This window comes from Paenarthrobacter sp. NPDC089675, from assembly GCF_044749185.1.
Taxonomy (GTDB): domain Bacteria; phylum Actinomycetota; class Actinomycetes; order Actinomycetales; family Micrococcaceae; genus Arthrobacter.
This window is the reverse complement of record NZ_JBIVHM010000007.1, coordinates 157866-215536: the sequence shown is the minus strand read 5'-3', so window position 1 is coordinate 215536 and position 57671 is coordinate 157866. Positions and strand designations below refer to the sequence as shown.

Genomic DNA, 57671 nt, shown 5'->3' with positions numbered 1-57671 from the left:
TGTTGGTCCTACGGCGTCCCGGGCGCTGGCCACCAATTTCGGCAGCATGGACGCCATTCGCAATGCCACGGAAGAACAACTGGCCCACGTTGACGGCGTAGGACCAACCATCGCGGCCGCCCTCAAGGAATGGTTCGCCGTGGACTGGCACAACGAGATCGTGGACAGGTGGGGCGCAGCGGGCGTGCGGATGGAAGATGAACGGGACACCGCTACGCCGCGCACCCTGGAAGGCCTCACCATTGTGGTGACCGGAACCCTGCCCAACTTCAGCCGGGACGAGGCCAAGGAGGCCATCATCATCCGCGGCGGGAAGGCGGCAGGCTCGGTGTCCAAGAACACGAGCTACCTGGTGGCCGGAGAAAGCGCGGGCACCAAGCTGGACAAGGCCGAACAGTTGGGCGTTCCCGTGCTGGACGAGGACGGTTTCCGCGAACTGCTGGCCAACGGGCCGGAATCGGGCACCGAATGACCCGGCAGCAGGCCGACGCATTGGATCTGCTGGGAGTAGCCAAGGCAGCGGCCGCTGCCGGCGCTGCCGTCCTGGCGAAGCGTTCATTCACCGGGACCGGCGGTGAAGGGCTCGGCCTGGAAAACAAGGGTGAGGCCGGGGACTGGGTGACGGAGTTCGACGTTGCCGCGGAAAACGCCGTGCGCCTGGCCATCAGTGAGGCACGGCCCAATGACACGATCACCGGCGAAGAGCACGGCACCACCCGCCCCGAGGACCCCTCCGGGTACCGCTGGTCCATCGACCCGTTGGACGGCACCACCAACTTCATCCGCAACATCGCCTACTACGCCACCTCCGTGGCGGTAGCCGATTCCGACGGCGTCTGGCTGGCCGGCGTCGTCCACGCGCCTGCCCTGGGAAGGGTCTATTCGGCGGCCCGCGGGCATGGGGCCCGGGTGGAAGTCGGCGCGGAGTCCGCGGAGCTGACCGGACCGGTAGCGGGACGCAAGGGCCTTATCCTGGCCACTGGGTTCAGCTACGATCCTTCCACGCGTGCCAGCCAGGTGGCAGGGCTTGGCGAGCTCATGGAAGGATTTGCCGACGTCCGTCGACTGGGATCCGCAGCCTTGGACTTGTGCTTCGTGGCCGATGGAACAGTGGACGCTTTTGGTGAGCGGGGACTCAACGAGCACGACTTTGCTGCCGGCGCCTTGATCGCCGAAGAAGCCGGATGCTGGGTGCGCAGGCCCAAACTTGCGAGTCCGCTCGACGGCGGTCCGGCCACCGAGGACCGGCTGGCCGCATGGACGTGTGCCGCCACCTTGGAGTTGTCCGGCAAGTTCCCTTTGTGATGCAGCGATGATCCGTACACTGGCCATCGCGAACTACCGCTCCATCCGGGACCTGACCATGGAGCTCCAGGGCCTGGACGTGGTGACCGGAGCCAACGGCAGCGGCAAGTCCTCGCTGTACAGGGCGTTGCGGCTGTTGGCGGAGTGTGCAGGAGGCGATTCCGGCAACGTGGTGGGTTCCCTGGCCCGCGACGGCGGCTTGGCTTCCACGCTGTGGGCTGGACCGGAGACCATCAGCGAAGCAATGCGCCGCGGAGAGGTCCCGGTACAGGGCACCGTACGCAAGGACGTCATCAACCTGAAGCTCGGTTACTCCGGCGACGACTTTGGGTACCTGGTGGACCTTGGGATCCCTGTACCCGGCGGGGCCGGCTTCGACGAGGAGACCGGGAAGCCACGCCGGTCAGCCTTTGGCCGCGATCCCGAGATCAAGCGGGAGCAGATCTTTTCCGGCCCTGTTGCCCGGCCGGGCTCGCTGTTGGTGGACCGGAAGGGAAGCCTGGCCAGATTGCGTGGTCCTGCCGGGGACTGGGTGGAGCTCTCCCGCAGGCTCGATACGTTCCAGAGCATGCTGACCGAGGTCTCGGACCTGGACAGGGCGCCGGAGGTACTGCGTGTCAGGGACTCGGTCAGGTCCTGGCGGTTCTATGACCACTTCCGCACCGACGCCGAGGCACCCGCCCGCCAAGCCCAGCTCGGCACCCGCACCCCGGTGCTGCACCACAGTGGGAAGGACCTCGCGGCGGCGTTGCAGACCCTTCGGGAGGTGGGCTTCGAACGCCAGTTGGATGCCGCCGTCGACCACGCTTTTCCGGGGAGCCGGCTCAAAGTGGCCGTGAGCGACGATGGCCGGTTCAGCGCCGAGTTGCAGCAGCCGGGGATGTTGCGGCCCATGAAAGCGGCCGAACTATCTGATGGAACCTTGCGTTTCCTGCTCCTGGCGGCCGCCCTCCTGACGCCACGGCCGCCTGAGCTCATGGTGCTCAACGAGCCTGAGACCAGTCTCCATGTCGACCTGATGCCGGCACTGGCAGGACTGATTGTCCAGGCCAGTGCCAGCAGCCAGGTGATCGTGGTGACCCACTCCGAGGCGTTGCTCAAAGCCCTCCGGGAAAGCGGCGCGGCACAGGAACATGAGCTTTACAAGGACCTTGGCGAAACCCGCATCAAGGGGCTCGGAGCGCTTGAAGGCCCTCCCTGGAGCTGGCCCAAGCGCTGAACCCCAAACGCTAGAACGCAGAACCGATCGAGGTAAGTTCGCGTGCCTCGCTGTCCGCAAAGCGGTTGTCCGGGCGTGCCAGGCCGTAGTGTCCGCGCAACGTGGACGCCGTGTACTCGGTCCGGAACAGCCCGCGCTGCTGGAGGATGGGCACCACCTGGTCCACGAACACTTCCAAGCCGGAAGGCAGCACCGGCGGCATGATGTTGAAACCGTCGGCAGCACCGGCGTCGAACCAGTCCTGGATGGCGTCGGCAACCTGCTCGGGGGTCCCGGAGAAGGTTCGGTGGCCGCGGCCGCCGCCGAGGCGGCCAATAAGCTGCCGGACTGTGAGCTGCTCCCGCCGGGCCAGTTCCACGATGAGGGTGTAGCGGCTCTTGGCACCCTCGATCTCGTCCTCGGATGGAAGGTCGGCCGGCAACTGGCGGTCCAGGGGCAGGTCCTCCGGGGACAACCGGAGCGTCTTGGCCAGCTGTTCACGGGCGTATTCGGGCTTGATGAGTTCATCGAGTTCGCGTTCCAGCTTCAGCGCCTCGGCTTCGGTGGACCCGATCATGGGAACGATGCCGGGCAGGATCTTGATGCCTTCGGGGTCCCTGCCCACGGCCACAGTCCGTGACTTGAGGTCGGCGTAGAACGCCTGGGCGTCCGCCAGGGTCTGGTGGGCGGTAAACACTGCTTCGGCGTATTGGGCAGCGAGCTTCTTGCCGCTCTCGGAGGAGCCTGCCTGGACGATCAGCGGGTGGCCTTGCGGAGAGCGGGGAACGTTGAGCGGTCCGCGGACGCGGAAGTGCTTGCCCTCGTGCTCGATCGCGCGGATCTTGGTGGAGTCGCCCCACACGCCTTCAGCCTTGTCGGCGGGCACGGCGTCGTCCTGCCAGCTGTCCCAGAGTTTTTGGGCCACGTCGAGGAACTCGGCGGCGCGTTCGTAGCGGACTGCGTGGGCCGGCTGGTCATCCACGCCGAAATTGCGCGCTGCGTCCGGGCCTGCCGTGGTGACGACGTTCCAGCCCGCGCGTCCGCCGCTGACCCAGTCCACCGAAGCGAAGCGGCGGGCCAGGTTGAACGGCTCGTTGTAGGTGGTGGAGGCTGTGGCGATCAGGCCGATTTTTTGCGTGGCGGCCGCGATGGCGGTGAGGAGGACGGTGGGTTCCAGTTTTCCGACGGGACGCCGGCCTACTTCGCCGAACAGTACGGGGGAGTCGGCGAAGAAGATGGAATCCAACTTTCCCCGTTCAGCCGTGCGTGCCAAGTGCTGGTAGTGCTCGATCTTGGTGGAGGCGAGGGGATCGCTTTCCGGCAAGCGCCAGGAGGCCTCGTGGTGGCCGGTGCTCATGAGGAAGGCGTTGAGGTGGAGTTTGCGTGGTGGGGTAGGCATGTTTCTTCCTTGAGGTGGATGGTTGGCGGGACGGTTTTGGCAACTCCAACACGGGCCCATCACCCTGCGCCAGCCTTCCGACACAAGCCCGCAACGGTGCGAAACCGAACTTCATGGCACGCAACGCAACTCAATTCCGCGCCTTCGAGCGAAACGCTGGGACTGATAGTTCGGTCACGGAAAGCGCCATTTCGCGCAACAAAGGCCGCCGGTGCCACTACCATTGACTGGTGCTTCCGTCGATTACTGTCCGCCCCGCCCTTCCCGAAGACTACGACGCCGTTGCCCGGATTACGCTGGACTCCTACGTCACCGCGGGCTACTACGGCAGCGCCGACCACCCGTACCTGTTGGAATTGCAGAACGTTGCAGGCAGGGCAAAGCACGCCGATATCCTGGTGGCCGAACGGGACGGTGAAATCATCGGTTCCGTGACGGCAGCTCCTGCCGGCGGTGGCTTCTCGGACATCGGGCTGGAAGGCGAACTCGAGCTCCGCACCCTCGTGGTGGATCCCGCAGTACAGCGCTCCGGTGCCGGACGGGCCCTGGTGAAGGCCGTCGTCGAGCAGGCGCAGGCAACCGATGGCATCAATGCCGTATGCCTCACCACCGGCGCCACGTGGGAAAGCGCCAATGCCCTATACCAGCGCACCGGTTTTGACCGTGCTCCCGAGCGCGACTGGTTTGTGCCGGGGACCGACATAAAGCTGTTCGTTTACAGGCTTGAGCTCCCGCAGCCATAAAGTTTCCTCGTAAAACCGGTAACAGGCCGGGAAGCGACAGGAAAGGCGCACCATGCGCAAGACATACGGCTCGGGCTCGGTCTGGGAACAGACCCTCGGCTACTCCCGTGCAGTCCAAGTGGACAACACCCTCTTCATTTCAGCCACTGCAGCTTCAGGCGCGGACGGCATTGTGGGCGATGACTTCTACACGCAAACCAAGTACATCTTGGAGAAGCTCGGCGCTGTCCTGGACGAAGCCGGCTTCGCGTACGAGGACGTGGTGCAGTCCAAGCTGTACTTGACTGACATCAGCAAATGGGAAGACGCCGGCCGGGCGCACGGCGAGGTTTTCGGCGAAATCCGGCCCACTCTTTCCCTGGTGCACGTGCTGCCGTTCCTCGATCCGCAGATGCTCGTGGAGATCGAGCTCGTAGCGCAGAAGTCCGCGTAGCGCCTCCGCGCCCTGGTTGGGTCAGCCCGGGATGCCGTAGCGGTGTTCCGGGCGGCCCGTGGTTCCGTAGCGGAGTTGGATTTCGACGGCGCCATCGTCCGCGAGCGAGGACAGGTACCTTTGCGCCGTTGCCCGGGAGACGCCTACCCGGTCCGCGACTTCCGCTGCCGAATACTGTTCGCCCGCCACGAGGGACTCCAGGACTGCCGCTTCCGTGGCGGAGCGCGGCTTGGCGGACGGCGTGACGTCACCGGGGATGAGGGCGCGTTTGGCCCGCTCGATGCTGGCCTGGTCAACGTTCTGTTGCTGTCCGAGGATGCGGCGGTACCGGGCGTAGGACCTCAGCTGCTGTGACAGGGATTCCGCCGTGAAGGGCTTTAACAGGTACCCCAGGGCTCCGCGGCGCAGCGCTACCCGGATTGACGGGGCGTCGGAAGCTGCCGTGAGCATCACGACGTCCACGTCGAGTTGGCCCAGCAGATCCAGGCCCGATCCGTCCGGAAGATAGACATCCAGCAGCACCAGGTCCGGCCGCAGGCTGTGGATTGCCTGCAACGCCTGCGAGACCGAGCCGGCGGGCGCCAGTGCCATGAAGCCGGCCACTGAATCCACGTAGGCCGCGTGAAGCCGGGCCACGTGGAAATCGTCGTCCACGATCAACACCCTCAGGTCCTCAGCCACTGTTGTCCTTCCTTGAATCTGCCTGTCCGCCCGCCACGTCCATCACGGCCGGTACGGACGCCATGAACACTGCTCCGGGTCCGCCTGTGCTGCCGGGTTCGAGTACCCGGACATCGCCACCGCGGCGCCGGGTGAGTTGGCGGACCAAGGCCAGGCCCAGGCCCTGGCCGGCGCCCGGACGCGCCGGGTGGTCCGCCGTCGTGAATCCTTCCGTAAACACGTCCTCCGGTTCGATCCCTCCCAAACCGTCGCCCGAGTCCGCCACCACGATGTGGAGGGTGCCGCCGTCGTGCGCGGTATCGTCCAGGAGCTCAACCTCCACCCAGCGTTCAGCGGCTGAGCCGGCGACGGCGGCGTTGACGGCGTTGTCGATCAGGTTTCCCAGGACCGTGGTGACGTCTTGTGGATCGGCCACATGGCCGCGGACCAACGTCTCCGGGCCAATGCGCAGGGCCACGCCGCGCTCCGAGGCTTCCACGCTCTTGGCGCCGATGAACGCCTGAAGGTAGGCATCCTGCAGCAGCTCCGCCTGCTCCACCGGGAACTTCAAGGGTCCGGTGGCGGAGAGCCGTTCAAGGTATTCCTTGGCCTGTTCGTGCTGGCCGATGCTCATGAACCCGGCAATGGTGTGGAGTTGGTTGGCGAACTCGTGGCGTTGTGCCCGCAGGGCCGTGGACATGGTGCCGACGGCATCCAACTGTCGGGTCAATTGCTGCAACTCGGTGCGGTCGCGAAGCATGACCACCCAGCCTAGGTCCTCCTTGCGGTGCCAGGCTTTCCGGGCGCTGGCCACGAGCACCCTGCCACCCGCCACGACCTCAACGGCTTCGGCGTCTTGCGGAGCCGGGCGGGTGAGGCCCTTGAGCTGGCCGGGGACCGGCGCGGTGGCCCAGTCCTGTCCCGTGGCGTCCGGAACCTCCAGGAGCCTGGAGGCCGCGGCGTTGAACACGGAAATCCTGCCGTCGGCGGAAATACCGATCACGCCGTCGTCCACGCCTTGCAGTACCGCCACCTGGTCGTGGACCAGGGTGCTGATTTCCTCGGGTTCCAGTCCCAGCGTCAGCCGTTGCAGGCGGTGGCGGAGCAGGAATGAGGCCAGCACTCCGGCCAGCAAAGCGCCGCCGGCCGTCAACGCGATTGGAACGATATCCCGGGCCAGGCTCTTGGTGAGCGATTCAATCGAGTAGCCCACGCTGACCTCTCCGACGATGGTTCCACCGGTGGTCCCAGGGGCGTAGATGGGCACCTTCGCGCCGGCCGAGGGCCCCAGCGTGCCCGTGTTGCGGGTGGTGATCTCCTGGCCGGCGAGGGCAACGGAGGGATCTGTACTGACGCGCTCGCCGAGGCGCGAGGGTTCCGGGTGGGCCAGTCGCAAGCCGGTCTCGTCCGTAATCACGACGAACAGCGCGCCCGTGCGGATCCGGGCTGCTTCGGCAGCGGCCTGCAGGGAGCCTGCCGCGAGGACCGACGGGGGAGGGGTGCCCTCTTCCTTGCTGATGTCCTGGACGTCTGTCCGGATATCGGGATCCGCTGCGACCGTGCGGGCCAGTGTGAGTGCTTGGTTTTCCGCTTCCGTGCCGATCCGGTCGTAGACCAGCCAGGCGTGCACGACGCCGCTGAGCAGCACCACCAAGAGGACCACACCGAGCTGGAGGAGCAGCGTCTGGGTGGAGAAGCGCATACTGACCCTCTTCAAGCGCGGCACCGTTGGCTCCTTTCCTCCAGCTCCATTGAAGCACTGAGCACAATGCGCAAAACGTTCGCAACGAGCAGTATTCCGATCAATTCCCACAAACCCCTGTGCGTGACCGGGGCCACCCTACGGTTTGTAGTGCGCATCACACCGAAGTGTTGCCGTTCACAGTAGTAAGGAGCCGGCCGTGCTGGTTTTGCTTGGATTCGCAATGATTGCGGTATTCATGGTCCTGATCATGACCAAAAAGTTGACGCCTGTCCTGGCGCTGATCATCGTCCCCACTATCTTTGGCCTCTTCGCCGGTGCGGGCCTGGGCATCGGTCCCATGGTCATGGATTCGATGAAGTCCATGACGTCCACGGCCGCGCTCCTCATGTTCGCGATCATCTACTTCGGCCTCATGATCGACGTCGGACTGTTTGATCCGCTGGTGAAGTTCATCCTCCGCAAGCTGGGCAACGACCCCGCCAAGGTGGTCCTCGGCACGGCCATCCTCGCCGCAGCGGTCTCCCTGGACGGCGACGGCTCCACCACCTTCATCCTCACCACCGCAGCCATGCTGCCGGTCTACCTGCGCCTCAAGATGAGCCCGGTTGTCCTCACCTGCGTGGCCGGCCTGGCAAACGGCACCATGAACATCCTGCCCTGGGGCGGACCCACAGCCCGCGCAGCCACTGCCCTGAAGCTCGACGTCAATGATGTCTTCGTCCCGATGATCCCGTCGCTCATTGTCGGTTTGATCGTTGTGCTGGTCTTCTCCTGGCTGCTCGGCCTGCAGGAACGCAACCGCCTCCGCGCCACCGCTCCCGAAATCTGGGGCGACGCAGCCGATGCTTCGGAAGCCTTCGACGGCGGCAACGGCCGCGGCGGTTCGGTTACCGGCGGTTCGGGCCGGGGTTCAGGCACCGGCCCAACCAAAAACGCAGGCAAGCCGGGCACCGGCGGAGGCGCCGGCGTCGTGGTCCTGGAACGCACCGAAGAGTTGGTGGACGAGCACGACACCGCGATGGCCGACACCGCTCTCGATCCCAACCGCGCCACCCTGCGTCCCAAGCTGTTCTGGTTCAACCTCGCACTGACCGTAGCCGTGATGGTGACCCTGGTTGCCAACATCATCCCGCTGCCGTTTGTGTTCATGGTGGGCTCCGCCATCGCCCTGCTGGTGAACTTCCCCAAGGTCAAGGACCAGGGCGCGCAGTTGATCGCCCACGCGCCGTCGATCGTCGCCGTCGTCAGCATGGTCATGGCAGCAGCAGTCCTCACCGGCGTGCTGAACGGCACCGGAATGGTCAAGGCCATGTCCGAGTGGCTGGTCCAGATTATCCCGGCGGACATGGGCCCGTTCATGGCAGTCATCACCGGCGTGCTCAGCATCCCCATGACGTTCTTCATGAGCAACGATGCGTTCTACTTCGGCGTCCTGCCTGTCCTCAGCGAAACCGCCGCACACTACGGCGTCGGGGCAGCAGACATGGCCCGCGCTTCCATTACCGGCCAGCCTTTCCACCTGCAGAGTCCGCTGGTTCCGGCCATCCTGCTCCTGGTTTCCCTGGCCAAGGTGGAACTGGGCGACCACCACAAGAAGGTCCTGTGGCGCACGGCCGTCATCTCGATCGTCATGCTTGCCGTCGGCATGCTGACGGGAGCCATCGGAATCGGCTAACCCGTTCCGACCCAACCCAACAACACCGCAAATGATCAGCCTGCCGGGTTAGTCGCCTGGCAGGTCTGGTCATTTGCTGTTTGCCCAGTGACGCCGCCTGCTCCCGCACTGCCGGAGGCCGGGGCCTGGACGGGCTTGTCGCCACTGGCAAAGTCCTCGCCGGCGTAGAGCTGTACGCCCTGGATCGCCGTGGCGGGTTGCACGCTTGTTGCGGGCAGCCCGAACATCGCCGCGACATCGGTAGCGACGTCTTCAAAGCCAGCCTGGTAGTAGACCGTGGTGCGGGGAATAGCCTGGGCCTGCAGCTTGGTGACCTTGGTGAATCCGGCCGCCGTGAGCGTTGCGGCGATCGCGTTGCTCCGGCCCGCCACATTGGTGCCGTTGGCCACCGAGACCGGCTGGAGCGACTTGTCGTAGGCGGGAGCCGCAGGGGCCGAGGAAGGATCGGACGACGCCGGCGCCCCCTTGCTGAGGTCGGCGCTGTTCCGGAGTGCCGAGAACAGGTTTCCGGCCGCCGGTTCGTCCAAGGCCAGCCGGTTGGGGTCCGATGGGGCAGGAACAGTGGGGACTGTGACGAAGTTGACCTTGGCGGGGTCGATGTTCTTGAGCCGGTCGGCGATGGTCAGTAGCGACGGGACCGATGCCAGGCCCGTGTCCACGGTGAGGTTCTTGGTCATGGTGTCGGCGATGCCCAGCACCTTTTGGGGATCGGACAGCGTCCCCTCGGACTTCAGCTTGCGGGTGAGCGAACCAAGGAACGCCTGCTGCGCCTGGATGCGGCCCAGGTCTCCGCCGTCCGCGAAGGCATGGCGCGTGCGCAGGAAGGCCAAAGCCTGGTCGCCTTGGACTTGGGAGGTGCCCTTCGGCAGGTGCAGGCCGGATTCAGGATCATTGACCGCGGAATTGACGCACACGTCCACCCCGCCCACCGTGGTGGACAGTTCCTTGACGGCGTTGAAATCCGCCATCATGAAGTGGTCCACTTCCAGCCCGGTGAGCTTGTTGACGGTATCCACCGCACACCCGATTCCCGCTTCCGCCATGGCACTGTTGATCATCACGTCCGGGCGGGCCGCATGTTGCTGCCCGGTGGCCTGGTCCTTGCATTCGGGCACGTCCACCAGGAGGTCCCTGGGGAAGCTGATGACGTTGATGTTCTGGTTGTCGGCCGAAATGTCCACCAGCATCATGACGTCGGATTGCCCGTAGCCGGAGGATTGGTCTGCGGAGCCATACTGGCTGTTCTTGCCGCTTCGGGTATCGCTGCCCAGGACCAGGATCTGCAAGCGATCCTTTCGGTCGTCCACGGCACCCTCTGTCCGGGTGCCTCCTGCGCCGAGTGAACCGGTGGCAATGTTTGATTGCAGCTTCCACAACCAGAAACCGCCAAAACACAGGACGCCAAGGAGTACGGCAGCGACTGCCAGTACGGTGATCCTGAGTCCGCGGCGCCTTCTGCGGGGCGCGCCGCCCAGGCTTCCCTGGACGAGGTTTCCCTGGCCCGGGTAGCCTGCGGGAGACGGATCAGTGGGTTTGGGGTCGGGACTTCCGTGACGACCTTGCACGGCGCTGGCCTTTCCTAGGGGTAAGAAACGGCCCATATTACTGGCCGAATCTGGGAAATTCCCTTATCAGCCGGCGGGCATATCATTGCCCTGTGCCGCCCCTTGAAGTCCTTGGAAGCGCCTGGCGAATCGACTGGGCAGCCCTCGCAATGATCTGTACTTTCGCTGTGCTCTATGGCATGGGCGTCAGGACCGCGGCCCGCAAAGGGCACCGTTGGCCGCTTTGGCGGACAGTAGCGTTCTACGTCCTGGGGCTGGGTTCCATGGCAGTGCTCACCTGCGGCTTCACGGGGGTTTACAGCGCTGAGTTGCGCTGGGCCTTTACCCTCAAGGTTTCCTTGCTCTTGTTCGTGGTGCCCCTGCTGATGGGCCTGGGCCGGCCGATCACGCTGGCCCGTGCGGCCCTGCCACAAGCCGGGATCGAACGCTTGAACCGTGTACTGCGCCATCGGGTGGTGCGGTTCTTCGGTAATTCGCTTGCCGCACCGCTGCTCGGACTGGCCCTCTTCTCCACATTCCTCACTCCGGCGTTCCATACCTTGCGCGCAGATCCACTGGCGGAAACGCTGCTGACCCTGGGAATTCCCCTGCTCGGCTTGTTGATGGCGCTGCCCATTATCGAAGAAGCGGACTTCCAGCGGTCAAGCACTTACATCACCCTCGAATTCGTCTTCGTGTTCATCGAATTGCTGGCCGACGCCGTACCCGGAATCCTGTTGCGGCTCAACGGACAGGTCCTTGACGGGGTGATGGCCCTGCAGTCCGTGCCCGGATGGTTCCCCGATCCGCTCCGTGACCAGCAACTGGCGGGGGACGCTTTGTGGTTCATCTGCGAAGTGGTGGACCTGCCCCTCATCATCTTGATGTTCGTCCGCTTTGCCAGGAGCGATAAACGCGAGGCCAGGGGTTTCGACCAACTGACCGATGAGCAGTTGGACGAACTGAACAGGCAACACCTGCGCGGGCGTTGAAGCCTGCGCCCGCCAAGTAGACTGGACCGGAAAACCATTTGAACTTTGCAGGGGAGATCCATGGCTGCGATCAACCGTGACGACGTCGCGCATCTTGCGCGACTTGCGCACATTGAAATGAGTGACGAGGAACTGGACAGAATGGCAGGCGAGCTCGCCGTCATCGTGGACTCGGTGAAGTCCGTGAGCGAAGCCGCAGGGGACGACGTCCCGGCCACGTCCCACCCGATTCCGCTGACCAACGTCTTCCGCGAGGACGTTGTGGGGCACACCTTCACGGCAGAGCAGGCGTTGTCCGGAGCTCCCGATGCCGCCGAGAACCGTTTCAAGGTTCCGGCAATCCTGGATGAGGACTAACAACCATGACTGAAGCTAAGAACGAACTCATCCGCCACTCCGCTGCCGACCTCGCCGCCAAGCTGGCCTCCCGCGAGGTTTCCGCCGTCGAGGTTACGCAGGCGCACCTGGACCGGATCGCCGATGTGGATGGCCAGGTCAACGCCTTCCTGCACGTCAACTCCGAGGAAGCGCTGTCAGTTGCGGCCGAGGTTGACGCTGCCCGTGCCTCCGGCGAAGAACTGCACGCGCTCGCAGGCGTGCCCATCGCCGTGAAGGACCTGATCGTCACCATCGGCCAGCCGACCACGGCAGGGTCCAAGATCCTTGAAGGTTGGCACAGCCCTTACGACGCGACGGTCATCAAGAAGCTCCGCGCCGCCAAGATGCCCATCCTGGGCAAGACCAACCTTGACGAGTTCGCCATGGGCTCCTCCACCGAACACTCCGCTTTCGGACCCACCCGCAACCCGTGGGACCTGGACCGCATTCCCGGCGGTTCCGGCGGTGGCTCCGCAGCCGCCGTCGCCGCTTTCGAAGCTCCGCTGGCTCTGGGCACTGACACCGGTGGCTCCATCCGCCAGCCCGGTGCGGTCACCGGCACTGTGGGCATGAAGCCCACCTACGGTGCCGTGTCCCGTTACGGTGCCATTGCCATGGCTTCGTCGTTGGACCAGATCGGTCCCGTCTCCCGTACGGTGCTTGACTCCGCGCTCCTGCAGGAAGTCATCGGCGGACACGACCCCTTCGACTCCACGTCACTGACGGATCCCTTCAACAACCTGGTGGAAGCTGCCCGGCTGGGCAACGTCGCGGGCGTGAAGATCGGCATCATCAAGGAACTGCACGGCGAGGGCTACCAGGGCGGCGTTGAGAACCGCTTCAACGAGTCCCTTGAGCTGCTCAAGGACGCCGGCGCCGAGATCGTCGAGGTTTCGTGCCCCAACCTGAAGTACGCCCTGGGTGCCTACTACCTGATCATGCCGTCCGAGGTTTCCAGCAACTTGGCCAAGTTCGACGGCGTCCGCTACGGCTTGCGTGTCCTCCCCAAGGACGGTCCCATGACGATCGAGCGCGTCATGGCCGCCACCCGTGCTGCCGGTTTCGGTGACGAGGCCAAGCGCCGCATCATCCTGGGCACCTACGCCCTGAGCGCCGGCTACTACGACGCCTACTACGGCTCGGCCCAGAAGGTCCGCACCCTCATCCAACGCGACTTCGATGCCGCGTTTGCGCAGGCCGACGTCTTGATTTCCCCGACGGCGCCCACCACGGCGTTCAAGCTGGGGGAGAAGCTCGACGATCCGCTGGCCATGTACCTCAACGACGTCGCCACGATCCCGGCCAACCTGGCCGGCATCCCGGGCCTGTCCCTGCCCGGCGGCCTCGCTGACGAAGACGGCCTGCCCGTCGGGATCCAGCTGTTGGCGCCTGCCCGTGAAGACGCCCGCTTGTACCGCGTGGGCGCCGTGCTCGAATCCGCCCTTGAAGAGCAGTGGGGTGGCCCGATTCTCGCGAAGGCACCTGTGCTGAGTTCTGCTGCAACAACCGCCGGAGGTTCCAACTAATGTCCGTCGACGCAACCCTGAGCTTCGAAGAGGCCATGGAGAAGTACGATCCCGTCCTGGGGTTCGAGGTCCACGTGGAGCTCAACACCAAGACCAAGATGTTCTCCTCGGCCCCCAACGTCTTCGGTGACGAGCCCAACACCAACGTCAACGAGGTTGACCTGGGCATGCCCGGTGTCCTCCCGGTGGTTAACAAGACGGCCGTAGAGTCCTCCATCAAGATCGGCCTGGCGCTGAACTGCAAGATCGCAGAGTCCTGCCGCTTCGCCCGGAAGAACTACTTCTACCCGGACACCCCCAAGAACTTCCAGACCTCCCAGTACGACGAGCCGATCGCCTACGACGGCTACCTGGACATCGAATTGGAAGACGGCACGGTTTTCCGCGTGGAAATCGAACGCGCCCACATGGAAGAGGACGCCGGCAAGCTTACCCACATGGGCGGCGCCGCAGGCCGCATCCAGGGTGCGGACTACTCCCTGGTGGACTACAACCGATCCGGCGTTCCGCTGGTGGAAATCGTCACCAAGCCGATCGAGGGCGCGGGCAGCCGTGCACCCGAACTGGCGAAGGCGTATGTTGCCGCCGTCCGCGAGATCGTGAAGAACCTCGGTGTTTCCGATGCCCGCATGGAGCGCGGCAACGTCCGTTGCGATGCCAACGTCTCCCTGCGGCCGCACGGCCAGGAACGTTTCGGTATCCGCTCCGAGACCAAGAACGTGAACTCGCTGCGCGCTGTGGAACACGCCGTTCGCTACGAGATCCAGCGTCACGCCGCTGTCCTCGACTCCGGTCAGCCGGTCATACAGGAAACGCGACACTGGCACGAGGACACGCGTTCGACGACGTCGGGGCGCGCCAAGTCCGACGCCGACGACTACCGCTACTTCCCGGAGCCGGACCTGGTTCCCGTGGTTGCTTCGCGTGAGTGGGTGGAGGAACTCCGTGCCACGCTGCCCGAGCCGCCGGCCGAGCGCCGCAAGCGCCTCAAGGAAGCCTGGGGCTACTCCGATCTCGAATTCCGCGACGTGGTCAATGCCGGTGTCATGGACTCGATCGAGGAAACCGTGGCCGCCGGAGCCACCGCGGACGTTGCCCGCAAGTGGTGGATGGGCGAGGTGGTCGGCCGCGCCAAGGTTGCCGACGTCGAGCCGGCAGAGCTTGGTGTCACGCCACAGCTGATCGTTGAGCTCAACAAGTTGGTTGAGGGCGGCAAGATCAACAACAAGATGGCCTCGCAGGTCCTCGACGGCGTACTCGCCGGTGAAGGCACCCCGGAGGAGATCATCGAGAAGCGCGGCCTGGCCGTTGTTTCCGACGACGGCCCGCTCTTGGAAGCCATCGATGCCGCACTGGCTGCCCAGCCCGACGTGGCCGAGAAGATCCGCGGTGGCAAGATCCAGGCCATCGGCGCGATTGTTGGCGGAGTCATGAAGGCAACCCGTGGCCAGGCCGACGCCGGCCGCGTCCGGGAACTCATCCTCGAGAAGCTCGGGGTAGAGGGCTAGGCCCTCAAGTAGCTCGCAGTTGTGGTTGTTTTGAGGATTGAACAACCACAACTGCGAGCTATTTTTTTATGGGCGCTGCAGCGCCACTGTCCTGAATCCGAGGTTGCCGCTGGCCGAGTCCGGAGTATTGGAACTGCGGGCTGCCAGCCGGTACCGGTTGCAGTACGAGTCGTGGCACAAATACGAGCCGCCCCGCATCACGCGCCCGCGCCCGATGCTGGGTCCTTGCGGGTCCTCAACGGTGCCCGCCGCCAGGCACGTCTTGTAGTACTTGGGCAGGAACCAGTCGCTGCACCACTCCCAGACATTGCCGCTGGTCTGGTAGAGCCCGAAGCCGTTGGGGGTGAACCAACGTGCCGGAGCGGTGGCCAGAAAGCCGTCCTCTTCGTCGTTCCGCACGGGAAATTCGCCTTGCCAGATGTTGCAGTTGTGACGCTCTTCGCCCTCTGCGGCGTTGTGGAGTTGGTTGCCCCACGGGTAGCGAAGCCCCGCTCCACCGCCACGGGCCGCGTATTCCCACTCGGCTTCGGTGGGGAGCCGCCGGCCTGCCCATGCGCAATAGGCAAGGGCGTCGTTGTAGGAAACGTGGGTGACGGGGTGGTCCGGGATATCGCTCCAGTTCGAGAGCGGCCCCGCGGGATGAGCCCAGTCGGCACCACGCACATTGAACCACCACGGTACGTCGTTGACCCGGTTGAGGACATCCTTGGGGTCGGCCTTGACGGCGAGGTGGAACACCGCTGAGGTGCCGAAAGCTTCTGATTCTGTCAGGTGCCCCGTGGCGTCGACGAACGCGGCGAACTCCTGGTTGGTCACAGTGGTGGCGCTGATCCGGAATGCCGAGACGGCCACCTCGTGGACGGGCGTTTCACCATCGCCGACGTTGCCTTCATTGAACGGGTCACCCATGGCAAAGGTCCCGGCGGGGACCGGGACGTCGTTGGCGGCGGCCGCCGCTACGGGTGGGGAGCCTACGGAAGAACGCACGACGGCGGCAGCTGGCTCTTGCTGTTTTTCCGCCGCCCGACGTGGTTGCGTCAGCCCCGGCGTCGAGAGTTCCGGGACGCCGGCGCTTGCACCGCAGCACTCTGCCATTGCCGCCCTTTCTTCCATAGAAGCCGCCTTTGGGCTTGCCTTGCACCATCTTACTGGGAGGCACCCGCGCCAAACGTGATGGAAAGTGAGCGCTACGCTCAGTTTCAATCATGATCTTGCAAATGATGCATGCGTCACTTATTGTTTGTTAAACGGTTAACGAACGTGGCTTGAATCACACTCACCATCTGAGGAGACAGCATGAACCCGACAACGGAACAGGCTCCGGCATTGTCCGAAGCCCGCCGTGTCCCGGCGCAGGCGGACGTGAAGACGTCCGGCTCCCGGAAGGGCAAGGGCAGCAAGCCACCGAGCCAGAGCTTCCGGTCCCGCCTGCGGCGTGACAAACAGATGCTCCTCATGATGCTGCCGGGCATTGCCTTCCTCTTGCTCTTCTTCTACATCCCCATCCTGGGCAACGTCATCGCCTTCCAGGACTACCAGCCGTACCTTGGCATCGGTGACAGCCTCTGGGTGGGCTGGCAGAACTTCGTGGACCTGTTCGGGAACCCCGATTTCATCCATGCGTTCTGGAACACCCTCTACCTCGCCGCCTGGCAGTTGGTCTTCCTCTTCCCGGTCCCGCTGGTACTGGCCCTGATCGTCGATTCACTGATCAGCACCAGGGTCCGGCAGGTCTTCCAAAGCATCGCCTACCTGCCGCACTTCCTTTCCTGGGTCCTGGTGATTGCCTTCTTCCAGCAAATGCTCGGCGGGGCGGGCTTCGTGAACAACCTGCTCCGTGGCTGGGGCATGGACCCCATCCCGTTCATGACCAACCCTGAGACGTTCCCCGTGCTGGTGGTGGTCCAGATGATCTGGAAGGACGCCGGCTGGGCCATGATCATCTTCCTCGCGGCCCTGGCGAGCATCGATGCCTCCCTCTACGAGGCAGCAGCGGCCGACGGAGCAGGCCGATGGCGCCGGATGTGGCACATCACCCTCCCGGGCCTCCGTCCCGTGATCGTCCTCCTCTTGATCCTGCGCATCGGCGACATCCTCTCGGTGGGCTTCGAGCAGTTCATCCTGCAACGCGACGCCGTAGGTGCCGGTGCCGCCGAAGTGCTGGACACCTTCACTTACTACACCGGCGTGGTGGGTGGCGGCTGGAGTTCAGGTGCAGCCGCTGGCCTGGCCAAGGGCGTGGTCAGCGCGCTGCTGATATATGGCGCGAACAAGTTGGCACACCGCTTTGGCGAAGACGGCATCTTCGCACGGAAGGTCGGCTAGCCCAGCGGCGGCCGTACAAGGAGAACCCCCATGGCAACAACACTTTTCACCCGCAAACCCCGGGAACTGAGCTACAACCCCAAGCGCCCGGTCTGGAAGGAACGCCCTTCCGCGCTCTACCAGACCGTCAAGTCGGTGGTGCTGGTGCTCTTCAGCCTGTCCATCCTCGCTCCCATTCTGCTGGTGGTTTCAACCTCCCTCGCGGACAACGAACAGTTGGTCAAAGCCGGCGGCTTCGTCCTCTGGCCGGAACGCCCCACGTTGGATGCCTACGCCACGATCTTCAAAGGCCCCATGGTGCTGCAATCCCTTGGAGTGAGCGCCTTGATCACCGTGGTGGGTACCGTCCTGGCCCTTTTCGTCACGATCACCATGGCGTACGCCACGAGCCGTTCAGTCCTCTTCGGCCGCCCTGTGGTGCTTGCCGTCCTGTTTACCCTGCTGTTCGCGCCGGGCCTGATTCCGTCGTTCCTGATGATCCGCCAACTGGGCCTCCTGGACTCGCTGTGGTCCCTGATCCTTCCCGGCATCTTCGGCGCGTTCAACTTTGTGGTGATGCGCTCCTTCTTCATGAACATCCCCGGGGAGCTGATCGAAAGCGCCCGGATTGACGGCGCGAATGACTGGCAGATCCTGTGGCGGATAGTCATGCCGCTGTCCAAGGCAGTGATTGCCGTGGTGGGCCTGTTCTACGCCGTCGGTTTCTGGAACTCGTTCTTCAACGCACTGCTCTACATCAACGACCACAGCAAATGGCCCATCCAATTGCTGCTCAGGAACTTCGTGGTCCAGGGCAGCGGGGCCGCCGACCAGCTGGGAATCACTACCAGCCCGCCGCCGCAATCCATCCAGATGGCCGTCGTCGTGGTGGCCCTGGTACCCATCCTCATGGTCTACCCGTTCCTCCAGAAGCACTTCGCCAAGGGCGTCATCACCGGCGCCGTCAAGGGCTAGGTCCATCAACCTCACGATTCAACAAACCAGGAAAGTAACCAGAAAGGGTTATGCCATGACAAGCAATACCTCAGGGCAGGCTGGATTCAGCCGCCGCGGTTTCCTTGGCCTCGCCGGCCTGGCTGTGACCGCCGTCGGTCTGTCCGCCTGTGGCGGCGGCGGAGCTTCCGGGGGTGGGGGCGCCGCTGCCTCCGCCGCGGTCAAGCTGCCCACGTACAAGGAATTCACGGGTGTCACGCCGGACCTCGCCGGAAACGCCCAAGGCCTGCAGGCGGGCTACTTCAAACTGCCCGGCGCCGTGCAGTCCGTGAAGACCCCGCCGCTCAAGGGCAAGGTCACGGGCCTGACGGAAACGTTCGACACTATGAGCCCCGGACTGAAGGACAACCCCTTCTGGCAGCGGCTCAACGCCAAGCTCGGCGGTGACTTGGAGCTGCAAATCGCCGAAGACATCGGCGACGGCTATCCGGCCAAGTTCGCCACAGTCCTGGCCAGCAACGATCTCCCGGACATGATGTGGGTGCCGCCAAACCAGGGCATCCCCAACGTCGGGCCCATGCTCGAGGCCAAGTTCCAGGACCTGACGCCGTACCTCTCCGGCGACGCTGTCCTTGAGTACCCCAACCTGGCCGCACTGAAGCCGGATTCCTGGAAGACCGCCGTCGTCAACGGCAAGATCTGGGGAGCTCCCATCCCCAGCACGCCGTTCGGCCAGGTGTACCTGGGCAACCACGATATGTGGGCGCAGGTGGGCGGTTTCGAAGCATCCAGTGCTGACGAGTTCCTGGACAAGGCCAAGGAACTGACCCGTCCCGGTGAGCAGAAGTACGCGCTGGAACCGGCGTACATCAATGCACTGCACATGGTTACGGAATGGTTTGGTGCGCCCAACAGCTGGGCCGTCAACAAGGACCGCACCCTGACCCACCTCTACGAAACCGACGAATACATGGCCGGCGTCGAATTCACCGCGAAGATGTTTGCAGCAGGTGTGTTCTATCCCGATTCCAAGGCCACGGACATTCGAAACCGCGTAGCCAACGGCACGGTTGCCGCCCAGGTAGTGGTGGGTCCGCATGACATCCGCAGCTACCGTTCGCTCAGCCGGACAGCCAAGTTCGACATCCTGATTCCGTTCAGTGCCGACGGCAAGGTCAAGCCGACCTACGACATGGGCTACGGAACCGTGGGCTTCACTCCCTTCAAGAAGGCCGACGAGGGGAAGATCCGCGAACTGCTTGCGTTGATCGACTACCTCTCTGCACCGTTCGGGACCGTGGAGTACATGCAGAAGAACTTCGGCGAGCTCGGCCAGGATTACACCTTGGACGGCAGCGGAAACCCCGTCCGCACCGACACCGGCACCACCAACGCCCCTGGCCTTGTCTCGGCTTTGAACATCATGGCCAGCCCGGAGAACGTCATCTTCAACCCGGGATTCGACGACGATACGCGCTACGTCAGCGAGCAGGAGAAGAAGCTGCTGGAACTTGCGTGGCGCAACCCCACCAACGGTTCCTACTCGGACACCAACGCCAAGGTTGGCGCCAAGATCACCAAGCAACTTAGGGACAAGGTGGTGGACATCATCACCGGCAGGGCCAAGATCGACGAGCTCAAGGACGCGGTCAAGCGCTGGAAGAGCGAGGGCGGCGACAAGATGCGCGACGAGTACCAGGCCGCGTTGGATCCCAACGCGCCGGTGTTCCGGAGCTAGCAGCTTCCCGGACAGGCCCGGCTTCCCGGGCTAGCCTCGACACCACGGACACGCACCTCATCCACACCAACACCCAGGGGGAACCATGGCAAAGACAAGCAGCGCCCGCGTCAGGCCCACCATCCGCATGGTGGCCGAACTCGCCGGCGTTTCCACCGCCACGGTCTCCTATGTGTTGTCAGGGCGCCGGGGTGAGGGCGGGCCCGGCGTCTCCGATCCGACGGCGGAAAAGGTCAAGGCAGCTGCGGAGCGGCTCGGGTACCGTCCCAACCAGGCGGCACGCGCCATCAGGACCGGCCGCACCAACACCGTGATCCTCTCGCTGACCATGCTCTCGGATCCGTGGTCCTTGTCCGTGGTGGAGGCTGTCCAAAAGGCGGCATCACCGTTGGGAATCACACCGATGATCCTCGGGGACGCCGACTGGGTGAAGGTGCTCGGCACCCACAACGCCGATGCCGTGTTCGTGGACGCCGTCCGCGACGATCAGACTGCTGCGCTGCGTAAGTTGGCCGAGCATGGAACCACGCTGGTGGTCTTCAACGAAAAGCTGGAACCGGAGGGCTTCGACGTCATCCGCTCCATTGCGGAGCCGGGCTGCCGGATGGCCGTGGAACACCTGATCCACGGCCACCGGCGGATCGCCTGCCTCACCCCGGCCACGGCTTCCGGCACCTCCGGCGGCAGCCGCTACCGGGCATATTCGGAAGCGCTGACGGCTGCCGGAATCGAAGAACGGGAAGAGTACCTCGGGCTCTTCGATGGGACCATCTCGGGTGCGTTCGCGGCAACTACGAGGCTTCTGGGCATCCCGGATCGGCCCACCGCCATCTACGCCACCACCGACTTCGCCGCAGTGAGTGCCATCAACGCCGCCCAACGCCTTGGGCTCGCGGTTGGACACGACGTGGACATCATCGGCGTGGGCAACACGGTGGAGGGCGAGCGGATGTCGCCGTCGCTCAGCACCGTGGGCCCGGTGGACTTCTTCGACAAACTCGCCCGCCTGCTCCTCCAGCGGGCAACGGACGACGGCGGTCCGGAGGCACCCGCTGTCCTGGACTTCCCTTGGCAGCTCTTCGTCCGCGAATCGGCACCCCATCGCAGTGCCGCAACCAGACTTAACTAAGAAACAGCAGAAGGAATGTGCACACCATGGAAAAGGATTTAAAGGTCGGCATCGTGGGTTTCGGCCTGCGTTCGGGGTTGTGGAAGCACGCCCACAAGCCGGGCGAGGGGTCTGCGGTCACGATTGTTTGCGACCTCAGCGAGCGTGGACGCGCCGATGCCGCCGAGCGCATTCCTTCCGCCCGGATTACGGACGATCTTGAGGAGTTGCTGGCCGGCGGCCTGGACGCAGTGTTGGTGCTGACCCCGGACAACCAGCACGCCGCCGTCGCGGTCCGTACGCTCAAAGCAGGCATCCCCACGTTCTGCGAGAAGCCGTTGGACATCACGCTGGACGCCGCCGACTCGATCCTGAAGACCGCCTATCAAACCGGGACCCGGCTGTACGTTGGCCACAACATGCGCCACATGCCGGTGGTGGTCCAGATGCGCCGGCTTATCGAGGAAGGAACCATCGGGGAGGTCAAGGCAGTCTGGTGCCGACACTTCGTCGGTCACGGGGGTGACTTCTACTTCAAGGATTGGCATGCGCAGCGGGCCAACGTCACGTCCCTGCTGCTCCAAAAAGGCGCGCACGACATCGACGTGATCCACTGGCTGGCCGGCGGCTATACCAAGCGGGTGGCCGCCGTCGGAGATCTGGCGGTCTACGGCGACGTGAAGAACCGCGGCAACAACGACGGCAAGCGCATGGGGGACTGGTTCTCCCTGGACAACTGGCCGCCGACGGAGCAGAAGGACCTGGCGGAGGAAATCGACGTCGAGGACATTTCCATGATGAACATGGTCTTGGACAACGGGGTGCTGGCGTCCTACCAGCAATGCCACTTCACGCCCGACTACTGGCGGAACTACGCCATCATCGGCACCAAGGGCCGGATCGAGAACTTCGGAGACGGACCGGGGGAGACCATCAACGTCTGGACGTCGCGGACCTCGGGCCGGGGTGAACCGGACCAGGTCATCACCATCGAGGACGGGGAAGGCGGCCACGGCGGTGCGGATCCACGGCTGATCGAGGAGTTCCTCCGCTTCGCGTCCCAGGGTGGCGCTACCCGGACCAGTCCCATCGCGGCCCGCCAGGCCGTGGCCGCGGGCATCCTCGCCGCTGAATCACTTCGGGGCGACGGCTCTGCCCGCGAGGTCCCCGAACTGCCCGCGGACCTGGTGGAGTACTTCGACGCCGGACAGCCCGCCCTGGTCCGCGACTAGTACCCAACCGGGGGACAGATAACGCTCCACTGAACCCTCATGAGAGCATGTGCTGTCTCTCAGTTGGGTGAGGTGAGCCCGGTCATGACGGTTTGAAGTGACTCGCAAACCGTCATGACCGATTTCCGTTTCAAGGTCTCGGGCCTGGCCAGGATGTCGATCTTGCGCACGGAGTTCACGCCCGCCAACGGCCGCAGCACCACCCCGGCGTCCAGCACGCGCCGTGCCGTAAAACGCGGCAGCAGGCCGATCGCGCCGCCGGCCGAAACCAACGCCGCCACCGTTGAATAGTCGTTGATGCGGTGCAACACTTCCGCCGGGCGCCCGCTGACGGCGACGACGGCGGCCAGGACGTCCGCGGGGGAGTAGCCATCGCGGCTGGTCACCCAGGGTTCATCCACGACGTCGTTCGGCTCCAGTTCGCTGTGGGACGCCAAGGGGTGCGCCGCGGGCAGTGCGATGTCCAGGGGCTCGTCGGCCAGGGGTATCACTGCCACTTTGTCTTCGGGCCAGGGCGGGCTGTTGTCCATCCGATGCGCCAGGACAAGGTCGTAGCGCGCCACCAACCCGGGGAAATCCTCCTGGGCTACGTCCTCGTCGGAGAGGCGAAGTCCCGGTGCCTTGCCGCCGTCGGACGCTTTTCCGGATGCCAGCAGCGCCGCCAAAGGTGCGAACAAGGCTTGGCCCGCGCTGTGGAAGGCACTGACGCTGACCGGCGCGTCGGGCGCGTCGTGATAGGCGCCGATCGCTGCCCGCGCATCCGCCATGGCATTGACGACGGCGGCACCCGCCTCGGCAAGCACGCGGCCGGCGTCGGTCAGCACCAGGGCGCGGCCCTCTTTGCGCGTCAACGGAACGTCCACGGATTTCTGCAGCAGGGCAAGCTGCTGGGAAACGGCCGAGGGGGTGACCATGAGGGTCTCCGCGACGGCTTTGACGCTGCCGAGGTCGCCAAGTTCCCGCAGCATCTGCAACTGATGGATTTCCATTAGCAAATCCTAAATCGTTGATTGAGAAGAATCTAGTTGTGCTAAATCATTGACGGGCTTTCAATGGAAGTCAGCAGCAGCGAAGCAGCATCAAGCCAGTGAGGAATTCCATGAAGGCTCTCTACAAATCCGGACCCCACGCAGGGTTCGAACTCGTTGACCGTCCCGAGCCGGAAGCCGGTCCGTCGGACGTCAAGATTCGTGTGATGACCACGGGCATCTGCGGCACCGACCTCCATATCCAGAGTTGGGATGCCTGGGCCCAGAGCATCATCGAAACCCCGCTCATCGCCGGTCACGAGTTCTACGGCGAAGTAGTGGAAATCGGCGAGGACGTACGCGACGTCAAGGTGGGGGACCGCGTTTCCGGTGAAGGCCACGTGGTCTGCGGGATCTGCCGCAACTGCCGTGCCGGTCGCCGCCAGATGTGTATCCACACGGTCTCGGTCGGCGTGCAGCGCGATGGTGCGTTCGCGGAATACGTCGTCATCCCCGAGACCAATGTCTGGGTCCACCACGACGAATCCGTTACGCCCGAACTCGGCGCCATTTTCGATCCGTTCGGCAACGCCGTCCACACTGCCCTGAGCTTCCCGCTCGTGGGCGAGGACGTGCTCATCACCGGTGCCGGGCCCATTGGACTCATGGCCATCGCCGTCGCCCGCCACGCCGGTGCCCGCAAGATCGCCATTACCGATGTTTCCGCACCCCGCCTGGAGCTGGCCAAGCAGATGGGCGTGGACCTCGCCGTCGACGTATCCAAGATGCGCGTGCGTGAGGCGCAGCAGGAACTGGGCATGCGCGAAGGCTTCGATATCGGGTTGGAAATGTCGGGACACCCCACGGCACTGCCTGAGATGATCGAGAACATGAACCATGGTGGCCGCATCGCCATGCTCGGCCTGCCCAGCCAGTCCATCGACATCGACTGGGGCAAAGTAGTCACGCACATGCTCACGCTCAAGGGCATTTACGGTCGTGAGATGTTCGAAACCTGGTACGCCATGAGCGCCATGCTTTCTTCGAACCCCGTGCTGCACCGCAACATCTCCGCCGTCGTCACCGACAAGCTGCCCGCCACCGAGTGGGAGAAGGGCTTCGAGATCGCCCGCAACGGCGTGGGCGGCAAAGTGGTCCTTGACTGGACTGAACTCTAGGAACCTCAGGAGCGATTCAATGTACTCAGCCATCAAAGACCAACTCCAGGGCGAACTCGATGAGATCCGCAGCGCCGGACTCTTCAAGACCGAACGCCACATCGATTCCCCGCAGGCAAGCCACATCGCCGCAGGCCAGCTCGGCCAGCCGGCCAACAAGGTCCTGAACTTCTGCGCCAACAACTACCTCGGCCTGGCCGACCACCCGGACATCATCGCCGCCGCGAAGTCCGCCATGGACGAACGTGGCTTCGGCATGGCTTCCGTCCGCTTCATCTGCGGCACCCAGGACCTCCACCTGGAACTCGAAGCCCGTGTTTCTGCCTTCCTTGGCACTGAGGACACCATCCTCTTCTCCAGCTGCTTTGACGCCAACGGCGGGGTGTTCGAGTCCCTCTTTGGCCCGGACGATGCCATCATTTCGGACTCGCTCAACCACGCCTCGATCATCGACGGCATCCGACTGAGCAAGGCAAAGCGTTTCCGCTACGCCAACCAGGACATGGCCGATCTCGAAGCCAAGCTCGTTGAGGCTGCCGGTTCGCGGCGCAAGATCATCGTCACCGACGGCGTCTTCTCGATGGACGGTTACCTGGCACCCCTGGAAGCGATCTGCGACCTTGCCGAGAAGCACGACGCCCTGGTCATGGTGGACGACTCCCACGCCGTGGGCTTCATGGGTCCCACCGGCGCCGGCACCCCTGAGCACGCCGGAGTCTCCGACCGCGTCGACATCTACACCGGCACGTTCGGCAAGGCCCTCGGCGGCGCTTCCGGTGGCTACGTGTCGGGCCGCGGCGAGATCGTCGCGATGTTGCGCCAGAAGGCCCGCCCGTACCTGTTCTCCAACTCGCTCGCACCGGCCATTGTTGCGGCCACCATCAAGGCGCTGGAACTGGTGCAGGGGTCCGGCGAACTGCGCACCCGCCTGTTCGAGAACGCCGCTCTGTTCCGTCGCCGGATGAGCGAAGAAGGTTTCGAGCTGCTCGACGGCGAACATGCCATCATTCCGGTGATGTTCGGTGACGCCGTGGTTGCTGCGAAGGTTGCCGACGAGATGCTCTCCCATGGCGTCTTCGTGACGGCGTTCAGCTACCCCGTGGTGCCCAAGGGTGCCGCGCGCATCCGCGTACAGCTCTCGGCCGCCCACAGCGCGGACGACGTCGAAGCGTGCGTCCAGGCGTTCGTCAAGAGCCGCGCCGCCGTCGCCTGATTCCGGTCCCTCTCTCACTTCCCGTCCCTTTTCGCGCGTTCCTCTCTCACCCTCCCCGGGAAACTGAGAGAGGAACCCGCGGGTTGTGGGTGGGATGTGAGAGAGGAACCACAGGGAAGGGGTGGGATGTGAGAGAGCATCTGGGAGGATGGAGCCATGGCTTCGAATTATGACGTGGTAATCGTGGGCGGCGGGATCGCGGGGCTCTCCTTGGCTTCGGCGCTTGCAGGAAATTGCAGCGTGGCGCTGGTGGAAGCGGAGCAATCACTGGCCTTCCACACGTCCTCCCGTTCCGCCCGCCAACTGATCCCCAGCTACGGTCCGCCGGTAGTGCAGGAACTCACCCTTCGTACCTTGGAGCTGATGAGGTCTCGGGACGAGAACCTCCCCGAACCGGTGTTGACCCCACGCAGCTTCATGCTGGTGGGCGACGAGGAGGGCGTCAAAGCAGAAGCCAGTGGAAACATGCGCACCATCACGCATGCCGAGGCCCTCGCACTCTGTCCTGCACTCAAGCCGGACTCCTTCACGGCTGCCGGCCTGGACAGCGGTTCCTACGGATGCAACGCACCGTTGTTGTTGGAAGACCACCGCAAACGGGCTGAAGCTGCCGGTGCCGACATCATCACCGGCGCCAGGGTCCACTCCGCGCAGCGCATCGGGAGCGGCTGGGAGGTGGGAGCCGGCACGGAGGGTTTCCAGGCCGGCGTCGTGGTTAACGCGGCCGGCGCCTGGGCCGATGAACTGGCTGTCATCAGCGGTGTGGAAAAGCTGGGACTACAGCCGTACCGCCGCACGGCGGCGATAGTCAATGTGGATAACCCGCTGGCGCCGGAGACGCCAATGGTGTGCGCTGCCGACGATTCGTTCTATTTCCGGCCCGAGGGCAGCCAGGTCCTCATCTCGCCGTCGGAGCATGTACCCAGCGGGGCCGAGGACGCCAAGCCTTACGCAGGCGACGTCGACAAGCTCATCAGCAACCTCAACTCCGTGACCACGCTGGGCATCCACTCGGTGGACCGTTCCTGGACCGGTCTCCGCACCGAGGCTGCCGACGGCGTGCCTGTTGTGGGTTTCGACGCCGAAGCGCCTGGCTTTTTCTGGCTGGCCGGACAAGGCGGCTACGGCTTCCAGACGAGTTCCGCGATCGCCGAGCTCGCCGCGGGACTGATCCTGGGGACTGTAGAAGCCGACAGTCCGGTATCCCGGACAGCTGAGCAGCTGGCAGCGGTCCGTTGGTCCATCCGGCGCTGAACAATAGGGACATGACCGGAACCACACTCATCACCAATATCGGCGAGCTGATGACCCAGGACCTGGAGCACAGGGTCCTGAAGGACGCAGCGATCGTGTTCGAAGGCGAGCGCATCGCTTGGATCGGCGCCAGCAAGGATGCCCCCGCCGCTGACGAAAAGGTCGACGCCGAGGGCCGCGCCGTCCTGCCGGGGTGGGTTGATTCGCATTCGCACCTGGTTTTTGCCGGGGACCGAACGGCTGAGTTCGAGGCCCGCATGGCCGGGGAGAGCTACAGTGCCGGTGGAATCGGGGTAACAACCAACGCCACGCGCAGTGTGGGCGACGACGAGCTCGCCTCGCTGGTCCGGGGGCGGGTTGAAGAAGCCGTCTCCCAGGGCACCACGTACCTGGAGAGCAAGACAGGCTATGGCTTGGACGTGCAGAACGAGGCCCGCAGTGCCCGGATCGCGGCTGGCCTGGTGGATGAGGTCACCTACCTGGGTGCCCACCTTGTCCCCGCCGGTTCGGATCCGGAGGAGTACACCGCACTGGTCTGCGGTGAAATGCTCGACGCAGTGAGGCCATACGTCCGCTGGGCGGACGTCTTTTGCGAGCGCGGCGCTTTCACCGAGGACCAGTCGCGCCGGGTCCTTGAGGCTGCCCGGAATGCCGGTCTGGGGCTCCGTGTGCACGGCAACCAGCTGGGCGAGGGCCCTGGTGTGGCGCTCGCCGTTGAGTTCGGGGCTGCCAGCGTGGACCACGTGAACTATCTTTCCGAGGCCGACGTCAAGGCTCTCGCGGCGACGTGGTCGGGGTGGGATGCCAAGGCTGGCACCGGAACCAGGGGAACCGTGGCTACGTGCCTTCCGGCCTGTGACCTTTCGACGCGGCAGCCACTGGCACCGGGTCGCGAACTGCTCGACGCCGGTGTCCAGATCGCGCTGGCAGCCAACTGCAACCCCGGTACCTCGTACACAAGTTCCATGGCCTTTTGCGTGACGACCGCGGTCCTCCAGATGCACCTGAGTGTCCACGAGGCGGTACGAGCGGCGACGTACGGCGGCGCCCTCGCCTTGGGACGGGAGTCCGGGAACGACGTCGACGGCGAACGGGCGGTCGGCTCGCTCGCCGTCGGCCATCGCGCCGATCTGCACATGCTCAAGGCTCCGTCGGCCACGCACTTGGCGTACCGTCCCGGCATCCCGCTGACACACTCGGTGTGGCGGGCGGGACGCCGGGCTTTTTAGTCACGTTGCAACGCGGAGTCACCTACGGCCCATGAGGCGCCTCGGGATGGGCTAGATGTGACCCCGCGTTGGTTCTAGGAGCAGGTAAAGCTCGCGTCAGCCCAGTCGGCGTGGTCGTTGCCGTTGCCGTCACCGGAATCGTTCGCCACGAGTTCCACGTATTGCGCCCCGGAGATGTCCACGTTCAGCGGCAGGGGAGCGCTTGTGGGGCCGAGGATCGGAGTGGTGATCTTGGCGGCTCCGTCCGCAACCACGGAGAACTTGACGCTTCCCCGTGTAGCCTGGGCGTCGTCGATGCCCACGGTGGCGGTAAACGCAGTGCAGCGTCCTCCGAGGAAGTAGCGGATGGTGCTGTTGGCGTGGGCGCCGAGTCCCTTGGCGTACACGGTGCCGTTCAGGGTCAAGGGTTTGCCATCACCGGCGCCCTGCTCACCATTGGACATGTCTTTCTCAACGGGTCCCCATCCGTTGCTGGCACTGATCCACGGGTGGTCGCTGGCGTAGACGGTGGCCTGCGGCGGTTTGGGAAGCGTCCTTACCGAGGCAGTGGTGCTGATGGTGCGGGCCCCGGATGGCTCCGCGGTGGTTGAGTAGGAAGCTGTCGCCTTGATGGGGTAGACCCCGTCCGCCGACGCCGGCGCCGTGACTTTCCAAGTGGTGGAGAGGCGTCCACCGGCCGGGAGGCTTGCCGCTGTTGCCGGGGTGGCCGGGACCGCCATCCATCCTTCCGGCAGTTCCAGGGCAACCCAGAGTTCCTTGATCGTGGCGGGTTCGTCGGACACGAACGTCGTCACGAAGTCCTGTGCATGGCCCTGCTGGACCACGTCGCCTTGCAAGGACGCGGCGAGCTGGGCGCATGCCGGGACGGATTCTGAAGCGCCGAGGTCTTCCACCAGCAGGTTGTCCAGGGTGAAGTCCGATCCGTTGGCGCTGCCGGTCCGTTGGAGCCCCACGAAGTAGTCGCCGCAGAAGCCGGTATCGAAGACTTGTTCAAACCGAGCCGTCGAAGTCATGGCGTCGATCGGCTGGCTGCCGGTCACTGCGGGCCCTGCTGCCGAATCGTACCCTGAGACCCACGCGTACTCGCCGGCCTTGGAGTTTTGATAGTCGAACGAGACCCTGTAACTGTGGCCGCCCTTGAGCGGCAGGGTTGCCTCGGTGGTCCGGTACACCATGCCGGGTCCGCCGCCGGGTGCGCGGTTCTCGTCGTGCGCAATCAGTGACCATTGACCGTCCAGGACCTCGTCGATCACGTTGGTGTGCCAGCCCTTTTGGGTGAAGGGTTCCTGGCGCTCGGTGATGTGGGTTCGGGGATCGGTTGACCCGCCGGCGTTCCCTTTGACGAACGGGCCCCATCCTTGGTCCACGTTCTCGAAGTCTTCGCTGAGCACCCCCGTTGTGGCGACGCGGGCGGTCTCTACCGCCCGGAAGTCGTCAACGCGCACTGTTGCGTCGCCGTCGTCCGCCGTGAGCGCGACTATCGCCTTGGTGTTGTTGCGCGGGACGTCCACCAGCACCCGGACGCGTTGGAAGGATGTCCCGTGCTTTTCATCGCCCGCGACGAAGTTTTCGGCCGTGGACGAATCGATGGTGGTCTTTTCCGTCTTCCCGTCAACCGTGACGGAGAGCGTGGTTGGCCGCGTTTTGCCCGGCTGGATTTCCACCCACGCGCTGACGGAGCGGGTTCCGGCGTCGAGCCTTACTTCCTGGCTGATCGACGACGGCGACGCGCCCAATTGGGCGAAGCGGCGGCCCTTGTCGTCGCGGACTTGGGTGACGGAGCCGCTAGGTTTCCAGACGGTGAGGTCCGGGCCGTTGAAGCCGGGGTCGTTGAAGACGGTCCCGGCGCCGAAGGCTGCAGCAGCGGGCAACGCATTCTTGGCAGCAGCCAGGACATAGGGCTGCTTGGCGTCGGCCGTAACGGTAACCTGTCCGTTGACCACCGGCACGTCCGCCACTTTGACGCGGCCGTTGTCGGTGAGCTTGAACAGTTCCAGGGATGTGGCCTTGGCGAAGTCCTTTGTGAGGGTCCACGTGCTGGAGCCGCCGGCGGGGTTGTAGTGGTACAGCTTGTCCAGGGTGTTGTTGTCCTTGGAGGACCACGGCAGCAGGTAAGCGCCCGCGGTCAGCACGGAAGCGCCGCCAACAGTGATGTTCCGGGTCTCGGGGGTGTTGCCGGTAACGGACACGCCGTCAGTGAGATCGATCCGGTCCGCGGTCCACTTGGAGATCCGGTGGTGCTGGAGGAACTTCGCGGGCAGGTTGGAAGTCCAGATGTTCTCGCTGAAGGCATTGAAGTCGTTCTGGCCCGTCCATCCCTCGAACTCGACGATGTGGCTGACGCCTAGTTTGGGGTCGGGGTTCCAGACGTCGGACTGGCTGTTGTTGATGAACCTGAGGATTTGGGAATTGATGCCCTTGTTGGTGGAGCCGCCGTACTTCTCATCGTTGGCCCAGTGGGACCAGGTGTTGTTCCGGGACAAGTGGTCCGCCCATTCGGATCCCACACGGAATCCGTTCTTGACCAGTTCCTGCTGCAGGCGTTCGGCGAGCCAGCCGTACTCGTAGTAGACGTCCACGTAGACGAAGTCGAGGTTCTTGTCGGTGGCTTCGCGTAGTTCCTTGATGCGCTGCGCGAGCTTTCCGGAGTTTATGTCCTGGCGCTGGTTGATGTAGTAGGACTGGTCCAGCCAGTTCCAACCGAGGGCCTTGTCTGCCCGGAGCAAGTCCTCGCTGAAGGATTTGGCCTCGGGGTAGATCTCCGTGGCATTGATGTGGACGCCGAAGCTCGCGTTCCAGTCTTTTCCTTCCTTCACCAGGGTGTTGAGGTCCTCGAGCCCGCCGGCCCGGGTGTTGAAGTTGTTGCCGTAGTCGGTGTTGGCGGAATCGTGCCCTTCGCTGGTGTACCCCTTGAGCATGGCAACTTGGCCCAGCCCGTCGGTGGCCAGGGAAATCCGCTTTACGTCGTCCAAAGTGCGAAGGAACGGGTGGGTTGCCTGCGAAGCAAAGTTGAAGGGAAGGTGGGTGACCACGTTGTCCGGGGTCTGTTCGCCCTTGTTGGCGCTGACTTGGATTGAGCGCATGGCAATGGCCGCGTCCTGCCAGTCAACGGCACCGTCGGCGTTGGCATCGGCGGTGATGGCCACCCGGGTCCACGGCAGTTCCTCCGTGGTGTCCGATCCTTCTGCGCGGTAGAGCCACTGGCCGCTGGCGATGCCCATGGAGACACCGCCGGCACCATCCGAAACAGCCTGCCGCCAAAACCTCCCACGGTCCTTGGAACCGGCCCCGGAGGACGTGTCGTAGAGTGCATTGGACTCCAGAGCGGCACCCAGGGAGGAAGTGTTGGCCACGGCGTAGGCCGAACTCTTGGCTGCCGCGTCCACGGGGGTTCCCGCGGTGACCGGCGTGAACTCGTCACCGCTCACGGCACGGTCCACCGACAGGTTGGCCGTGGATACCTGGGCGCCGGGCTGTGCGGAGTTGACGGAGACCAGGTTGAGCCGGGGGAGTTGGAGGGTCCGCACTTGGTGGTCCGGGGAGTCCTTGATTTCCGTGACATTGAAGGACACCACGTTCTTCTTCACGGCCACGCGCGCTTTGATGACGGTGTTGCCAAAGGCCGGCACGGTGAGGACATAGTCGACTGCGCTGTCACCAACCGGGGTGGAGGTGCCGTTGGCCTCGTATTCGGTGCCGTTGATGGTGATGGTGTGCAACCGGGCGCGGGACCCGTCCATGGAAGCCTGGGTGGCGGGATCGGTGTAGCTGAGCACCTGGGGGAAAGAGGTGGACACTTCAACGCTGAGCTGTCCGGTCTTCAGGATGGTTGTCCCTGGCGTTTGGGTGGTTGGGGCTGCGGTTGCGGGCTGGATGGCCAGGAGGCCGAGCGAGGATAAGGCGACGACGCAGGCCAAACTCAGGGAAACCATGCGTCGAGGGGAGGGCAAGCAGGGCATATTGCTCCTTATTGACTACTTTTACGGAGTAACAATCATGTTCTTGCGGACTCGACCAGCCTGATGCATCGGACAGAAGAAGACAAGAGTTAACGGAATATTTGCTAAACCGCACAACTTGTCACACCAAACCCCGCGTGATCGACGTTGCGCGGCTTCCGGGCGAAGCGCGTCGGTGAACTGCAGTGAATGATCCTTGTGAGATCGAAAGTGATCGTTTAGTGTTTTTATAGATCAAAAAACGTCATTGCCTGAGCAGGAGCTGAACACAGATGAGCCACAACGTACTGGGTGCCTTCATGGAGGAAGAGCTGGTCTCCCAGCCCGAGGTCTGGCGGCGCGCCATCGATCAGTCCAGCTCGGAAAACCTGCTTCCCGCCGACGGGCAACGAATCGCCGTCATTGGCTGTGGAACCTCCTGGTTCATGGCCCAGAGCTACGCCGCCGCGCGCGAGTCCGCAGGCAAAGGCGTCACCGATGCCTTTGCGGCGTCCGAGGCGTTCCTGAACCACAACAGCTCCGCGCGCCATTACGACGCCGTAGTGGCCATCACGCGCTCCGGCACCACCACCGAGGTACTCGAGGTCCTCGAAGCACTGAAGGGCGTGGTTCCCACCGTGGCCATCATTGGTGATACGGAGTCACCGATTGTCGGCCTTGCGGATGCCGTCATCGGACTGCCCTACGCGGATGAGCGTTCGGTGGTCCAAACGCGGTTCGCAACCACGGCGCTGGTGTACCTTTTGAGCAGCCTCGGCGTGGAGTTGGGCACCGCGGTAGAGGACGCCCGCACCGCCGTCACTGCCCCTGTTTCCCGGGAACTCCTCGACGCCGAACAGTTCACCTTCCTCGGGACCGGCTGGACAGTGGGGCTGGCCCACGAGGCCGGCCTGAAGATGCGCGAGGCAGTCCAAGGCTGGACCGAGTCCTACCCCGCCATGGAGTACCGCCACGGCCCCATCTCCATTGCTGCTCCCGGCCGCGTCACGTGGCTCTTCGGCGACCAGCCGGAAGGGCTGGACAATGACATGGCAGTTACCGGAGCCCTCTACATCCATACCGACAAGCACCCGCTGGCGGAACTTGCCCGGGTTCACAAAGTCACCTTGGAGCGTGCGCGCGTCCGCGGACTCAATCCAGACCTGCCTCGCAACCTGACCCGCTCCGTCATTCTCGACGCGTCCGCCTAGGCCCGGCCATGGTGCTTGGAACCGCCCCGTCAGCTGTGCTGGCCTTCGATGTTGGCGGGACCGACATCAAAGCCGGGCTGGTGGATGCGGGCGGACACGTCCTGGGCATGCGCCGCGTACCAACGCCGCTGGACCCGGCCCGTCCCGGAGACGCCGTCCTGGACAAGCTGACAGGGCTGGCCCGGGAATTGGCCCACGAATTTCCCGGCATTCCAGCCAAAGCTGCCGGGCTGGTCGTCCCCGGTATCGTCGATCCGGTCAATGGCGTCGGCATCTACTCGAGCAACCTGGGCTGGCGGGACTTTCCCTTCGCCGTCGAAGCCGCAAAACGATTCGGCGTCCCGGTCGCCTTCGACCACGACGTCCGCTCCGCAGCCGCAGTGGAGCACCGCTTCGGTGCTTCCAAGGACTTCAACGAAGTAGTGGTCATGGTGGTGGGCACCGGGATCGCCGCGGCGGTCTTCTCCGGTGGGAAAGCTGTGACCGCCGGCGGCTTCGCCGGGGAGCTCGGCCATGCGCAGGTTCCCGATCCGGATGGGCGGGCAGGCTCCACGATCCTCGAAGCAGTCGGTTCAGCCGGCGCCATCACCAGACGGTACAACGCCAGTTCCACCAACCCTGCGGATGGCGCCCGGGAAGTCCTGGCCCGTGCGCAATCAGGGGAACCGCTCGCGGCCCGGACCTGGCAGGATGCCGTGGATGCCCTGGCCTTCACGATCTGCCAGTGCGTCAACATCATGGGCACCGAAGCCGTGGTGATTGGTGGCGGGCTGGCCGAGGCAGGCGAGGCCCTCCTTGGGCCGCTTCGCGAGCGCGTAGACCACACCCTGGACTTCCAGAGGCGGCCTCACTTGGTCAAGGCGCAGCTGGGCCAAGACGCCGGACTGCTGGGCGCGGCGCTTAATGCGCGCCGACTCCTGGACCGTTCAAGGGTGGGGGACGCCGCATGAACCGGATCGTCACCGTCACCCCCAACCCTGCCATCGACATGACGTACACCGTCCACGGCATTACCGAAGGGGCCAGCCACCGTGTTCCCACACCGCTGAGCCGTGCCGGTGGCAAGGGGATCAACGTCGCGCGCGTCGCGCACCAGACCGGCAATCCCGTGCTCGCCATCGCTCCGACCGGAGGCGCCGCAGGCCAGACGTTGGCCGCCGAACTGTGGACCAGCGGCGTGCCCCACCAATTGGTTTCCGTCGCAGCCGAAACCCGCCGGAGCATCGCCCTTGTGGACACGGTCGCAGGCGAAACCTCCATCTTCAACGAGGAAGGCCAGGCCCTCCTCCCTGACGAGTGGCGTTCGCTGGCTGCCGCCGTCGTGGACGCCGTTCATGGCGGTGACGGGCGCGCTCCTGCCTCGGTGCTGGTTGGTTCAGGCAGCTTGCCTCCCGGCGCGCCGGAGGACTTCTACCCGTCGCTGGTGCGAACAGCGCACGACGCCGGCATCCCGGCAGTCGTCGACACCTCCGGTCCGGCGATCATCGCCGCAGCCCGGGCGGGTGCAGATGTCCTCAAACCAAATCATCACGAACTCATCGAAGCCACCGGAGAGCGAAGCCTGGAAACCGCAGCGTTGTCCCTGATCGCACTCGGTACGCGGACCGTCCTCGTCAGCGCCGGCGCCGACGGCATGCTCGCCTTCGACCACGCCGCGCCAGGGGGCTACTGGAGCGCGCGCCTCCCGGCTCCGCTGAGTGGAAACCCCACAGGGGCGGGCGACGCCGGGGTGGCAGCTGCCGCCGTCGCACTCGCCGAAGGCGTGACGGAGCCACGGGAGATCCTCCGGCGAGCCACTGCCTGGTCGGCGGCCGCGGTGCTCATGCCCGCCGCCGGCGAGATCTCGCCGCGATACACGGAACTTCAAGACCAACTGATCATGACTTGGAAGGAGACCCGGTGACCCTCGTCAACACGCGGGAACTGATGGACAGGGCCGCAGCTGAAGGCACCGGACAAGGCGCGTTCAACGTAATCCATGTGGAGACAGCCGAAGGGCTGGTGGCCGGAGCCGAAGCCGCCGGCGTGCCACTGATCCTGCAGATCTCCGAGAATTGCGCCAAGTACCACGGTGGTCTAGAACCGATCGCGCTGGCCGCCCTGTCGATAGCGCGGAATGCCGCCGTCCCGGTGGCCCTCCACCTGGACCATGCCGAGTCCGAAGACCTCGCCCTTGCTGCCGTGGACCTTGGGTTTGGCTCGGTTATGTACGACGGCGCGCATCTGCCCTACGACTGGAACGTGGAAGTTACCCGCCGCGTGGCCCGGTATGCCCGGGAAAGGGGAGTGTACGTCGAAGCGGAATTGGGCAAAGTGGGCGGCAAGGACGGGGCGCACGCTCCGGGGGTGCGGACCGACCCGGCCGAGGCGACGGCCTTCGTGGAAGCGACAGGAGTCGATGCGCTCGCAGTAGCGGTTGGTTCCTCCCACGCCATGACGGAACGCAGTGCCGCGCTGGACCTGCACTTGATCACCAGGCTGAAATCGGCCGTGGGAAAACCCCTGGTCCTCCATGGCTCCTCCGGCGTCACAGACGAGATGCTCGTAGCTGCTATTGCCGCAGGTATGACTAAAATCAACGTATCCACACATTTGAACGGGTTCTTTACCCGCGCCGTCCGTGAGTACCTCGATGCCAACCCTGCAGTGGTGGATTCCCGGAAGTACCTCAAGGCCGGCCGGGACGCCCTGATGCTGGAATCTGCACGTATGCTGACGCTGTTCGCCAAAGCGAAATAGCTGGACCACGCGAAAGGCTTGTCATGACCCGCACCGATCGGCTGACCGCCATCCTCGACCTCCTCGCCGAATCCGGCCATGTTGAGGTCGAGGACATCGTGACGCGGCTCGGCGTGTCGCCTGCGACGGCCCGGCGCGACCTCGACAGCCTCGCCAAGCAGCGCCTCCTCAGCCGGACACGTGGCGGAGCCACTACCGGTTCGGTCGCCTACGACCTGCCCGGACGCTACAACCGTGACGACCACGCCGAGGCCAAGCAGGAGATCGCCCAGGCCGCGTCGGCCCTGATCCGCCCCGGAGCAGTGATCGGCCTCAGCGGCGGAACCACCAACACGGCCCTCGCCCAGTTGCTTTCCACCCGCGAGGACTTGAACGCGCCATCCAACCGTCCAACGCTCACTGTGGTCACCAACGCCATCAATATTGCCTCCCAGTTGGCGGTGCGTCCGAACATCAAGATCATGGTCACGGGCGGCATCCTGAACCCCCGTTCCTATGAGCTCGTGGGACCCTACACGGACGTCATCATGCAGAAAGTGGCCTTGGATATCGCCTTTATCGGAGTCAACGGTGTGGATCCGGAACTTGGGCCAACCATTACTGACGAGGGCGAAGCCATGGTGAACACCGTCATGGCCAGACGCGCCACGGAGTCCTACGTGGTTGCGGACTCCTCCAAAGTGGGCAGGCGCTCCTTCGCCGCGATGGCCGGATATGACTTCCGGCACCTCATCACGGATTCCGGGATTACCCCCGAGGATCGCGCAGCCTTCGAGGCCAAGGGCACCGAAGTCATCGTGGCCGCTGCCGGAGTTGCAGCCTAGCTCCGGAGTGCGGTTCCCGGCCAAGTGGCAGGAACTGCAGGCAAGATAGGAACATGCTCCTAGCCTCCCGCCGTCGCCTGCGCGCAGAAGTCCTGATCGTGCTGGGCCTTTCACTGGGCCAGTCCGCCGTCTACTCGATCGTGCAGCTCCTGGACAAGCTGACCCGCGCGCCGCTCTCGGAGGCTACCTCCACGCTCAACAGGTCCCAAAGCACCCGCGAGTATTTCGACCTCACCTACCAACTGCTGGACATCTTCTTTGCCCTGGTTCCGGTGGCATTGGTGTTCTACTTCCTGTCACAACACGCTGCCGCGGGATCGGCTTCCCCCTTCGCCCGGCTGGGCTTCAACTTTGCCCGGCCCGGCAAGGACCTGCTGCACGGCGTGGGCCTGGCCGCGCTCATCGGCATCCCCTCGTTGGGGCTCTATGCGGCGGGCAGGGCGTTGGGAATTACCACGGCGATCCTTCCGAGCGGACTGGACGCATACTGGTGGACGGTCCCTGTCCTCGTCCTTTCGGCGGTGCGCCATGCGATCGTGGAGGAAGTGATCGTGGTGGGCTACCTTCTGGACCGGTTCGGGAAGTTCGGCTGGAGCACACCACTGGCAATACTGGTCAGCGCCGTACTGCGGGGCAGCTACCACCTGTACCAAGGCTTTGGGCCGTTCATTGGCAACGTGGCCATGGGGTTGGTCTTTGCCTGGCTTTACACGAAGACCAAGCGGGTCATGCCGCTGGTCATTGCGCATGCAATGCTGGACATCGTGGCGTTCGTCGGCTTCAGCCTCTTCGGCAAGGCAATCGGCCTCGGCTGACCCGGTTGGGGGATCGCCGCTTAAATGTATTCGGCCGCCATCCCTGGGTGACGTCATTGGCACCCGCTGATGGCGGCCGAAGTTTATCCGGAGTGTGTCAGATGGTGACAGCTCCGGAGGCGGTCTCGAAAGTGACGGACATGATGCCGGGCGTGCCGTGGGGAGCCATCCACTGCACGGCAACGTCCTCCAGCGGCTTCTCAACGGGCTCACCCAGCCATTCAGTGACGCGTTCCGCCGAGCCTGCAATGGTGAGGCTGGACATCTTGACGTCGCTCTCGTAGACCTTGGACGGGTGCAGTGAGGGGTCGCCCTCCCACTTGAGCAAGTACGGCACTTGGGGGTCTGCGATCAGGCCGAGGATGCCGATTTGCTGCCACACGAGTTCGCGGCCGTCCGGGAACTTGCGGTTGCCGGGTACGGCGGAGCGGCCGAGGCGCTCTTCGAAGGGAGCGAGGTCGTCAACGGCGACGCACCAGCCCATCCATCCACCGCCGGCCGCCGAGCGTGCCCGGACTGCCTGGCCGAAGGGTGCCTTGTCCGAGGCAGGGTGGTCCAGGACCTCCACTACTTCAAGGTATTTGTTGTCCGCCAGGGGAATGATCATGTTCCGGGTGCCGAAGCGCGGGTGCACTCCACCCCGGACCGCGTCCACTCCCAGTGCTGCGGAAATTCGTTCGGTAGTGGCCAAGAGGCCATCTTTTTCACAAGCGTAAGAGACGTGATCCATGCGCATGGCTTCATCTTGGCACTTTGTGATTCGGGTCTCAGCTAAGTCAAGCCTAACCGAGGTGGGATGTTACCCAGGGGTCGCCGTCGAGGTCACGGGGGGACCAGCGGATGTCGCCGAAAGTCCCAAAAATACCGTCTTCGTCATAAAGCTGTGCAATACGCAGGCCGCTTCCTAGACTGGCCGCAGTTCGAAGCACTCACAATCCACCGAACCATGCGCGCTGCGCTGACGCAGCCGAGAAGGAGAATGCCATGTCCCAGGGATGGTCTTTCGAAACCCGACAGATCCACGCCGGCCAGGAGCCGGACGCCGCTACCGGAGCGCGGTCGCTGCCGATCTACCAGACCACGTCGTTCGTTTTCCCGAGTGCCGAGAGCGCAGCGAACCGCTTTGCCCTGGCCGAGCTTGCCCCCATCTACACCCGGATCGGCAACCCCACGCAGGACGCCGTCGAGCAGCGCATCGCGAGCCTCGAAGGAGGCCTTGGAGCATTGCTGCTCAGCTCCGGCCAGGCCGCTGAAACCTTCGCCATCCTCAACATCGCCGAAGCCGGCGACCACGTGGTGGCCAGCCCCAGCCTGTACGGCGGAACCTACAACCTCCTGGCCCACACGCTGAAGAAGTTCGGCATCTCCGTGACGTTCGTGGAGGATCCGGACAACCTTGAGCAGTGGCGGAACGCCGTCCAGCCGAACACCAAACTTTTCTTCGGCGAAGTTGTTTCCAACCCGCGCCAGGACGTTCTGGACATCGAGGGCATCGCCAACGTGGCGCATCAGGCCGGCGTGCCCCTGATCGTGGACAACACGCTCTCCACTCCATACCTGATCCGGCCCATTGAATGGGGCGCGGACATCGTGGTCCACTCGGCCACGAAGTACTTGGGTGGGCACGGTGCGGCGATTGCCGGTGTGATCGTGGATTCGGGAAACTTCGATTTCAGCCTGGACCCGGAGCGTTTCCCGAACTTCAATACCCCGGACCCCAGCTACAACGGGCTTGTCTACGCCCGGGATCTCGGCAAGGACGGCGCGCTTGGTGCCAACCTCTCCTACATCCTCAAGGCGCGCGTGCAGCTGTTGCGGGACCTCGGTTCGGCAGTCTCGCCGTTCAACGCCTTCCTCATCGCCCAGGGCCTGGAGACCCTGAGCCTGCGCGTCGAACGCCACGTTGCCAACGCCACCAAAGTGGCGGAATGGCTGGAAGCCCATGACGACGTCGAATCCGTCGCCTACGCCGGGCTGCCCTCCAGCCCCTGGTACGACCGCGGACGGAAGTATGGTCCCCGCGGCACCGGCGCCGTGGTTGCCTTCAACATCAAGGGTGGCGTCGAGGCGGGCAAGCGTTTCGTGGACGCCTTGGAGCTGCACTCGCACGTGGCCAACATCGGCGATGTCCGTTCGCTGGTCATCCACCCGGCGTCCACGACGCACAGCCAATTGAGCGTTGAGCAGCAGGCAGTGGCGGGAGTTACTCCCGGCCTGGTGCGGCTGGCCGTGGGAATCGAGCACATCGACGACATCATCGCCGACCTCGAGGCCGGCTTCCGCGCAGCCAAGGGCGCCTGACAGGTCCCCTTGCCGAGCCCTTGCGGGCGCCGCCCGGCCCTGACGATTATTCGCCGGGCGGCACCCGCGGGTGCTTCTTTCTGAACGAAGCAGCCCAAAACCGTCACACTGCTGTCACATTCTTCGCCAGAACAGCTGTGTTCTTCCTAAACTCTTAGTCATTAGGTCATGAGTGCCAGTGACAGCCCCGGCTTGCTGGCCGGCAACCCTCCTCCGCGGTGGGGTGCCCCGGGTGAGGACCTGGCCTGCCGCATGAAAGGCGGCGGGCAAGCGCGAGGTTAGGTGTCAAAGGAATGACCATTACTGCTACTGCCCTTCCCACATCGGAAGAAAAAGACGGAACCGTCAAGTACGCCCACATAGGCCCGCTCCAACTCGAAGCGGGCGGGTTCCTTCCCGACGTCGTGCTGGCCTACGAGACCTGGGGGCGGCTGAATGCAGACGCCTCGAACGCTGTCCTGGTTGAACACGCTTTGACGGGCAGCACCCATGTGGCCCGCGGTGCAACCGAGGAAGAGGGCTGGTGGGAGCAACTGGTGGGCCCGGGCGCCACCATCGATACCGATCGATTCTTTGTCATCTCCATCAACATCGTGGGTGGCTGCTACGGCAGCACCGGGCCATCGTCGCCGGCGCCGGATGGCCGGCCTTGGGGCTCGAGGTTCCCGCTGGTTACTTTGCGTGACACCACGGAGGCAGAATCACGCCTCGCCGATGCCCTCGGTATCCAGGCCTGGCACGCCGTCCTGGGCGGTTCCATGGGCGGCGCCCGTGCCCTTGAGTGGGCCGTGACGTTCCCCGAGCGGGTCAAGCACTGTGCCGTGGTTTCGGTAGGTGCGTACAGCACGGCGGAGCAGATCGCTTTCGCGCAGTCCCAGACCCTGGCCATCAGGCAGGATCCGAACTTCAACGGCGGCGACTATTACCACGGTGCCGCACCCGAGGCAGGACTGGCCCTGGCCCGGCGGATCGCCCACATCACGTACCGTTCGGCGCTGGAACTGGATTTCCGCTTTGGCAGGGAAGCGCAGCATCAGGAGACTCCGCTTGCCGCCGCGGTGCTGGGGGAACGAGGCCGTTACCAAGTGGAGAGCTACCTCGACCACCAAGGCACCAAATTGGTGCGGCGCTTCGACGCCAACAGCTACATCGCCATCACCGAGGCACTCATGAGCCACGATGTCACACGTGGTCGCGGCACCTTGGAGGAGGCCCTTGGCCGGGCAACCGCGGAGTTCTTCATTGCCGCAGTGGACTCGGACCGTTTGTATTTCCCTGCCCAATCCCGCGAACTGGCCGCAGCGCTGCCGGGAGAGGTGCCCGTGCATGTGATCGAGGCACCCATTGGCCACGACGGTTTCCTGACGGAAATCGGGCAGTTGTCTGCCCGCCTTCGTGAGGCCTTCTTCGCCTGAGCGGGGCCTCGGCCCGAGCTGACACTCACTGTGCCTCAGGCCAGCCTTGCCTCCACGCCCAGGAACCTGCCGTAGCGTCGGACCTCCGCGTTGAGGGCTGAGCGGACCGGGGGAGTGGTTGGCTCATTCATCCGCACGTCGAGTTCGCAGGCGCCCCCGGAAAACGTGTGGCGCCATGAGCCGGCCAGCCTGCCATCGAGCAGCACCACGTGCATGGGGCCGCCGTTCTCCGGAATGTACGGAGCCACGCCGCCAAGGTAATGCCTGGACTGCGAATAGCCCATGACGTACTCGTCATAGCACTGGATGAGGTCCACGCGCGGAGCCGAGGGATCCCGGAGATCCACGGTGCCGGCCGCGTCCGCTTCCAGAAAATACTCCAAGCCATCGATCGTCGCGGAGTGCAGCGCGCCAGGGGAGAGGTCATGGGCAACGGCCAGTCCGCGTTTCACATCCTTCATGGTCAGTCCCGACCATGCTGCGCAGTCCTTCACGGTGGCCGGTCCGCGGCTGCCGAAGTAGCGCAAGGCCAGCCGGCCCAATGCGTGGTCGCGTTCGGCTTCATCAAGGGTCGGGGGACCGGGCGCCGGCACACGCTCTTCGAAAAGGGCGTAGGTCTGTTTGAGGGCGCCTGCGGCTGAACGAACCGGCGTTCCGCTGACCAGGATCCGGCTGATTTCCGCGTGCATCAGGTGGTAGACAAGCCCAAGGCCTTTGGCCGGGAATCCAGCCTGCTCGAGGACTACCGCCAGTTCCTCGCGGGTCTTGTGGGCTCCACCGGCAACGGCCCCGGCAAGGACGGCGCCGCTGCGTGCAGCGGAGTCCTCGTCCACTCCGGTCTGCCGGTACATACCTTTGTTTCCCTGGTGCAGTCGCTGGGCGGACAGCGCCATCAACCAGCCAAGGTCTTCCCTGTGCACAAAGTGCCAGGTGGGCCGGAGGATATGCGTCCGCAAGATGGTTCCGTCGGCTACCAGCTGTTCCACGTCGGCGGCTTTTGTGTCCGGAGCCCGCTGGGCCAACGACCAGCGGGCATACGGAAACTCCTGGGCCTGGACTGCCAGCAGGTTCCTGGCCGCGTCGGCGGCAGACCCGGCGAAGGGCGCCCGGAGTTGTTGACGGGCGAGCCTGACCTTTACTACTTCGCCGGGCTGCAAGGCGCTCACGCTAGCCGCGGGGCAGGCCGGTGACGTTCGGGCCGAAGACGGGTCCCGGCGTCGGGCGTTTGGGTGTGATGCCGTCGCCGGAGGATTGGTGCCGCAACCGCCGGATCACCCACGGGACAAAGTATTCGCGTGCCCAAACAAAGTCCGAGGAACGCGCTTCGCGCCAGGTGCGCGGAGGCAAGGGTTTGGGGACCAGCGGCTCCAAGGTATGCGGTACGTTCAGCGCTTCCAGGACCATCATGGCGATGGTGTGGTGGCCCAGGGGCGAGAAGTGGAGCCGGTCCTCGTCCCACATCTGCGGATCGGCGAGCTGCCGGAGCGACCACATGTCGGCGACGATTGCGTCGTGCCGGGCAGCAACCGTCCGCAGGTTTTCGTTGTAGATGGCCACCTTTCCACGGATCCGGCCCAGGACGGAAGATGCGGTGTCCGGCCCGTTGAACAGGACCACCGTTGCACCACCCGAGCTGAGCTCCTGCACGGCCGCGTCCAGTTTTTCCGCCAAAACGTCGGGGTCTCCGCCGGGACGGATGAGGTCGTTGCCGCCGGCGGAGATGGACACGAGATCCGGCTGGAGCTCCAGGCACGGGCCCACTTGTTCGTCCACGATCTGCTGCAGCAGGCGCCCCCTGATGGCGAGGTTGGCGTACGCGAAGTCGTCGTGGCCGCGTCCAAGCTCTTCGGCCACGCGGTCGGCCCAGCCGCGGTAACCTCCCGGGTTCTGCGGTTCGGGATCGCCGATACCTTCGGTGAAGGAGTCACCCAGGGCTACGTAGCGGCTCCAGGGGTGCGTTTGGAGTGGGCCGGGCACTTGACTGCCGTGGCTGGAAACTTTGCTGCCGGGGCCGGGGACGGGCTCGCCCGGCGTCACCAATGAACTCATTCTTCCTATCCTGCCTCGCGACACCGAACCTACGCGACCGTAGGTTGTTACCCGCGGGTAACTGCAAGAATAGACCCATGACTGAAGCCGTTGCATTCCCCGCGCCCGTTGTCCTGTGGTCCCATGAAGAAGCTGAACGGGCGGGCAAGCCGCTCCTGGTCCTGCTGCACGGATACGGCTCCAACGAGGACGATCTCTTCAGCCTCGCCGGCCTGCTGCCCGCGGATTTCGTGGTGGCTTCCCTGCGTGCGCCGATGCCCATGGGTCCCGGCTTCACGTGGTTCCCGCTGACCGCCTCCATCGACTACTCGCTTGATGCCGTCAAACTTGCCGCAGAGTATGCGTTGGAGTGGCTCGATACGGTGAAGGCAAACCATTCCTCGGTGACCCTGCTGGGCTTCTCCATGGGCATGGCCATGGCTACCACCATGCTGCGCTACCGGCCCGCCGACTTCGCCGCCGTCGTCGGGCTTTCAGGTTTTGTGGTCGACGCCGGCGCTGACGCCGCCTTCCGTGACGCCGAACTGGATGGCTCGGTCCCGCTGTTCTGGGGCCGCGACCAGCAGGATCCCGTGATCACGCCGGACAAGATCGAATACACCATGGGCTGGGTCCGCAAGCACGTTGACCTGACCAAGGTGCTCTACACGGGCATGTGGCACGGGATCAACCAGCAGGAGATCGGCCATGTGGGCGAATTCCTTACCCACAAGGTACTGGGCTAGCCGTTGCCGGCAATCCGGACGGTCTGACCGTTGACCGTGACGGTATCGCCCGGGTGGAGCTGGCGGCCGCGTCGTTCCTCAATGTCATCGTTGACCTTGACCAGCCCGTTCTTGATGAGGTCCGTTGCCTCGACCCCGTCCTCCACCAGGTTGGCCAGCTTCAGCAATTGGCCGAGGCGGATCATGTCGTCGCGGATTGGGATCTCTTCGATTTCGGGGTTGCTCATACAGCAATGATGCCTGAAGTAGTGTGGTGACAGTGCCGCAACCTTCCCGTCGTTCCAACCTTCCGCTTGCCCTTGGGCTGCCCCTGGCCATCCTCACGGGACTCGTGCTCCCGGTTCAAGGACGCATCAATGGGGCACTCGCGGCCAAAGTGAACGACGGCATCACCGCTTCCGTGGTGAGTTTTACCACGGGGCTGGTGGTGATCGCCGCAATATCCCTCGCAACACCAAGGGGGCGGGCAGGCCTGCAGCGCATAGTTCCTGCAGTCCGCAACCGCAGCTTCCCGCCCTTCTATGTCATGGCCGGTGCCGTGGGAGCGTTCTTCGTCTTTGCCCAGTCCTACACCGTGGCGCTTTTGGGCGTGGCGTTGTTCACCGTCGCGACCGTCACCGGACAGACCCTCAGCGGCCTCCTCGTGGACCGTTTGGGGATAGCCCCCGGCGGGAAGCGTTCCGTTACGGGCATGCGGGTGCTGGGGAGCGTCCTCACCGTTGCTGCCGTCGCCTGGGCCGTCTCGCCGCGCTTTAGTGGCGTGTCCGACGTCGGAACCCTGGTTTTGCCGGTGGTCCTGCCTCTCTTGGCGGGTTTCCTGATGAGCTTCCAACAAGCCATGAACGGAACCGCCACCGTCCACTACGGCACGCCCATTGCGGCGACGCTGGTCAACTTCCTGGCCGGTTCGGTGGTGCTCTGGCTCGCCTGGCTGCTGAAAGCGGCGGTGGCGGGGGTTGGAAATCCGTTGCCCGGGGAGCTTTGGTACTACCTCGGTGGACCGCTGGGCTGCGTGGCGATCGGGCTGGCGGCCCTGCTGGTCCGCAGTCTCGGGGTTCTGGTCACGGGCCTTGGCATGATCGCCGGCCAGCTGATCGGTTCCCTGGCGCTCGACGTCGTGATCCCCGCTCCCGGGACGGTGGTCGCCTTGCCCACGGTGCTGGGTACGTTGCTGACGCTCGCGGCAATCGTCCTGGCCACACTTCCATGGCCGAAAGGCTCCTTCGCCGGAAAGTCGGCAGGCAAAGGCCGGTAGGCTAGGACACGCAGCTTCCTGCACAGATCAAACCACCGCGGACCGCACCCAGCGGCCCTGTAGAAATATGGAGTACCCATGGCAGCAAAATCCGTCCTCGACCAGGTCATTTCCCTCTCCAAGCGGAGGGGATTCGTGTTCCAGGCCGGTGAAATCTATGGTGGCTCCCGCTCCGCGTGGGACTACGGACCCCTCGGCGCCGAACTGAAGGAAAACATCAAGCGCCAGTGGTGGCAGAGCGTGGTCCGTGGCCGCGAAGACGTGGTGGGCTTGGATTCCTCCGTGATCCTGCCCCGCCAGGTCTGGGAAGCTTCCGGCCACGTCGAGGTCTTCTCCGACCCCCTGGTTGAGTGCCTTTCCTGCCACAAGCGCTACCGCGCCGACCACCTCGAGGAAGAATACGAGGAAAAGAAGGGCCGTCCTGCCGAGCATGGCCTCGCGGACATCGCTTGCGCCAACTGCGGCACCCGCGGCCAGTGGACCGAGCCGCAGGAGTTCTCCGGCCTCCTCAAGACTTTCCTCGGCCCCGTTGCCAGCGAGGAAGGCCTGCACTACCTGCGTCCCGAGACCGCCCAGGGCATCTTTGTGAACTTCAACAATGTGCTCACCACCTCGCGGAAGAAGCCGCCCTTCGGCATCGGCCAGATCGGCAAGTCCTTCCGTAACGAGATCACGCCTGGCAACTTCATCTTCCGTACCCGCGAGTTCGAACAGATGGAGATGGAGTTCTTTGTCGAGCCCGGTACGGACGAGGAATGGCACCAGTACTGGATGAAGGAGCGCATGGCCTGGTACACCGGCCTGGGCATCCGTGAAGAGAACCTGCGCTTCTTCGAGCACCCGCAGGAAAAGCTGAGCCACTACTCCAAGGGCACCACGGACATCGAATACCGCTTCGGGTTCCAGGGCTCCGAGTGGGGAGAGCTTGAAGGCATCGCCAACCGCACGGACTTCGACCTCTCCACGCACGCCAAGGCCTCCGGCACGGACCTGAGCTACTTCAACCAGGCCACCAACGAGCGCTACACGCCGTACGTGATCGAACCCGCCGCCGGCCTGACCCGCTCCTTCATGGCGTTCCTGATCGATGCGTACACCGAGGACGAGGCACCCAACGCCAAGGGCGGCGTCGACGTCCGAACCGTACTGAAGCTCGACCCGCGACTGGCCCCGGTCAAGGCCGCAGTCCTGCCGTTGAGCCGCAACGAGGACCTGTCCCCGAAGGCCAAGGCTCTCGGCGCCCAGCTGCGCAAGAACTGGAATATCGACTTTGACGACGCCGGTGCGATCGGCCGCCGCTACCGTCGCCAGGACGAAATCGGTACTCCGTTCTGCATCACCGTTGACTTCGATACCCTCGAAGACCAGGCCGTGACCATCCGTGAGCGCGACACCATGAGCCAGGAACGCGTGTCCCTGGACAAGGTGGAAGGCTACTTGGCAGCCCGACTGATCGGCGCCTAGCAGTGGCCCTGGAATACCGTGAATGGAAGGAAGGCGACGACCTCGCCCTCCTGGAAATCTGGGGAGACCCGGAGACACTTCCGGCCGAACAGTTCCGTGCTGCGCTGGCCCCGTCAAGCAACCAGCCGTGGCGTCGGTGCATTGTGGCCGAGGACGTGGTGGACGGTGTCCGCATTCCCGTGGCCGCTGGAGTGGTCCATGAGGCTTCCTTGCATCCGGAACGCCTGTGGGCCTACATCGAGGTTGCCAAGGACCACCGCCGCAGTGGGATCGGGGCTACGCTCCTGACCATGTTGCGCCGCGAAGCCGGGAACTCGCCGTCGGGCGTTTCAGCGCTCCGCAGCAAAGTGGAGCCCGGTACGGCCGGGGCTGCCTTCGCCGAGGTGGCGGGTCTTTCACCGATCCAGCGTTCGCAGTTGGTCGTGGTGGAGCCGGAGCCGTTGAAGTTGCCGAGGTTCGGCGACGGATCCGAGGAAGCCGCTTCCGAGCGGGTTGAGGACCTGGCCACCGGTTCGGTGGAACTGAGCGATGTGGTGGGACGCTATTACTCCGCCGTGCACCACTGGGATAGCCCGGGTGAGCTCAGCATCGCCACGGTGCAAAGGTTGTTCCTGCACGACCTCACGGGAGCGCACGGCGCCATTGTGCTGCGCGCGCCCAAGGAGAGTGCTTTCGGTGCCGGTGTTCCGGCGTCGAAAAAGGGAAAGATCCAGGCATTTGCCATCAGCTACGCGCAGGGAAACTCCGAGGAGCCTTCCGACGTGTTCCTTGGGCATGATCCCGCCTTGGGCACGGAAGAAGCGGAATCCGCTCTTAGGGACCTGTTGGCACTCATCGCCTACCAGCACCCGGTGCTCTTGGAAGTGGATGAGTCGATGGTGGCACTGCGCGGCGTACTGAAGCCCCTGCTCGAGTCAGGAAAGGCGCATGTGCGCGACGCCGACACCTTGATTGTCAGCGACTGAACCGCACTGCGGGTTGGACGTCGGTGACCGTGGTTTGGCCACGTAGGGTTGAAGCATGAGGTTTTGCTGCTGATGGGCCACGGTCACTCCCACACCGACGTCGCCGAGCCGACTCCGCAGGCAGTTGCATCCCGCAAGCGGGCCAACTGGCTGCTCGCTGCCGTGCTGGTCCCGCTGGGCGTCCTGACCATTGTGGCCATGATGCTGATGTGGCCCTCGGGCAGCCGTGAAGGGATCTCTTTCGCGAGTCCTTACCAGGCTGCCCCGGGCGTCACCTTCGATACCGGCAAGATCCAGCGGGTAGTCCAGGAGAGCTGCACCCAGACGGGCCAATCGGACGCAGGCCAACCCGATGCAGGCCAATCAGCCACAGGAAGCGCGCAAGGCGGTTCCGAATGCACCTTCGCCTTCACCGAACCGGACAAGGGCGGCGAACCCGTCAAGGTAGTCATCAACCCTGACGTCGCTAAGTCCCACGGCGTCGATGTGGGGGACTCCATCCGGTACCTGAACCTTTCGGGTGTCCAGGGTGCTTCGGCCGGCAACGGGTCACCGTCATACGTCTTCGTCGATTTCGTGCGCAATGTCCCCATGGCCCTTTTGGCCGTCCTCTATGCGGTGGTGGTCATCGCAGTGGCCCGCTGGCGCGGTTTCAGGGCGCTCTTGGGCTTGGTGGGCGCCTACGCAGTCCTGGTCAGTTTCATCCTGCCCGGGCTGGTGGAAGGCAAGCCGCCGCTCCTTCTGGCCCTCGTGGGCTCAACAGTGATCATGATCGGGGTGCTCTACTTCGCCCACGGCTTTTCCGCGCGGACGTCCACGGCTTTGTTGGGCACGATCTTCGGCCTGGGCATCACTGCGTTGCTCGCCGCGTGGGCTACCGACGCCGCCAACCTGGCGGGCGTGGGGAACCACGATGCCGCAACGCTGATCAATATGTCGGACAAGATTTCCATCTCCGGAATCATCCTGTGCGGGCTGATCATTTCCGGTCTGGGCGTCCTCAACGACGTCACCATCACCCAGTCCTCCGCTGTGTGGGAGCTCTATGAGCTGGCCCCCGAGACGAGCGCAAGGAAGCTGTTCACCTCAGCCATGAGGATCGGGCGTGACCACATAGCTTCCACCGTCTACACAATCGCCTTTGCGTACGCCGGCGCCGCGCTGCCCATCCTCATCATCGTAATGCTCTACGACCGCCCGCTTGCCGAAGCACTGACCAGCGCCGAACTGTCCGAGGAAGTCATCCGCACCCTGGTTGGCTCCATCGGCCTGGTCCTCGCAATCCCGGTGACTACATTCATAGCGGTGCTCGTCGTCAAGGCAACGGGCCTGAAACGCGCGAACGGACCTTCCAGGGTAGCTCCCGACGACGTCGACGATACCGGCGCGCTCGCGGCCGCTGCCGCCGTCGTTGGTTCCGAAACGGACCGGGGGTACGGCGGTAGCCCGAACCGGCCCGCCGTAGCTCCACGGCCGGGAAGCCGCCGCGCCCGGCGGGAAGCCGAACGTGGCAACAGCGACTGATCATGACATTTGTCATCCACCACGGATGACAGCTGATAGGGGACGCCCAGCCGGTTAAGGGCTTCACTGGTAGTAACAGAAATCCACTTCCAGGGAGAGCGATGACAACCGCAGGCGTACCGGCCGTCCATGCCACCGGACTTCATAAGAGTTTTGGAAAGGTCCACGCGGTCCGTGGCTTGGACCTGACCGTGCAGCAAGGCGAGGTGGTGGCGTTCCTCGGACCCAACGGCGCGGGGAAGACCACCACCATCGATATGATCCTGGGGCTCAGCACTCCGGACCGGGGTGAAGTGTCCATCTTTGGGCACACGCCTCGCGGCGCGATCGCCCGTGGACAGGTAGCAGCAGTCATGCAGACCGGTGGCCTGCTCCGGGACATCAGCGTCCGAGAAACCGTACAGCTGACCGCAGCGATGTTCGAATCCTCAAGGCCGGTGGATGAAGTACTGAAACGCGCAGGCATCCAGGACATCGCCGATCGCCGGGTGGAGAAATGCTCGGGCGGCCAGCAACAGAGGCTGCGCTTCGCCATGGCGCTCGTGTCCGATCCCGGCCTTCTCATACTCGACGAACCAACCACCGGGATGGATGTTGCCGGACGCCGCGATTTCTGGTCCGCCATCCGCGCCGACGCCACGAAGGGCCGGACGGTCATTTTCGCGACCCATTACCTGGAAGAAGCCGACGCTTACGCCGACCGGATTGTCCTGGTCCGGCAAGGAACCATCGTGGCCGACGGGACCGCGGCCCAGATCAAGAACCTGGCGTCCGGCCGGACCGTGAAGGCATCCCTCCCGCAGGAAGATCAGGGGCTGCTTGCTTCACTCCCGCCAGCGGACGCCGTGGAGTTCGACGGCGGCCGCGTCACCGTCCGTACGTCCGACTCGGATTCAGTGGTCCGGTTCCTCCTCAACAACACCCGGGCCCACGATCTCGAAGTGGTGGCCAACAATCTGGAAGAAGCCTTCGTGGCGCTCACTGGCGATGAACGGCCAGGCCCTGCGCCCCTTGACGGCGGCGTCGGCGAAAACAGGGTATCCCGCGCATTCGAAGGAGACCGGGCATGAGTCAGGCAACGGCGATCCAGGATCGGAAACCTTCGGCCGGCGGCGTCAACGCCACCTTCCTCTGGATAGAGATAAAACGGATGCTCCGCAATCGCAGGACCGTCACGTTCACGGTCCTGATGCCGGCCATCTTCTTCTTCATCTTCGGCCTGTCCAACAAGAACCAACACCTGCCCAACGGGCACAGCTACGGCCAGTACATCCTCATCAGCCTGACGGTCTACGCGGCCATGACCGCGGCCACAGGCGCAGGCAGCCAGGTCGCGGTTGAACGCGCACAGGGCTGGAGCAGGCAGCTTCGGCTCACTCCGCTCCTTCCCGGTGCCTACATCGCAGTCAAGGCAGCGGCGGCGCTCACCCTGTCCTTGGTAGCCGTAGTGGCGCAGTTCATCATAGGTGCGATCGCGGGTGTGACCATGGACGTGCAGACCTGGATGACGGCGGGAATCGTTGCCTGGCTGGGATCACTGGTCTTCGCCGCCTTGGGACTGTTCGTTGGCTACCTGATGCCCAGCCAGAACGTCATGCAGATCCTTGGCCCTGTGCTGGCCATCTTGGCCATGCTGGGAGGGCTCTTCATGCCGATCGAGATCATGGGGGATACGTTTGGGCAGATCGCCAAGTTCACTCCCGCCTACGGGATCGGCCAACTGGCCCGAAGCCCCATCACCGGCGAGTTCGATGCCATGTGGATCGTGAACGTGCTGGCATGGCTGGCGATCTTTGTGGGCGGGGCAGCCATGGCCTTCCGTCGCGACACCAACCGCGTCTGAGCTGCCCCGCGTGACTAAGGTGGGAGCCATGAGCAGCCCGTCCCTGTGGGAAACCCTCCGAGGTCCGGGTCCCCGGCGTTGGTTCCTCGGGGCAGGCTTGTCCATCATGCTGTGGGCGTGGCCCACCTGGAATCTGGTGTGGTCCGTGGATGAGCCGGCAGCCTGGAAGGTGTTGGCTTCGGCGTCCCTGGTGGCGTTCTTCGCAGCTTATGCGGTCCTGCCCATGATCAGCCGCAGACGGGATGCCCGGACCGGATTGGTGTGCGTTGCGATCCTCCTGGCGCTGAACGGACTCGTCATCCTGCTGGTGGGCAGGGAGGCGCTGTGGACGTGGCCATTCCTGGCCTGCGCCATTGGGATGACCACGCTGCCATCGCGCGTGGATTTCGCGCTGATCATGGCGCTTTCCGGGATCTCCCTGGCCTCGGAGCTGGCTGAAGGAAACCACGAGCAGGCAATCTTCCAGCCGGCGCTCATCTTGTCCCTCGGCTTTATGATGTCCTCGTTCGCCCGGCTCATCCGGCAGACGGCGGAGCTACGCGCGGCGCAAACGGGATTGGCTGATGCCGCCGTGGCAGCCGAACGGAGCAGGGTCGCCCGGGACATGCACGACATCCTGGGCCATTCCCTGACAGTCATCGCCGTAAAGGCCGAACTGGCGGGCCGTATGCTCGAGACTCCAGCAGGCGCGGACCGCGCGGCGAGGGAGATCGCCGATGTCCAGGACCTCGCCCGCGGCGCCCTGGCGGACGTTCGGGCCACTGTCGCGGGGTATCGCGGGGTCAATGTCCTGGCCGAACTTGCCGCCGCCCGGACTGCCTTGGAATCGGCAGGAATTGCAGCGGAACTGCCCTCCACTTCCGAGGAAGTTCCGGCGCGGCACCGCGAGCTTTTCGGCTGGGTGCTGCGCGAAGGGATCACCAATGTGGTCCGCCATTCGGAAGCCGGCCATTGCAGGGTCAGGTTGAGTGCCTCAAGGGTCCAGGTGGAGGACGACGGCGTTGGGCCGGGTTCCGGGCGCGGGTCCGGTAATGGACTGGCCGGGATCCGCGAAAGGGTGGAGGCCGCCGGCGGGACGGTGACCATCGGTTCGAGTGACCTGGGAGGGTTCAGTTTGGCGGTTGAGGTATGACGATCCGATTGGTGATCGCAGACGACCAGGCGTTGGTCAGGGGAGCGCTCGTTGCTTTGCTCGGGCTTGAGCACGACATCGAGGTGGTGGCCGAACTTGGCGATGGCACCGGTGTGGCGGCGGCTGTTGTGCAGCATTCGGCCGACGTCGCCATGCTGGATGTCGAAATGCCCGGCTTGGACGGGATCAGTGCCGCCGCCCAGGTGCGCGAAGCTGCACCGTCCTGCAAGGTGCTGATGGTGACCACTTTTGGCAGGCCGGGCTACCTCAAGCTGGCCATGCGTGCCGGGGCGTCCGGCTTCGTGGTCAAGGACACCCCTGCGCGGCAGCTTGCTGAGGCCGTTCGCAGGGTACACCAGGGGCTCCGCGTGGTTGACCCAGGGCTGGCAGCCGAGTCCTTGACGTCAGGGGACAGCCCGTTGACCGAGCGTGAAACCGAGGTGCTGAGGGCAGCGGCCGACGGCGGTACCGTGGCCGATATTGCCAAGGCTGCCTTCCTGTCCGAGGGGACCGTGCGCAACTATCTTTCAGCAGCCATGGCAAAGACAGGCGGCCGGACGCGCGCCGAGGCTGTCCGGATCGCCGGAGAGAACGGGTGGCTGTTGTAGCTGGGGCCCTGGCCGCGAAACCGCCGATTTGCCCTGATTTGCAACAATGGATGGGTGACTGTAGTAGCAACGCCTCCCACTCCCAAGCTTGAGCTGCCGCCCCTGAAGCTCGGCGGGATCACCGTGGACACCCCGGTGATCCTTGCCCCCATGGCCGGTATTACCAACTCTGCCTTCCGCAGGCTGTGCCGTGAATACGGTGGCGGCCTGTACGTGGCCGAGATGGTGACGTCCCGTGCCCTGGTGGAACGGACGCCGGAATCGCTGCGCATCATTTCGCACGACGACGACGAGAAAGTCCGGTCCGTGCAGCTCTACGGCGTCGATCCCAAGACGGTGGGCGCGGCAGTCCGCATGCTCGTCGAAGAGGACCGCGCCGATCACATCGACCTCAACTTTGGTTGCCCCGTGCCGAAGGTCACGCGCCGCGGTGGAGGCTCAGCCCTGCCCTGGAAGATCGACCTCTTCACCTCGATCGTCCAGACCGCCGTCAAGGAAGCCTCCAAGGGTGGCATCCCGCTGACCATCAAGATGCGCAAGGGCATCGACGAGGACCACCTGACGTACCTCGACGCAGGCCGCATTGCCCGCGATTCCGGGGTTGCCGCCGTCGCCCTCCACGGTCGGACGGCCGCGCAGTTCTATTCGGGCCAGGCGGACTGGTCCGCAATCGCACGCCTGCGCGAGGCACTCCCGGACATCCCCGTCCTGGGTAACGGCGATATCTGGTCCGCCGAGGATGCCGTCCGCATGGTCCGGGAGACCGGCGTCGACGGCGTGGTGGTGGGCCGCGGCTGCCAAGGCCGCCCTTGGCTTTTCGGCGATCTTCAGGCTGCCTTCGAGGGCAAGGACGAACGTCACCGCCCTGGGCTGCGTGAGGTTGCCGAAGGCGTCTACCGGCACGCCGAGCTCATGGTGGAGACGTTCGGGAACGACGAATACAAGGCGCTCCGCGAGATCCGCAAGCACATGGCCTGGTACTTCAAAGGCTATGTGGTGGGCGGGGAGCTGCGCGCCAAACTCGCCACGGTGCCCACCTTGGAAGTCCTGCGTGGACTGCTTGAGGAACTGGACCTTGAACTGCCGTACCCCGGCGTTGATTCCGAAGGTCCCCGTGGCCGGGCCGGTTCACCGAAACGGCCCGCGCTCCCCAAGGACTGGTTGGACAGCCGTCAGCTGAACGCCGAACAAAGCGCCGATATTGCGGCGGCGGAGCTGGACGTTTCGGGAGGCTAGGTTCGTACGTGCAAGACTGGCTCAAGAAGCACCACACCCCGGCGCTTGAAGGAGGCAGATAGCCATGGGAACCGAAGCGACCATCGGCCGTACCGGCACCGCACACGACTACGTGCAGGCGATCCCCGGTTATACGGAAGCGGACTCCGCACGGTGGGTCGAAGAGCCGCGCAAGAACACGTACCGCTCGGACTTCGAACGGGACAGGGCACGCGTACTGCATTCCTCGGCTTTGCGCCGTTTGGGTGCCAAGACGCAGGTTGTGGCACCGGACACGGACGACTTTGTCCGCACCCGCCTGACCCACAGCCTCGAAGTTGCCCAGGTGGGACGCGAGCTTGGCCGTTTCCTAGGGTGCGATCCCGACGTGGTGGACACTGCCTGCCTGAGCCACGATCTCGGTCATCCGCCGTTTGGCCACAACGGCGAGTCTGCGCTGAATGAAGTCGCCCATGCCATTGGAGGCTTCGAGGGCAACGCCCAGACCCTGCGCCTGCTCACCCGCCTCGAACCGAAAGTCCTGACCGAAGACGGCCGGCCGGCAGGGCTGAACCTTACCCGAGCCAGCCTCGACGCCGCATCGAAGTACCCTTGGTCCGCCCTCGACGCTCCCGTGATCCATGGGCACCGGACCAGCAAGTTCGGCGCCTACGAGGACGACCTTCCGGTTTTCGAATGGCTCCGCGAGGGCGCTCCCGGCAACCGTTCCTGCATAGAAGCCCAGGTCATGGACCTGGCGGACGACATCTCCTATTCGGTCCACGACGTGGAGGACGCAATCGTCGCAGGCCACTTCCAGTTGAAGTGGATGGAGAACCCCGACCATCGTGCCCGCGTTGTCGGCTACACCAAGCAGTGGTACCTCCCTCATAACGAACCGGCGGAGATCGATGCTGCCTTGGCCCGGCTTGAGGCCACCAAAGTGTGGGTGCGCGAAGCTGACGGCAGCCGCAAGTCCATGGCCGCACTCAAGGACATGACGAGCCAGCTGATCGGCCGGTTCTGCCAGAGCGCCATGGAGACCACCCGTGCACACTTCGGCCCGGCCAACCTGACCCGCTACAGCGCCGAACTCATGGTGCCGGAGGAGACCGTCACGGAGATCGCCGTGCTCAAGGGACTGGCCACCACGTTCGTGATCTCCACCGACCACCGCCAGCCCGTGTACGAGCGGCAACGCGAACTCCTGCACGCCCTCGTCGGCGTACTTAACGCCACGGGCGACCGTCACCTTGAGCCGATGTTCGCCGCAGACTGGCGTGCCGCCGTCGACGACGGTGCCCGCCTGCGGGTGGTGATCGACCAGGTGGCCTCGCTCACGGACGGGTCCGCGCTGGCGATGTACGAGCGCTTGGTGGGCAGCCTGCCGTCACTGTGGTAGGCGATTGGCGCTGTGGAAAGCAACGCTGTGGAAAGCAATAGGATGGTCCAGTGGCCGGCCTGATCAAACGCGAAGACATCGACGAAGTACGCCAACGGACGGACATCAAGGAAGTAGTCGATGGCTACGTCACGCTCAAAAGCGCGGGCCTCGGCAGCTTCAAGGGCTTGTGCCCCTTCCACGACGAGCGTTCGCCCTCCTTCACCGTCCGTCCGCAGGTGGGCAGGTACCACTGCTTCGGTTGCGGGGAAGACGGCGATGCCATCTCGTTCATCCAGAAGATGGACCACAGTTCCTTCCATGAGGCCGTGGAGAAGCTCGCCGCGCGGATCGGTTACGAACTTCGGTATGAAGACGGCGGTACAGGCCCCAGCCGCGAAGAAGTGGGCAAGCGCCAGCGCCTCCTGGACGCCCATAAGATCGCCGATGAGTTCTTCCGCGCCCAATTGCTGACACCCGGGGCCGCCGAGGCCCGCAACTTCCTGGACGGCCGTGGCTTTGACCGCGCTGCAGCTGAGCATTTCGCCGTGGGCTACGCTCCGCAGGGCTGGGACTCGCTGCTCAAGCACCTGCGGGGGCGTGGTTTTACGGATGCCGAGTTGAAGCTGACGGGCATGTTTTCCGAAGGCAACCGGGGAATCTACGACCGTTTCCGCGGCCGGCTCATCTGGCCCATCCGGGACATCGCCGGAGACACCATCGGTTTCGGCGCCCGCAAGCTCTACGAGGATGACCAAGGCCCCAAATACCTCAACACACCCGAGACCACGCTCTACAAGAAATCCCAGGTGCTCTACGGCATCGACCTCGCCAAAAGGAACATTGCCAAAGAACGCCAGTTGGTAGTGGTTGAGGGCTACACCGACGTCATGGCTTGCCACCTGGCCGGAGTCACGACGGCGGTAGCCACTTGTGGAACCGCGTTCGGCACCGAGCACATCAAGATTGCCCGGCGGCTGCTCTCGGACGACGGCAGCGGGGGAGAGGTGGTGTTCACCTTCGACGGCGACGAGGCAGGCCAGAAGGCGGCCCTCCGGGCCTTCGAGGAAGACCAGCGCTTCGTGGCCCAGACCTATGTGGCCGTGGAACCCACCGGGGCCGATCCCTGTGATCTTCGCCAACTCAAAGGTGATCCTGCCGTGCGCGAGCTCATCGCGAGCCGCAAACCCCTTTTCGAATTCGCCATCCGCGCGTCACTGCGCAAGCACAACCTGGACACCGTGGAAGGCCGGGTGGCCGCCCTTCGCGAGGCCGCCCCCGTGGTGGCGCAGATCCGCGATTCGGGCATCAGGCCGGCCTACACGCGCGAGCTCGCCGGATGGCTGGGCATGCCCATCGAGGAAGTCAGCCGCTACGTCGGTGCAGCGGCCAAGCGGGCAGCTTCCGGAGGCAGCCCGTCGGCCGCGCCGGAACAACAGACCGCAACGGCGGAAGCACCGCCGTCGAACGGTCCGGCTTTCCACCGTCCCGACCCCCGCGACCCGGTGGCGGGCATGGAGCGGCAGGCGCTTGAGGTGGTGCTCCAGGAACCTGGCGTGCTGGGTGACGGGAACTGGGAACGGTTCGAGGCCTCCTACTTCGCCACCCCGGCCTACGCCGCCCTCCACGCTGCCATCAGGGCCACGGGCGTTGCCCAGGCGGCCGATCCTGTGTCCTGGGTGGAGAAAGTGCGCCAGGAGGTTCCGGAGCCGCTCCGCCCATTGGTGTCCGAACTCGCCGTCACTCCTTTGCCGGCAAGTACGCCGGAAGCCATGCAGCGCTATTGCCGCGATATCCTCGCCAGGCTTTTTGAACTGCAGATCACCCGGATCAAGGCAGACAAGATGGGGCAGCTGCAGCGACTGGACGCCGCTGCGCATCCCGAGGAATTCCAAAGGCTGAACCGTGAGCTCATGCAGCTCGAAATGCAGCGCAGGGCGCTCCGTTCCGAGTCCTGAGCGGCTTCCGGGCCCGGCAACGGAGGCCGGAATCGCCCGATTTCGCTTTTCGTCCCGGCCCTGTT

At 64.5% G+C, this 57671-nt stretch carries 50 protein-coding genes and 1 riboswitch (1 of these 51 only partly in view); of the genes, 39 read left to right on the top strand and 11 right to left on the bottom strand.

Features of this window, described 5'->3' with window-relative positions; all coding sequences use genetic code 11:
* The 3 genes in view from ligA to ACIPY2_RS16200 are tightly spaced (at most 7 nt apart) and all read left to right on the top strand, a layout consistent with a single transcriptional unit that may run on beyond the window.
* Positions 1-472: the 3' portion of an NAD-dependent DNA ligase LigA gene (gene ligA, locus ACIPY2_RS16210; protein ID WP_400267408.1), read on the top strand. 1766 nt of this gene lie to the left of the window's left edge; only the last 472 of its 2238 coding nucleotides appear in the window; its start codon lies off the left edge, out of view; it ends in the stop codon at positions 470-472.
* Positions 469-1305 (top strand): inositol monophosphatase family protein, encoded by an 837-nt coding sequence (locus ACIPY2_RS16205; protein ID WP_400267407.1) that lies wholly within the window; start codon positions 469-471, stop codon positions 1303-1305. The genes ligA and ACIPY2_RS16205 overlap by 4 nt, the downstream gene beginning before the upstream one ends.
* A gap of 7 nt (positions 1306-1312) precedes the next feature.
* Positions 1313-2524, top strand: a complete 1212-nt coding sequence (locus ACIPY2_RS16200; protein ID WP_400267406.1) for an AAA family ATPase — start codon at positions 1313-1315, stop codon at positions 2522-2524.
* Between the two features lie 10 nt (positions 2525-2534).
* On the opposite strand, the gene ACIPY2_RS16195 is transcribed toward ACIPY2_RS16200, so the two are convergent.
* Positions 2535-3902, bottom strand: a complete 1368-nt coding sequence (locus ACIPY2_RS16195; protein ID WP_400267405.1) for an LLM class flavin-dependent oxidoreductase — start codon at positions 3900-3902, stop codon at positions 2535-2537.
* A 230-nt stretch (positions 3903-4132) separates the two neighbouring features.
* Here ACIPY2_RS16195 and ACIPY2_RS16190 point away from each other — a divergent pair, with 230 nt between their 5' ends.
* Positions 4133-4645, top strand: a complete 513-nt coding sequence (locus tag ACIPY2_RS16190) for a GNAT family N-acetyltransferase (protein WP_400267404.1) — start codon at positions 4133-4135, stop codon at positions 4643-4645.
* A 52-nt stretch (positions 4646-4697) separates the two neighbouring features.
* A complete protein-coding gene (locus ACIPY2_RS16185) occupies positions 4698-5078 on the top strand; it encodes a RidA family protein (RefSeq protein WP_400267403.1) in 381 nt (126 codons plus the stop codon).
* 21 nt (positions 5079-5099) lie between these two features.
* On the opposite strand, the gene ACIPY2_RS16180 is transcribed toward ACIPY2_RS16185, so the two are convergent.
* Both ACIPY2_RS16180 and ACIPY2_RS16175 read right to left on the bottom strand, forming a co-directional pair.
* Positions 5100-5759, bottom strand: coding sequence for a response regulator (locus tag ACIPY2_RS16180; RefSeq protein ID WP_400267402.1), 660 nt, complete (start codon positions 5757-5759; stop codon positions 5100-5102).
* A complete protein-coding gene (locus tag ACIPY2_RS16175) occupies positions 5752-7440 on the bottom strand; it encodes an ATP-binding protein (RefSeq protein ID WP_400267446.1) in 1689 nt (562 codons plus the stop codon). The genes ACIPY2_RS16180 and ACIPY2_RS16175 overlap by 8 nt, the downstream gene beginning before the upstream one ends.
* 199 nt (positions 7441-7639) lie before the next feature.
* Here ACIPY2_RS16175 and ACIPY2_RS16170 point away from each other — a divergent pair, with 199 nt between their 5' ends.
* Positions 7640-9118, top strand: a complete 1479-nt coding sequence (locus ACIPY2_RS16170; protein ID WP_400267401.1) for a CitMHS family transporter — start codon at positions 7640-7642, stop codon at positions 9116-9118.
* 35 nt (positions 9119-9153) lie between these two features.
* Here the strand turns inward: ACIPY2_RS16170 and ACIPY2_RS16165 are convergent, their stop codons facing one another.
* Positions 9154-10683 carry an LCP family protein gene (locus ACIPY2_RS16165; RefSeq protein WP_400267400.1) on the bottom strand — a complete coding sequence of 510 codons (1530 nt, stop codon included), beginning with the start codon at positions 10681-10683 and terminating at the stop codon, positions 9154-9156.
* 92 nt (positions 10684-10775) lie between these two features.
* Between ACIPY2_RS16165 and ACIPY2_RS16160 the strand changes: the two genes are divergently transcribed.
* The 4 genes from ACIPY2_RS16160 to gatB are packed head-to-tail and all read left to right on the top strand — an operon-like array spanning position 10776 to position 15066.
* A complete protein-coding gene (locus ACIPY2_RS16160) occupies positions 10776-11654 on the top strand; it encodes a cytochrome c oxidase assembly protein (RefSeq protein WP_400267399.1) in 879 nt (292 codons plus the stop codon).
* A 60-nt stretch (positions 11655-11714) separates the two neighbouring features.
* Entirely contained in the window at positions 11715-12011 is a 297-nt protein-coding gene (gene gatC / locus ACIPY2_RS16155; protein ID WP_400267398.1) for an Asp-tRNA(Asn)/Glu-tRNA(Gln) amidotransferase subunit GatC, read from the top strand.
* Positions 12012-12016: 5 nt separating this feature from the next.
* On the top strand, positions 12017-13558 hold the full coding sequence (gatA, locus tag ACIPY2_RS16150) for an Asp-tRNA(Asn)/Glu-tRNA(Gln) amidotransferase subunit GatA (protein ID WP_400267397.1): 1542 nt from the start codon (positions 12017-12019) through the stop codon (positions 13556-13558).
* Positions 13558-15066 (top strand): Asp-tRNA(Asn)/Glu-tRNA(Gln) amidotransferase subunit GatB, encoded by a 1509-nt coding sequence (gatB, locus tag ACIPY2_RS16145; RefSeq protein WP_400267396.1) that lies wholly within the window; start codon positions 13558-13560, stop codon positions 15064-15066. Before gatA ends, gatB begins: the two co-directional genes overlap by 1 nt.
* 66 nt (positions 15067-15132) lie before the next feature.
* On the opposite strand, the gene ACIPY2_RS16140 is transcribed toward gatB, so the two are convergent.
* Positions 15133-16179 (bottom strand): formylglycine-generating enzyme family protein, encoded by a 1047-nt coding sequence (locus ACIPY2_RS16140; RefSeq protein WP_400267395.1) that lies wholly within the window; start codon positions 16177-16179, stop codon positions 15133-15135.
* A gap of 183 nt (positions 16180-16362) precedes the next feature.
* Between ACIPY2_RS16140 and ACIPY2_RS16135 the strand changes: the two genes are divergently transcribed.
* The 5 genes from ACIPY2_RS16135 to ACIPY2_RS16115 all read left to right on the top strand — a co-directional run bounded on the left by ACIPY2_RS16135 (position 16363) and on the right by ACIPY2_RS16115 (position 22402).
* Positions 16363-17391: an ABC transporter permease gene (locus ACIPY2_RS16135; protein WP_400267394.1), complete on the top strand. Its 1029-nt coding sequence runs from the start codon at positions 16363-16365 to the stop codon at positions 17389-17391.
* 30 nt (positions 17392-17421) lie between these two features.
* Positions 17422-18345, top strand: a complete 924-nt coding sequence (locus ACIPY2_RS16130) for a carbohydrate ABC transporter permease (RefSeq protein WP_400267393.1) — start codon at positions 17422-17424, stop codon at positions 18343-18345.
* Between the two features lie 55 nt (positions 18346-18400).
* Complete coding sequence (locus ACIPY2_RS16125) at positions 18401-20062, top strand: sugar ABC transporter substrate-binding protein (RefSeq protein WP_400267392.1); 1662 nt, start codon at positions 18401-18403, stop codon at positions 20060-20062.
* Between the two features lie 85 nt (positions 20063-20147).
* The gene (locus ACIPY2_RS16120) at positions 20148-21191 is read left to right on the top strand and encodes a LacI family DNA-binding transcriptional regulator (protein WP_400267391.1); all 1044 of its coding nucleotides are present in this window, start codon (positions 20148-20150) and stop codon (positions 21189-21191) included.
* A 17-nt stretch (positions 21192-21208) separates the two neighbouring features.
* Positions 21209-22402 (top strand): Gfo/Idh/MocA family protein, encoded by a 1194-nt coding sequence (locus tag ACIPY2_RS16115; RefSeq protein WP_400267390.1) that lies wholly within the window; start codon positions 21209-21211, stop codon positions 22400-22402.
* 59 nt (positions 22403-22461) lie between these two features.
* Here the strand turns inward: ACIPY2_RS16115 and ACIPY2_RS16110 are convergent, their stop codons facing one another.
* A complete protein-coding gene (locus ACIPY2_RS16110) occupies positions 22462-23391 on the bottom strand; it encodes a LysR family transcriptional regulator (RefSeq protein ID WP_400267389.1) in 930 nt (309 codons plus the stop codon).
* A 110-nt stretch (positions 23392-23501) separates the two neighbouring features.
* Here ACIPY2_RS16110 and tdh point away from each other — a divergent pair, with 110 nt between their 5' ends.
* The 4 genes from tdh to hutI all read left to right on the top strand — a co-directional run bounded on the left by tdh (position 23502) and on the right by hutI (position 28244).
* Positions 23502-24548: an L-threonine 3-dehydrogenase gene (gene tdh, locus ACIPY2_RS16105; RefSeq protein WP_400267388.1), complete on the top strand. Its 1047-nt coding sequence runs from the start codon at positions 23502-23504 to the stop codon at positions 24546-24548.
* 19 nt (positions 24549-24567) lie between these two features.
* Positions 24568-25761 (top strand): glycine C-acetyltransferase, encoded by a 1194-nt coding sequence (locus ACIPY2_RS16100; RefSeq protein WP_400267387.1) that lies wholly within the window; start codon positions 24568-24570, stop codon positions 25759-25761.
* Positions 25762-25917: 156 nt separating this feature from the next.
* The gene (locus tag ACIPY2_RS16095; protein ID WP_400267386.1) at positions 25918-27015 is read left to right on the top strand and encodes an NAD(P)/FAD-dependent oxidoreductase; all 1098 of its coding nucleotides are present in this window, start codon (positions 25918-25920) and stop codon (positions 27013-27015) included.
* A gap of 11 nt (positions 27016-27026) precedes the next feature.
* Positions 27027-28244 carry an imidazolonepropionase gene (gene hutI, locus ACIPY2_RS16090; protein WP_400267385.1) on the top strand — a complete coding sequence of 406 codons (1218 nt, stop codon included), beginning with the start codon at positions 27027-27029 and terminating at the stop codon, positions 28242-28244.
* A gap of 74 nt (positions 28245-28318) precedes the next feature.
* On the opposite strand, the gene ACIPY2_RS16085 is transcribed toward hutI, so the two are convergent.
* Complete coding sequence (locus ACIPY2_RS16085) at positions 28319-32176, bottom strand: endo-alpha-N-acetylgalactosaminidase family protein (RefSeq protein ID WP_400267384.1); 3858 nt, start codon at positions 32174-32176, stop codon at positions 28319-28321.
* Positions 32177-32475: 299 nt separating this feature from the next.
* Here ACIPY2_RS16085 and ACIPY2_RS16080 point away from each other — a divergent pair, with 299 nt between their 5' ends.
* From ACIPY2_RS16080 to ACIPY2_RS16055, 6 genes are read left to right on the top strand one after another with little or no spacing between them, the layout of a single operon-like run.
* A complete protein-coding gene (locus ACIPY2_RS16080; protein ID WP_400267383.1) occupies positions 32476-33393 on the top strand; it encodes an SIS domain-containing protein in 918 nt (305 codons plus the stop codon).
* 8 nt (positions 33394-33401) lie between these two features.
* On the top strand, positions 33402-34343 hold the full coding sequence (locus tag ACIPY2_RS16075; protein WP_400267382.1) for an ROK family protein: 942 nt from the start codon (positions 33402-33404) through the stop codon (positions 34341-34343).
* Positions 34340-35296 carry a 1-phosphofructokinase family hexose kinase gene (locus tag ACIPY2_RS16070; protein WP_400267381.1) on the top strand — a complete coding sequence of 319 codons (957 nt, stop codon included), beginning with the start codon at positions 34340-34342 and terminating at the stop codon, positions 35294-35296. The genes ACIPY2_RS16075 and ACIPY2_RS16070 overlap by 4 nt, the downstream gene beginning before the upstream one ends.
* A complete protein-coding gene (locus tag ACIPY2_RS16065; RefSeq protein WP_400267380.1) occupies positions 35293-36132 on the top strand; it encodes a class II fructose-bisphosphate aldolase in 840 nt (279 codons plus the stop codon). The genes ACIPY2_RS16070 and ACIPY2_RS16065 overlap by 4 nt, the downstream gene beginning before the upstream one ends.
* Before the next feature lie 23 nt (positions 36133-36155).
* Positions 36156-36956: a DeoR/GlpR family DNA-binding transcription regulator gene (locus ACIPY2_RS16060; RefSeq protein WP_400267379.1), complete on the top strand. Its 801-nt coding sequence runs from the start codon at positions 36156-36158 to the stop codon at positions 36954-36956.
* A 53-nt stretch (positions 36957-37009) separates the two neighbouring features.
* Entirely contained in the window at positions 37010-37771 is a 762-nt protein-coding gene (locus tag ACIPY2_RS16055; protein ID WP_400267378.1) for a CPBP family intramembrane glutamic endopeptidase, read from the top strand.
* Between the two features lie 97 nt (positions 37772-37868).
* Here ACIPY2_RS16055 and ACIPY2_RS16050 read toward each other — a convergent pair whose 3' ends face one another.
* Entirely contained in the window at positions 37869-38507 is a 639-nt protein-coding gene (locus ACIPY2_RS16050) for a VOC family protein (RefSeq protein WP_400267377.1), read from the bottom strand.
* A 173-nt stretch (positions 38508-38680) separates the two neighbouring features.
* Here ACIPY2_RS16050 and ACIPY2_RS16045 point away from each other — a divergent pair, with 173 nt between their 5' ends.
* Positions 38681-40072, top strand: a complete 1392-nt coding sequence (locus ACIPY2_RS16045) for a bifunctional o-acetylhomoserine/o-acetylserine sulfhydrylase (RefSeq protein WP_400267445.1) — start codon at positions 38681-38683, stop codon at positions 40070-40072.
* A gap of 164 nt (positions 40073-40236) precedes the next feature.
* A riboswitch (SAM riboswitch) is annotated at positions 40237-40351 on the top strand.
* A 14-nt stretch (positions 40352-40365) separates the two neighbouring features.
* Entirely contained in the window at positions 40366-41487 is a 1122-nt protein-coding gene (locus ACIPY2_RS16040) for a homoserine O-acetyltransferase (RefSeq protein ID WP_400267376.1), read from the top strand.
* 35 nt (positions 41488-41522) lie between these two features.
* Here ACIPY2_RS16040 and ACIPY2_RS16035 read toward each other — a convergent pair whose 3' ends face one another.
* Together ACIPY2_RS16035 and ACIPY2_RS16030 are read right to left on the bottom strand one after the other, a co-directional pair.
* The gene (locus ACIPY2_RS16035) at positions 41523-42644 is read right to left on the bottom strand and encodes a winged helix DNA-binding domain-containing protein (protein ID WP_400267444.1); all 1122 of its coding nucleotides are present in this window, start codon (positions 42642-42644) and stop codon (positions 41523-41525) included.
* Between the two features lie 10 nt (positions 42645-42654).
* Entirely contained in the window at positions 42655-43536 is an 882-nt protein-coding gene (locus ACIPY2_RS16030; RefSeq protein WP_400267375.1) for an SGNH/GDSL hydrolase family protein, read from the bottom strand.
* A 77-nt stretch (positions 43537-43613) separates the two neighbouring features.
* Here ACIPY2_RS16030 and ACIPY2_RS16025 point away from each other — a divergent pair, with 77 nt between their 5' ends.
* Entirely contained in the window at positions 43614-44261 is a 648-nt protein-coding gene (locus ACIPY2_RS16025; protein ID WP_400267374.1) for an alpha/beta hydrolase, read from the top strand.
* On the opposite strand, the gene ACIPY2_RS16020 is transcribed toward ACIPY2_RS16025, so the two are convergent.
* The gene (locus ACIPY2_RS16020; protein ID WP_400267373.1) at positions 44258-44488 is read right to left on the bottom strand and encodes an RNA-binding S4 domain-containing protein; all 231 of its coding nucleotides are present in this window, start codon (positions 44486-44488) and stop codon (positions 44258-44260) included. The genes ACIPY2_RS16025 and ACIPY2_RS16020 overlap by 4 nt on opposite strands.
* A 23-nt stretch (positions 44489-44511) precedes the next feature.
* On the opposite strand from ACIPY2_RS16020, the gene ACIPY2_RS16015 reads away from it, so the two are divergent.
* The 11 genes from ACIPY2_RS16015 (at position 44512) to dnaG (ending at position 57606) form a co-directional block, all read left to right on the top strand.
* Positions 44512-45516, top strand: a complete 1005-nt coding sequence (locus ACIPY2_RS16015) for a DMT family transporter (RefSeq protein ID WP_400267372.1) — start codon at positions 44512-44514, stop codon at positions 45514-45516.
* Positions 45517-45594: 78 nt separating this feature from the next.
* The gene (locus ACIPY2_RS16010) at positions 45595-46980 is read left to right on the top strand and encodes a glycine--tRNA ligase (protein WP_400267371.1); all 1386 of its coding nucleotides are present in this window, start codon (positions 45595-45597) and stop codon (positions 46978-46980) included.
* A 2-nt stretch (positions 46981-46982) separates the two neighbouring features.
* A complete protein-coding gene (locus ACIPY2_RS16005; RefSeq protein WP_400267370.1) occupies positions 46983-47945 on the top strand; it encodes a GNAT family N-acetyltransferase in 963 nt (320 codons plus the stop codon).
* 72 nt (positions 47946-48017) lie between these two features.
* Entirely contained in the window at positions 48018-49469 is a 1452-nt protein-coding gene (locus ACIPY2_RS16000) for a YibE/F family protein (RefSeq protein WP_400267369.1), read from the top strand.
* A 101-nt stretch (positions 49470-49570) separates the two neighbouring features.
* Entirely contained in the window at positions 49571-50539 is a 969-nt protein-coding gene (locus ACIPY2_RS15995) for an ABC transporter ATP-binding protein (RefSeq protein WP_400267368.1), read from the top strand.
* Positions 50536-51312, top strand: coding sequence for an ABC transporter permease (locus tag ACIPY2_RS15990; RefSeq protein ID WP_400267367.1), 777 nt, complete (start codon positions 50536-50538; stop codon positions 51310-51312). Before ACIPY2_RS15995 ends, ACIPY2_RS15990 begins: the two co-directional genes overlap by 4 nt.
* Positions 51313-51340: 28 nt before the next feature.
* Complete coding sequence (locus ACIPY2_RS15985; RefSeq protein ID WP_400267366.1) at positions 51341-52444, top strand: sensor histidine kinase; 1104 nt, start codon at positions 51341-51343, stop codon at positions 52442-52444.
* On the top strand, positions 52441-53052 hold the full coding sequence (locus tag ACIPY2_RS15980) for a response regulator (RefSeq protein ID WP_400267365.1): 612 nt from the start codon (positions 52441-52443) through the stop codon (positions 53050-53052). The genes ACIPY2_RS15985 and ACIPY2_RS15980 overlap by 4 nt, the downstream gene beginning before the upstream one ends.
* A 54-nt stretch (positions 53053-53106) precedes the next feature.
* Positions 53107-54288, top strand: coding sequence for a tRNA dihydrouridine synthase DusB (gene dusB / locus ACIPY2_RS15975; protein ID WP_400267364.1), 1182 nt, complete (start codon positions 53107-53109; stop codon positions 54286-54288).
* A 64-nt stretch (positions 54289-54352) separates the two neighbouring features.
* Complete coding sequence (locus ACIPY2_RS15970; RefSeq protein ID WP_400267363.1) at positions 54353-55669, top strand: deoxyguanosinetriphosphate triphosphohydrolase; 1317 nt, start codon at positions 54353-54355, stop codon at positions 55667-55669.
* Positions 55670-55719: 50 nt separating this feature from the next.
* Positions 55720-57606, top strand: coding sequence for a DNA primase (dnaG, locus tag ACIPY2_RS15965; RefSeq protein WP_400267362.1), 1887 nt, complete (start codon positions 55720-55722; stop codon positions 57604-57606).
* Positions 57607-57671: the final 65 nt, after the last annotated feature.

Coding starts and splice junctions, on each gene's coding strand:
- ACIPY2_RS16070 (WP_400267381.1), top strand. CDS start 34,340: ATGAACCGGATCGTCACCGTCACCCCCAACCCTGCCATCGACATGACG.
- ACIPY2_RS16110 (WP_400267389.1), bottom strand. CDS start 23,391: ATGGAAATCCATCAGTTGCAGATGCTGCGGGAACTTGGCGACCTCGGC.
- ACIPY2_RS16060 (WP_400267379.1), top strand. CDS start 36,156: ATGACCCGCACCGATCGGCTGACCGCCATCCTCGACCTCCTCGCCGAA.
- ACIPY2_RS16080 (WP_400267383.1), top strand. CDS start 32,476: ATGAGCCACAACGTACTGGGTGCCTTCATGGAGGAAGAGCTGGTCTCC.
- ACIPY2_RS16100 (WP_400267387.1), top strand. CDS start 24,568: ATGTACTCAGCCATCAAAGACCAACTCCAGGGCGAACTCGATGAGATC.
- ACIPY2_RS16000 (WP_400267369.1), top strand. CDS start 48,018: ATGGGCCACGGTCACTCCCACACCGACGTCGCCGAGCCGACTCCGCAG.
- gatA (WP_400267397.1), top strand. CDS start 12,017: ATGACTGAAGCTAAGAACGAACTCATCCGCCACTCCGCTGCCGACCTC.
- ACIPY2_RS16085 (WP_400267384.1), bottom strand. CDS start 32,176: ATGGTTTCCCTGAGTTTGGCCTGCGTCGTCGCCTTATCCTCGCTCGGC.
- ACIPY2_RS16125 (WP_400267392.1), top strand. CDS start 18,401: ATGACAAGCAATACCTCAGGGCAGGCTGGATTCAGCCGCCGCGGTTTC.
- ACIPY2_RS15970 (WP_400267363.1), top strand. CDS start 54,353: ATGGGAACCGAAGCGACCATCGGCCGTACCGGCACCGCACACGACTAC.
- ACIPY2_RS16195 (WP_400267405.1), bottom strand. CDS start 3,902: ATGCCTACCCCACCACGCAAACTCCACCTCAACGCCTTCCTCATGAGC.
- ACIPY2_RS15990 (WP_400267367.1), top strand. CDS start 50,536: ATGAGTCAGGCAACGGCGATCCAGGATCGGAAACCTTCGGCCGGCGGC.
- ACIPY2_RS16030 (WP_400267375.1), bottom strand. CDS start 43,536: ATGAGTTCATTGGTGACGCCGGGCGAGCCCGTCCCCGGCCCCGGCAGC.
- ACIPY2_RS16175 (WP_400267446.1), bottom strand. CDS start 7,440: ATGCGCTTCTCCACCCAGACGCTGCTCCTCCAGCTCGGTGTGGTCCTC.
- ACIPY2_RS16075 (WP_400267382.1), top strand. CDS start 33,402: ATGGTGCTTGGAACCGCCCCGTCAGCTGTGCTGGCCTTCGATGTTGGC.
- ACIPY2_RS15980 (WP_400267365.1), top strand. CDS start 52,441: ATGACGATCCGATTGGTGATCGCAGACGACCAGGCGTTGGTCAGGGGA.
- hutI (WP_400267385.1), top strand. CDS start 27,027: ATGACCGGAACCACACTCATCACCAATATCGGCGAGCTGATGACCCAG.
- ACIPY2_RS16140 (WP_400267395.1), bottom strand. CDS start 16,179: ATGGAAGAAAGGGCGGCAATGGCAGAGTGCTGCGGTGCAAGCGCCGGC.
- ACIPY2_RS16130 (WP_400267393.1), top strand. CDS start 17,422: ATGGCAACAACACTTTTCACCCGCAAACCCCGGGAACTGAGCTACAAC.
- ACIPY2_RS16135 (WP_400267394.1), top strand. CDS start 16,363: ATGAACCCGACAACGGAACAGGCTCCGGCATTGTCCGAAGCCCGCCGT.
- gatB (WP_400267396.1), top strand. CDS start 13,558: ATGTCCGTCGACGCAACCCTGAGCTTCGAAGAGGCCATGGAGAAGTAC.
- ACIPY2_RS16120 (WP_400267391.1), top strand. CDS start 20,148: ATGGCAAAGACAAGCAGCGCCCGCGTCAGGCCCACCATCCGCATGGTG.
- ACIPY2_RS16050 (WP_400267377.1), bottom strand. CDS start 38,507: ATGCGCATGGATCACGTCTCTTACGCTTGTGAAAAAGATGGCCTCTTG.
- ACIPY2_RS15985 (WP_400267366.1), top strand. CDS start 51,341: ATGAGCAGCCCGTCCCTGTGGGAAACCCTCCGAGGTCCGGGTCCCCGG.
- ACIPY2_RS16055 (WP_400267378.1), top strand. CDS start 37,010: ATGCTCCTAGCCTCCCGCCGTCGCCTGCGCGCAGAAGTCCTGATCGTG.
- ACIPY2_RS15995 (WP_400267368.1), top strand. CDS start 49,571: ATGACAACCGCAGGCGTACCGGCCGTCCATGCCACCGGACTTCATAAG.
- ACIPY2_RS16020 (WP_400267373.1), bottom strand. CDS start 44,488: ATGAGCAACCCCGAAATCGAAGAGATCCCAATCCGCGACGACATGATC.
- ACIPY2_RS16205 (WP_400267407.1), top strand. CDS start 469: ATGACCCGGCAGCAGGCCGACGCATTGGATCTGCTGGGAGTAGCCAAG.
- tdh (WP_400267388.1), top strand. CDS start 23,502: ATGAAGGCTCTCTACAAATCCGGACCCCACGCAGGGTTCGAACTCGTT.
- ACIPY2_RS16040 (WP_400267376.1), top strand. CDS start 40,366: ATGACCATTACTGCTACTGCCCTTCCCACATCGGAAGAAAAAGACGGA.
- ACIPY2_RS16200 (WP_400267406.1), top strand. CDS start 1,313: ATGATCCGTACACTGGCCATCGCGAACTACCGCTCCATCCGGGACCTG.
- ACIPY2_RS16025 (WP_400267374.1), top strand. CDS start 43,614: ATGACTGAAGCCGTTGCATTCCCCGCGCCCGTTGTCCTGTGGTCCCAT.
- ACIPY2_RS16185 (WP_400267403.1), top strand. CDS start 4,698: ATGCGCAAGACATACGGCTCGGGCTCGGTCTGGGAACAGACCCTCGGC.
- ACIPY2_RS16095 (WP_400267386.1), top strand. CDS start 25,918: ATGGCTTCGAATTATGACGTGGTAATCGTGGGCGGCGGGATCGCGGGG.
- ACIPY2_RS16010 (WP_400267371.1), top strand. CDS start 45,595: ATGGCAGCAAAATCCGTCCTCGACCAGGTCATTTCCCTCTCCAAGCGG.
- gatC (WP_400267398.1), top strand. CDS start 11,715: ATGGCTGCGATCAACCGTGACGACGTCGCGCATCTTGCGCGACTTGCG.